The 55,491-nt window shown below is 70.0% G+C and carries 55 protein-coding genes and 2 pseudogenes (2 of these 57 only partly in view); 27 read left to right on the forward strand and 30 right to left on the reverse strand.

Translation table 11 applies throughout. The annotated features are described in order from the left end of the window. Positions 1–768: the 5' portion of a zinc metalloprotease HtpX gene (htpX, locus tag ACFVBH_RS17735; RefSeq protein ID WP_354987573.1), read on the reverse strand. 129 nt of this gene lie to the left of the window's left edge; only the first 768 of its 897 coding nucleotides appear in the window; it begins with the start codon at positions 766–768; its stop codon lies off the left edge, out of view. A gap of 81 nt (positions 769–849) precedes the next feature. Further along, entirely contained in the window at positions 850–1,872 is a 1,023-nt protein-coding gene (locus ACFVBH_RS17740; protein ID WP_354987574.1) for a polyprenyl synthetase family protein, read from the reverse strand. A 458-nt stretch (positions 1,873–2,330) separates the two neighbouring features. On the opposite strand from ACFVBH_RS17740, the gene ACFVBH_RS17745 reads away from it, so the two are divergent. Beyond that, positions 2,331–3,605, forward strand: coding sequence for a geranylgeranyl reductase family protein (locus ACFVBH_RS17745; protein WP_354991703.1), 1,275 nt, complete (start codon positions 2,331–2,333; stop codon positions 3,603–3,605). Between the two features lie 76 nt (positions 3,606–3,681). On the opposite strand, the gene ACFVBH_RS17750 is transcribed toward ACFVBH_RS17745, so the two are convergent. Continuing rightward, the gene (locus ACFVBH_RS17750; protein WP_354991702.1) at positions 3,682–4,185 is read right to left on the reverse strand and encodes a DUF2505 domain-containing protein; all 504 of its coding nucleotides are present in this window, start codon (positions 4,183–4,185) and stop codon (positions 3,682–3,684) included. A gap of 39 nt (positions 4,186–4,224) precedes the next feature. On the opposite strand from ACFVBH_RS17750, the gene ACFVBH_RS17755 reads away from it, so the two are divergent. From ACFVBH_RS17755 to ACFVBH_RS17770, 4 genes and pseudogenes are all read left to right on the forward strand, one after another. Next, positions 4,225–4,719, forward strand: a complete 495-nt coding sequence (locus ACFVBH_RS17755) for a DUF3592 domain-containing protein (protein WP_354991701.1) — start codon at positions 4,225–4,227, stop codon at positions 4,717–4,719. 91 nt (positions 4,720–4,810) lie between these two features. Next, positions 4,811–5,524, forward strand: a complete 714-nt coding sequence (locus tag ACFVBH_RS17760) for a demethylmenaquinone methyltransferase (protein ID WP_354991700.1) — start codon at positions 4,811–4,813, stop codon at positions 5,522–5,524. Positions 5,525–5,798: 274 nt separating this feature from the next. Beyond that, positions 5,799–7,940, forward strand: a pseudogene (locus ACFVBH_RS17765) (molybdopterin oxidoreductase family protein); the annotation flags it as partial. 840 nt (positions 7,941–8,780) lie between these two features. After that, positions 8,781–10,721, forward strand: a pseudogene (locus tag ACFVBH_RS17770) (sulfite reductase flavoprotein subunit alpha); the annotation flags it as partial. A gap of 120 nt (positions 10,722–10,841) precedes the next feature. Here ACFVBH_RS17770 and ACFVBH_RS17775 read toward each other — a convergent pair. Beyond that, a complete protein-coding gene (locus tag ACFVBH_RS17775) occupies positions 10,842–11,876 on the reverse strand; it encodes an aldo/keto reductase (protein WP_379002530.1) in 1,035 nt (344 codons plus the stop codon). Between the two features lie 83 nt (positions 11,877–11,959). Between ACFVBH_RS17775 and ACFVBH_RS17780 the strand changes: the two genes are divergently transcribed. The 3 genes from ACFVBH_RS17780 (at position 11,960) to ACFVBH_RS17790 (ending at position 13,408) form a co-directional block, all read left to right on the forward strand. Further along, on the forward strand, positions 11,960–12,592 hold the full coding sequence (locus tag ACFVBH_RS17780) for a TetR/AcrR family transcriptional regulator (protein ID WP_379002532.1): 633 nt from the start codon (positions 11,960–11,962) through the stop codon (positions 12,590–12,592). Positions 12,593–12,789: 197 nt separating this feature from the next. Then, positions 12,790–13,023: a hypothetical protein gene (locus ACFVBH_RS17785; protein ID WP_354990972.1), complete on the forward strand. Its 234-nt coding sequence runs from the start codon at positions 12,790–12,792 to the stop codon at positions 13,021–13,023. A 139-nt stretch (positions 13,024–13,162) separates the two neighbouring features. Then, positions 13,163–13,408, forward strand: coding sequence for a hypothetical protein (locus tag ACFVBH_RS17790; RefSeq protein ID WP_354990973.1), 246 nt, complete (start codon positions 13,163–13,165; stop codon positions 13,406–13,408). Positions 13,409–13,486: 78 nt separating this feature from the next. Here ACFVBH_RS17790 and menD read toward each other — a convergent pair whose 3' ends face one another. Then, on the reverse strand, positions 13,487–15,187 hold the full coding sequence (menD, locus tag ACFVBH_RS17795; RefSeq protein WP_379002535.1) for a 2-succinyl-5-enolpyruvyl-6-hydroxy-3-cyclohexene-1-carboxylate synthase: 1,701 nt from the start codon (positions 15,185–15,187) through the stop codon (positions 13,487–13,489). A gap of 89 nt (positions 15,188–15,276) precedes the next feature. Here menD and ACFVBH_RS17800 point away from each other — a divergent pair, with 89 nt between their 5' ends. Beyond that, complete coding sequence (locus ACFVBH_RS17800; RefSeq protein ID WP_379002537.1) at positions 15,277–16,104, forward strand: siderophore-interacting protein; 828 nt, start codon at positions 15,277–15,279, stop codon at positions 16,102–16,104. A 150-nt stretch (positions 16,105–16,254) separates the two neighbouring features. Here ACFVBH_RS17800 and ACFVBH_RS17805 read toward each other — a convergent pair whose 3' ends face one another. Further along, positions 16,255–16,701: a DUF6918 family protein gene (locus tag ACFVBH_RS17805; protein ID WP_354990976.1), complete on the reverse strand. Its 447-nt coding sequence runs from the start codon at positions 16,699–16,701 to the stop codon at positions 16,255–16,257. Positions 16,702–17,055: 354 nt separating this feature from the next. Between ACFVBH_RS17805 and ACFVBH_RS17810 the strand changes: the two genes are divergently transcribed. From ACFVBH_RS17810 to ACFVBH_RS17845, 8 genes are all read left to right on the forward strand, one after another. Beyond that, positions 17,056–17,949 (forward strand): 1,4-dihydroxy-2-naphthoyl-CoA synthase, encoded by an 894-nt coding sequence (locus tag ACFVBH_RS17810; RefSeq protein ID WP_379002539.1) that lies wholly within the window; start codon positions 17,056–17,058, stop codon positions 17,947–17,949. A 103-nt stretch (positions 17,950–18,052) separates the two neighbouring features. Next, the gene (locus ACFVBH_RS17815) at positions 18,053–18,445 is read left to right on the forward strand and encodes a VOC family protein (RefSeq protein WP_354990978.1); all 393 of its coding nucleotides are present in this window, start codon (positions 18,053–18,055) and stop codon (positions 18,443–18,445) included. 108 nt (positions 18,446–18,553) lie between these two features. Next, complete coding sequence (locus ACFVBH_RS17820; protein WP_379002542.1) at positions 18,554–19,753, forward strand: anion permease; 1,200 nt, start codon at positions 18,554–18,556, stop codon at positions 19,751–19,753. A gap of 10 nt (positions 19,754–19,763) precedes the next feature. Further along, the gene (locus ACFVBH_RS17825) at positions 19,764–20,033 is read left to right on the forward strand and encodes a hypothetical protein (RefSeq protein WP_379002544.1); all 270 of its coding nucleotides are present in this window, start codon (positions 19,764–19,766) and stop codon (positions 20,031–20,033) included. Between the two features lie 25 nt (positions 20,034–20,058). Beyond that, positions 20,059–20,409, forward strand: coding sequence for a DUF3349 domain-containing protein (locus ACFVBH_RS17830; protein ID WP_354990981.1), 351 nt, complete (start codon positions 20,059–20,061; stop codon positions 20,407–20,409). A gap of 104 nt (positions 20,410–20,513) precedes the next feature. Continuing rightward, positions 20,514–21,650 carry an o-succinylbenzoate--CoA ligase gene (menE, locus tag ACFVBH_RS17835; protein ID WP_354990986.1) on the forward strand — a complete coding sequence of 379 codons (1,137 nt, stop codon included), beginning with the start codon at positions 20,514–20,516 and terminating at the stop codon, positions 21,648–21,650. Between the two features lie 243 nt (positions 21,651–21,893). Further along, on the forward strand, positions 21,894–22,907 hold the full coding sequence (locus tag ACFVBH_RS17840; RefSeq protein ID WP_354990982.1) for an ATP-binding cassette domain-containing protein: 1,014 nt from the start codon (positions 21,894–21,896) through the stop codon (positions 22,905–22,907). After that, entirely contained in the window at positions 22,904–23,743 is an 840-nt protein-coding gene (locus tag ACFVBH_RS17845) for an ABC transporter permease (protein WP_354990983.1), read from the forward strand. The genes ACFVBH_RS17840 and ACFVBH_RS17845 overlap by 4 nt, the downstream gene beginning before the upstream one ends. Before the next feature lie 86 nt (positions 23,744–23,829). On the opposite strand, the gene ACFVBH_RS17850 is transcribed toward ACFVBH_RS17845, so the two are convergent. Further along, entirely contained in the window at positions 23,830–27,795 is a 3,966-nt protein-coding gene (locus ACFVBH_RS17850; RefSeq protein WP_379002547.1) for a BTAD domain-containing putative transcriptional regulator, read from the reverse strand. A gap of 634 nt (positions 27,796–28,429) precedes the next feature. On the opposite strand from ACFVBH_RS17850, the gene ACFVBH_RS17855 reads away from it, so the two are divergent. After that, on the forward strand, positions 28,430–28,885 hold the full coding sequence (locus ACFVBH_RS17855) for an SRPBCC family protein (RefSeq protein ID WP_354990985.1): 456 nt from the start codon (positions 28,430–28,432) through the stop codon (positions 28,883–28,885). Between the two features lie 39 nt (positions 28,886–28,924). Then, positions 28,925–29,794: a 1,4-dihydroxy-2-naphthoate polyprenyltransferase gene (locus ACFVBH_RS17860; protein ID WP_379002549.1), complete on the forward strand. Its 870-nt coding sequence runs from the start codon at positions 28,925–28,927 to the stop codon at positions 29,792–29,794. Between the two features lie 29 nt (positions 29,795–29,823). Here the strand turns inward: ACFVBH_RS17860 and ACFVBH_RS17865 are convergent, their stop codons facing one another. The 4 genes from ACFVBH_RS17865 to ACFVBH_RS17880 all read right to left on the reverse strand — a co-directional run bounded on the left by ACFVBH_RS17865 (position 29,824) and on the right by ACFVBH_RS17880 (position 31,485). Beyond that, positions 29,824–30,201, reverse strand: a complete 378-nt coding sequence (locus ACFVBH_RS17865) for a phage holin family protein (protein WP_354991408.1) — start codon at positions 30,199–30,201, stop codon at positions 29,824–29,826. A 70-nt stretch (positions 30,202–30,271) separates the two neighbouring features. Further along, complete coding sequence (locus tag ACFVBH_RS17870) at positions 30,272–30,850, reverse strand: Clp protease N-terminal domain-containing protein (protein WP_354991409.1); 579 nt, start codon at positions 30,848–30,850, stop codon at positions 30,272–30,274. Continuing rightward, a complete protein-coding gene (locus tag ACFVBH_RS17875; RefSeq protein ID WP_354991410.1) occupies positions 30,850–31,071 on the reverse strand; it encodes a helix-turn-helix domain-containing protein in 222 nt (73 codons plus the stop codon). The genes ACFVBH_RS17870 and ACFVBH_RS17875 overlap by 1 nt, the downstream gene beginning before the upstream one ends. A gap of 78 nt (positions 31,072–31,149) precedes the next feature. Beyond that, positions 31,150–31,485 (reverse strand): hypothetical protein, encoded by a 336-nt coding sequence (locus ACFVBH_RS17880; protein ID WP_379002553.1) that lies wholly within the window; start codon positions 31,483–31,485, stop codon positions 31,150–31,152. Between the two features lie 70 nt (positions 31,486–31,555). Here ACFVBH_RS17880 and ACFVBH_RS17885 point away from each other — a divergent pair, with 70 nt between their 5' ends. Next, positions 31,556–32,440: a helix-turn-helix domain-containing protein gene (locus ACFVBH_RS17885; RefSeq protein ID WP_354991412.1), complete on the forward strand. Its 885-nt coding sequence runs from the start codon at positions 31,556–31,558 to the stop codon at positions 32,438–32,440. A 37-nt stretch (positions 32,441–32,477) separates the two neighbouring features. Here ACFVBH_RS17885 and ACFVBH_RS17890 read toward each other — a convergent pair whose 3' ends face one another. Then, the gene (locus ACFVBH_RS17890; protein WP_354991413.1) at positions 32,478–33,563 is read right to left on the reverse strand and encodes a PLP-dependent cysteine synthase family protein; all 1,086 of its coding nucleotides are present in this window, start codon (positions 33,561–33,563) and stop codon (positions 32,478–32,480) included. 10 nt (positions 33,564–33,573) lie between these two features. Then, the gene (locus ACFVBH_RS17895; protein WP_379002556.1) at positions 33,574–33,882 is read right to left on the reverse strand and encodes a DUF4229 domain-containing protein; all 309 of its coding nucleotides are present in this window, start codon (positions 33,880–33,882) and stop codon (positions 33,574–33,576) included. 239 nt (positions 33,883–34,121) lie between these two features. On the opposite strand from ACFVBH_RS17895, the gene ACFVBH_RS17900 reads away from it, so the two are divergent. Together ACFVBH_RS17900 and ACFVBH_RS17905 are read left to right on the forward strand one after the other, a co-directional pair. Then, positions 34,122–34,355 (forward strand): BldC family transcriptional regulator, encoded by a 234-nt coding sequence (locus ACFVBH_RS17900; RefSeq protein WP_354991415.1) that lies wholly within the window; start codon positions 34,122–34,124, stop codon positions 34,353–34,355. A 70-nt stretch (positions 34,356–34,425) separates the two neighbouring features. Next, a complete protein-coding gene (locus ACFVBH_RS17905) occupies positions 34,426–34,626 on the forward strand; it encodes a hypothetical protein (RefSeq protein WP_379002559.1) in 201 nt (66 codons plus the stop codon). A 161-nt stretch (positions 34,627–34,787) separates the two neighbouring features. On the opposite strand, the gene ACFVBH_RS17910 is transcribed toward ACFVBH_RS17905, so the two are convergent. After that, positions 34,788–35,675 carry an alpha/beta fold hydrolase gene (locus ACFVBH_RS17910; RefSeq protein ID WP_379002561.1) on the reverse strand — a complete coding sequence of 296 codons (888 nt, stop codon included), beginning with the start codon at positions 35,673–35,675 and terminating at the stop codon, positions 34,788–34,790. A gap of 106 nt (positions 35,676–35,781) precedes the next feature. Here ACFVBH_RS17910 and ACFVBH_RS17915 point away from each other — a divergent pair, with 106 nt between their 5' ends. Further along, complete coding sequence (locus tag ACFVBH_RS17915) at positions 35,782–36,387, forward strand: TetR/AcrR family transcriptional regulator (protein WP_379002563.1); 606 nt, start codon at positions 35,782–35,784, stop codon at positions 36,385–36,387. Between the two features lie 29 nt (positions 36,388–36,416). On the opposite strand, the gene ACFVBH_RS17920 is transcribed toward ACFVBH_RS17915, so the two are convergent. Further along, positions 36,417–37,298: a hypothetical protein gene (locus tag ACFVBH_RS17920; protein WP_379002566.1), complete on the reverse strand. Its 882-nt coding sequence runs from the start codon at positions 37,296–37,298 to the stop codon at positions 36,417–36,419. Between the two features lie 247 nt (positions 37,299–37,545). Between ACFVBH_RS17920 and ACFVBH_RS17925 the strand changes: the two genes are divergently transcribed. Further along, positions 37,546–37,863, forward strand: coding sequence for a hypothetical protein (locus tag ACFVBH_RS17925; RefSeq protein WP_354991420.1), 318 nt, complete (start codon positions 37,546–37,548; stop codon positions 37,861–37,863). 108 nt (positions 37,864–37,971) lie between these two features. After that, the gene (locus tag ACFVBH_RS17930; protein ID WP_354991421.1) at positions 37,972–38,241 is read left to right on the forward strand and encodes a DUF2277 domain-containing protein; all 270 of its coding nucleotides are present in this window, start codon (positions 37,972–37,974) and stop codon (positions 38,239–38,241) included. Positions 38,242–38,245: 4 nt separating this feature from the next. Here the strand turns inward: ACFVBH_RS17930 and ccsB are convergent, their stop codons facing one another. The 6 genes from ccsB to hemL form a co-directional block, all read right to left on the reverse strand. Continuing rightward, complete coding sequence (gene ccsB / locus ACFVBH_RS17935; RefSeq protein WP_379002570.1) at positions 38,246–39,211, reverse strand: c-type cytochrome biogenesis protein CcsB; 966 nt, start codon at positions 39,209–39,211, stop codon at positions 38,246–38,248. Continuing rightward, positions 39,211–40,836, reverse strand: a complete 1,626-nt coding sequence (locus ACFVBH_RS17940) for a cytochrome c biogenesis protein ResB (protein WP_379002572.1) — start codon at positions 40,834–40,836, stop codon at positions 39,211–39,213. The genes ccsB and ACFVBH_RS17940 overlap by 1 nt, the downstream gene beginning before the upstream one ends. Before the next feature lies 1 nt (position 40,837). Further along, positions 40,838–41,671: a cytochrome c biogenesis CcdA family protein gene (locus ACFVBH_RS17945; protein WP_354990800.1), complete on the reverse strand. Its 834-nt coding sequence runs from the start codon at positions 41,669–41,671 to the stop codon at positions 40,838–40,840. Between the two features lie 5 nt (positions 41,672–41,676). Next, positions 41,677–42,312, reverse strand: a complete 636-nt coding sequence (locus ACFVBH_RS17950; protein WP_354990792.1) for a TlpA disulfide reductase family protein — start codon at positions 42,310–42,312, stop codon at positions 41,677–41,679. Further along, positions 42,309–42,914 carry a histidine phosphatase family protein gene (locus ACFVBH_RS17955; RefSeq protein ID WP_354990801.1) on the reverse strand — a complete coding sequence of 202 codons (606 nt, stop codon included), beginning with the start codon at positions 42,912–42,914 and terminating at the stop codon, positions 42,309–42,311. The genes ACFVBH_RS17950 and ACFVBH_RS17955 overlap by 4 nt, the downstream gene beginning before the upstream one ends. 845 nt (positions 42,915–43,759) lie before the next feature. Next, entirely contained in the window at positions 43,760–45,097 is a 1,338-nt protein-coding gene (hemL, locus tag ACFVBH_RS17960) for a glutamate-1-semialdehyde 2,1-aminomutase (protein WP_379002575.1), read from the reverse strand. Between the two features lie 336 nt (positions 45,098–45,433). On the opposite strand from hemL, the gene ACFVBH_RS17965 reads away from it, so the two are divergent. Next, positions 45,434–45,823, forward strand: a complete 390-nt coding sequence (locus tag ACFVBH_RS17965) for a hypothetical protein (RefSeq protein ID WP_354990794.1) — start codon at positions 45,434–45,436, stop codon at positions 45,821–45,823. An 85-nt stretch (positions 45,824–45,908) separates the two neighbouring features. Here ACFVBH_RS17965 and ACFVBH_RS17970 read toward each other — a convergent pair whose 3' ends face one another. The 4 genes from ACFVBH_RS17970 to hemB all read right to left on the reverse strand — a co-directional run bounded on the left by ACFVBH_RS17970 (position 45,909) and on the right by hemB (position 48,947). Next, positions 45,909–46,262 carry a hypothetical protein gene (locus ACFVBH_RS17970; protein WP_354990795.1) on the reverse strand — a complete coding sequence of 118 codons (354 nt, stop codon included), beginning with the start codon at positions 46,260–46,262 and terminating at the stop codon, positions 45,909–45,911. A 131-nt stretch (positions 46,263–46,393) separates the two neighbouring features. Further along, positions 46,394–46,639 (reverse strand): hypothetical protein, encoded by a 246-nt coding sequence (locus ACFVBH_RS17975; RefSeq protein ID WP_379002577.1) that lies wholly within the window; start codon positions 46,637–46,639, stop codon positions 46,394–46,396. After that, positions 46,639–47,274 (reverse strand): hypothetical protein, encoded by a 636-nt coding sequence (locus ACFVBH_RS17980; protein ID WP_379002579.1) that lies wholly within the window; start codon positions 47,272–47,274, stop codon positions 46,639–46,641. Before ACFVBH_RS17980 ends, ACFVBH_RS17975 begins: the two co-directional genes overlap by 1 nt. Positions 47,275–47,969: 695 nt before the next feature. Then, positions 47,970–48,947, reverse strand: coding sequence for a porphobilinogen synthase (hemB, locus tag ACFVBH_RS17985; RefSeq protein ID WP_354990798.1), 978 nt, complete (start codon positions 48,945–48,947; stop codon positions 47,970–47,972). A gap of 241 nt (positions 48,948–49,188) precedes the next feature. Between hemB and ACFVBH_RS17990 the strand changes: the two genes are divergently transcribed. Then, complete coding sequence (locus ACFVBH_RS17990; protein WP_354990799.1) at positions 49,189–49,497, forward strand: hypothetical protein; 309 nt, start codon at positions 49,189–49,191, stop codon at positions 49,495–49,497. A gap of 792 nt (positions 49,498–50,289) precedes the next feature. On the opposite strand, the gene ACFVBH_RS17995 is transcribed toward ACFVBH_RS17990, so the two are convergent. The 5 genes from ACFVBH_RS17995 to ACFVBH_RS18015 all read right to left on the reverse strand — a co-directional run. Beyond that, a complete protein-coding gene (locus ACFVBH_RS17995; RefSeq protein WP_354991696.1) occupies positions 50,290–51,852 on the reverse strand; it encodes a bifunctional uroporphyrinogen-III C-methyltransferase/uroporphyrinogen-III synthase in 1,563 nt (520 codons plus the stop codon). After that, complete coding sequence (hemC, locus tag ACFVBH_RS18000) at positions 51,849–52,898, reverse strand: hydroxymethylbilane synthase (protein ID WP_354991698.1); 1,050 nt, start codon at positions 52,896–52,898, stop codon at positions 51,849–51,851. The genes ACFVBH_RS17995 and hemC overlap by 4 nt, the downstream gene beginning before the upstream one ends. An 8-nt stretch (positions 52,899–52,906) precedes the next feature. After that, entirely contained in the window at positions 52,907–54,292 is a 1,386-nt protein-coding gene (locus ACFVBH_RS18005) for a glutamyl-tRNA reductase (protein ID WP_354991695.1), read from the reverse strand. Further along, the gene (locus ACFVBH_RS18010; RefSeq protein ID WP_354991694.1) at positions 54,289–55,104 is read right to left on the reverse strand and encodes a redox-sensing transcriptional repressor Rex; all 816 of its coding nucleotides are present in this window, start codon (positions 55,102–55,104) and stop codon (positions 54,289–54,291) included. The genes ACFVBH_RS18005 and ACFVBH_RS18010 overlap by 4 nt, the downstream gene beginning before the upstream one ends. Before the next feature lie 353 nt (positions 55,105–55,457). After that, positions 55,458–55,491: the 3' portion of a glutaredoxin family protein gene (locus ACFVBH_RS18015; RefSeq protein ID WP_354991693.1), read on the reverse strand. The gene runs 227 nt beyond the window's last position; only the last 34 of its 261 coding nucleotides appear in the window; the start codon falls outside the window, past its right edge; the stop codon is at positions 55,458–55,460.

The following is a 55,491-nucleotide window of genomic DNA, read 5'->3' on the forward strand; positions in this document are numbered from 1 at the left end:
GGCGATCATCAGGTGCGACTGGGCGGTGAGCTGCGGTTCGGCGGGCAGCGGGGCCGCCTCGACGCCCCGTTCGAGCTTGCGCAGCGCCGAGGCCAGCGCCAGCGGGTCACCGGTGAGGGCGGCGCCGTCGGCATCGGCCTGATATTCGCGTGATCGCGACACGGCGAGTTTGATCAGCGTCGCCGCGATCGGCCCGAGTAACGAGACCAGCAGTACGCCAATGACATTCGAGCCGCCATTGCGATTACCGCCGAACGCGTTCGCGAAGAACGCGAGATTGGCCAGACCCGAAATGACCGCGGCCAGTGTGCCCGCCACCGACGAGATGAGAATGTCGCGGTTGTACACGTGCGAGAGTTCGTGCCCCAGCACCGCGCGCAATTCGCGTTCGTCCAGAATCTGCAGAATTCCGGTGGTGCAGCAGACCGCGGCGTGCCGGGGATTGCGGCCGGTGGCGAAGGCATTGGGGGCATTGGTCGGGCTGATGTACAGCCGCGGCATGGGTTGCCTTGCCGCCGTGGCCAATTCGCGCACGATGCGATACATGACCGGCGCTTCGAGTTCGCTCACCGGTTGCGCGTGCATGGCCTTGAGCGCCAATTTGTCGCTGTTGAAGTAGGCGTAGGCGTTCATGCCGATCGCCAGCGCCACCGACAGCCACAGAATCGTCGGATTGCGGAACATCGCGCCCGCGAAAACGATCAGGGCGGACATGCCCACCAGCAAGCCGAACGTCTTCACGCCATTCGCAACACCGTGACCGTGCATAGCCGCCTCTCCGCGCGTCCGAACCCCCGTTTCGCCGTATTACACCAGGTCAACGATACAAGCCGGGACGGAGTTCCCCCGTCAGCCGACCCGCTCGATCGTGTAACGGACCAGGCGCTCGAGGGCCTCGTTGGCGGGGCCGCCGGGCAGCGCCGACAGTTCGGCGTGCGCGATGTCGGCGTAGCCCTGCAGCTTCTCCTTGGCCAGCACCATGCCGCGCGAGCGGGACAGCAGGTCCAGGGCCTCGTCCACCTCGGCGTCGGTCTCCAGCGGGCGTGCCAGCAGTTTGCGCAGGCGGTCGCCCTCGCTGCCCTCGTCGCGCAGGGCGTAGAGCACGGGCAGGGTGTGCACGCCCTCGCGCAGATCGGTGCCCGGGGTCTTGCCGGACTGCTCGGACACCGAGGAGATGTCGATGATGTCGTCCGAGATCTGGAAGGCGGTGCCGACCGCGTCACCCAGCCGGGCCAGGCGCTCCACGTGGTCGAGGTCCGCGCCGGAGAAGGTGCCGCCGAACCGGCCCGAGGCCGCGATCAGCGATCCGGTCTTCTCCCACACCACGCGCAGGTAGTGCTCGACCGGATCCTGGGACTGCTTGGCGCCGATGGTCTCCCGCATCTGGCCGGTGACCAGTTCGGCGAAGGTCTCGGCGATGATGCGCACCGCGTCCGGGCCGAGCGTGGAGACCAGGCGCGAGGCGTGCGCGAACAGGTAGTCCCCGGCCAGGATGGCGACGCTGTTGCCCCAGCGGGAGTTCACGCTGGGCGCTCCGCGGCGCATGGGGGCCTCGTCCATGACGTCGTCGTGGTAGAGGGTGGCCAGGTGCACGAGTTCGACGACCGTGCCCGCCGTGATCAGATCCGGGCTGGCGGGGTTGGGGCCCAGCTGACCGGTGAGGATGGTGAACAGCGGCCGGAAACGCTTGCCGCCGGCCCGGGCCAGGTGCAGCGCGGCCTCCTGGAGGAAGTCCTCGCCGTCGGACAGCTCTGTGATCAGCAGGTCCTCGACATCTTCGAGGCCCTTCTTCACCGTCGCCGCGAGCTCGGGATCGACGAGATCCACCCCCGCCACCACCGTGCTCTCATCACTCACAGCCGATGCGCTCATTTCATCTCCCAGTGCCGCGTCCGACCCCACGCCAAAGAACCTAGCGTGTGACCACCAACCCCCCAATGAACACCACCGTAGTGGGACGGAACCAACAGTGTTTCCGGCCTCCGCTCCGCGACGGCGTTTCATGTGTTTAATTTGCCTCCGCTTCGCTCCGGCGGTTCGCGGCCCTCGTAACCCGGTTCTTCCCTCCCTCCGCTCCGCTGTGTCTGATTTGCCTCCGCTTCGCTCCGGCGGTTCGCGGCCCTCGTAACCCGGTTCTTCCCTCCCTCCGCTCCTCCGCTTCGCTCCCCCGCTCCACTCAGTCCAGAACCGGGCGGGCCGCGAACCACGGGGCAGGGGGTCCATGGGCGGAGGTCCATGGGCGGAGGTCTTGGGCGGGGGTCTATGGGCGGGTGGCCTGTGACGCATATCCGCGTCGACAGCGATCGGCGGGTGCTGCGAGTATGGGCGGCATGGGTTCACCGGATGCCGCCCCCGTGCCGGGGCATGACTCGGATTTGCTGCCCGCGCACGCGGATGTGCTGGTCGTGGGGGCAGGGCCGGCGGGATCGGCGGCCGCGGCGTGGGCCGCGCGGGCCGGACGCGATGTGCTGCTGACGGATTCGGCGGTGTTCCCGCGCGACAAGACGTGCGGGGACGGGCTGACGCCGCGCGCCACGGCGGAACTCGAACATCTCGGGCTCGGGGACTGGGTGCGCACGCACACGGTCAATCGCGGCCTGCGCATGGCGGGCTTCGGGCGCGAGGCGCTGCTGCCGTGGCCGGACGGTTCCTTCCCGCGGTACGGAAGCGCGGTTCCGCGAACCGAACTCGACGACAAGCTGCGCGAGACCGCGGTCAAGTCCGGCGCCCGCATGGTCGACGGGGCCAAGGTGGTCGAGGTGGCGCGCGACGGCGATCGCGTCACCGGGGTGAGCATCAAGACCGACGCGGGGCTGCGGGCGGTCTCCTGCAAGATGCTCGTGGTGGCCGACGGTGTGCGCTCGCCGGTCGGAAAGCTGCTGGGACGCACCTGGCATCGCGAGTACGCCTACGGCACCGCGGCGCGCGCCTACATCAAATCCGAGCGCAGCGACGATCCCTGGATCACCTCGCATCTGGAGTTGCGCGATGCCGAGGGCGCGCTGGTGCCGGGCTACGGCTGGGTGTTCCCGCTCGGCAACGGCGAGGTCAATATCGGCGTCGGCTCGCTGGCGACCGAGAAGCGACCCTCGCACATCGCCCTGAAACCGCTGCTGCAGCACTATGTTTCCGAACGCCGCGCGGAGTGGGGTTTCGACGGCGAAGCGCGCGCGGTGGCTTCGGCCCTGCTGCCGATGGGCGGCGCGGTTTCCCATGTGGCCGGGCGCAATTGGGCGCTGGTCGGGGACGCAGCGGGCTGCGTGAATCCGTTGAACGGCGAGGGCATCGACTACGGCCTCGAGGGCGGGCACATGCTGGCCGACCTGCTCGACGAGCCCGATCTCACGACGATCTGGCCGGAGCTGTTGCGCGCCAGGTACGGCCGCACCTATTCGGTGGCGCGCCGGCTGGCCGCGCTGGCCACCCATCCGCGCACGGTGCCGCTCGGCGGTCCCCCGATGATGCGGTCGAAGCTCCTGCAGCGCACCGCGGTTCGCGTCATGGGCAATCTCGTCACCGACGAGGATCTGGATCTGACGGCCAAGCTGTGGCGGGGCGCGGGCCGCGCCTCGATGCGCCTGGACAAGCTGGCGCCGTTCTCCTGAGCGTTGAATCGTCCCGTGGACGTGGGTGACCACGTCCACGGGATGCGGGCGGTTATCGATCAATCAGGGATAGGGCTCACGCGTTCTGCGACGCGAACCACTCCTCGACGGACTTGCGCTCGCTGTTCATGACGCGCTCGAGCAGGCTCTCCACCAGCGGTTCGATGGCGCCGCCGACCAGCGGGACCTTGACGTCGATGGTGCCCGCCGCCTCGATCTCCGAACCCTCGGCGGTGGGGCGCAATTCGAACGTGCCCGCCATTTCGGTGGTGATGCCGCCGGAGGCTCCGGCGAAGGTGCCCTTGGCGATGTCGCCCTCCAGCGGACCCCAGCTGTCGGTGCGCTCGAGCACCAGATCGCTCTTGAGCACCTTCTTGACCAGACCCGGAATCTTGTCCTCGGGGGCCTTCTCCGTCATGCGGATGGTGATCGTGCCGGGGCCGTCCGGGTGGGTCAGCTCCAGGGTGGCGGTGGACGCGCCGGCAAAGCGGGAATTCCACATCTCGTCGTTGGTCAGTGCCCGGTGAAGCTCTTCTACCGGAACGCTGTACTGCACGGTGAAGCTGAATTTACGGGACATGGCGGCAAGGGTAGTCCGGCCATGGAATAGCCTGGTGAAGTGTCGGAAACCAGCCAGTCTGATAGCCGCGCTACCCGGCTGCGACGTGCCCGCAAGGTGGTGGTGATCCTCGCGATCGCCGTGAGCGTGCTGTCGGTGCTGCTGGTGCTGGCGGCCTGGCGCAACGATCACCTCATCGGCTCCGACAGGGGCGTGACCAGCGGTGAAGTCATCGAAGCGGGACGATTGCGCTCGGCGATCAGCTTCGTGACGCCGGACGGGGTGACGCACAATCCGAAGCTGGGCGTGCTCTACCCGACCAAGCTCACCAAGGGCGAACGCATCAATGTGGAGTATCAGCGCAGTGATCCGGACCTGGTTCGGGTGGCGGGTCGCGACGCGCGTGTCGCGGTCATCCCGGCGCTGTCGGTGATCGTGGTGACGTGGGCCCTGGCGCTGCCGCTGCTGTGGGCGCTGGGATCGCCGCCCGCGCAGTGGATCGCGACCATCGGGGACCGCTATCGGCGACTGACCCGCCGCCGCGCCGACGCCTGAACCGGCCCGGAACACACCCCCGCACCGCCCGATCGCCGCCACCGCGCGGACGGCTGCCGCACGCCGCGACAGCGGCGGCTAGGGTGCGAGGGTGGCGAAAACAGAGCGGCGGGAATCGGTTCGGGCCTCGTTGGACAAGCAGCCGCACGAGGTCGCGTCGATGTTCGACGGGGTCGCGAAGCGGTACGACCTCACCAACACGGTGATCTCCGGCGGCCAGGACCGCTACTGGCGCTGGGCGACGCGCAAGGCGCTGGCGCTGCGCCCGGGCGAGCGCCTGCTGGATCTGGCCGCGGGCACGGGTGTTTCGACCCTCGAGCTCAGCAAGTCCGGCGCGTGGTGCGTGGCGGCCGACTTCTCCCAGGGCATGCTCGCGGCGGGCCGCTTCCGCAACGTGCCCATGGTGGCCGGGGACGCCATGGCGCTGCCGTTCGCCGACGAGTCCTTCGACGCGGTCACCATCTCGTACGGGCTGCGCAATGTCGCGGATCCCGATCTGGCGCTGCGCGAGATGCTGCGCGTGACCAAGCCCGGCGGGCGACTGGTGGTCGCGGAGTTCTCGACCCCGACCTTCGGGCCGTTCCGGACGATCTACATGGAGTACCTGATGAAGGCGCTGCCCGCGGTCGCCAAGCGGGTCTCCAGCAATCCCGACGCGTACGTGTACCTGGCCGAGTCCATCCGGGCCTGGCCGACGCAGTCGCAGCTGGCCCTGCGCATCGCGGACGCGGGCTGGTCGCAGGTGAAATGGCGCAACCTCAGCGGTGGCGCGGTGGCACTGCACCGCGGCTACAAACTGGGCTGAGCCGGCTCGGCAACCGCGCAGCGGCGGGGTCGACCTCCTGTCGAACCGGATCGCGGAACCCGCTCGGCGCTGATCGAGACGCATGTCACAGCGGGTTTCCGGTTCCTCACCGCCGTGTCGGGGCGCTGTGAGGAAATTTGTGATCTGCCGATAACGTCCGGTAAATCCGCCGCAATCGGGGATCGCGACACTCGAAGGCATGCCCGAGCCCACGACGCCCGCCACGAGCACCCGGACCGCGTGCTCGTACTGCGGCGTCGGCTGCGGAATCACCGTGCAGACCCGGCCCGGCGCCGACGGGACGCCGGTCATCGCCAAGGTCAGCGGGGACAAACTACACCCGGTCAATGCCGGGCGGCTGTGCACCAAGGGCGCGACGCACGCCGAACTGATGCGGGCCGACGGCCGGATGACCACGGCGTACCTGCGGCCCGAACGCGGTGGGGAGCCCGAGCCGCTCGCGGTCGACGACGCGGTGCGCGAGGCCGCCGGGCGGCTGCGGGCGATCCTGGACGCGCACGGGCCGGACGCGATCTCGTTCTACGTCTCCGGGCAGCTGTCGCTGGAAGCGCAGTACCTGGCCACCAAACTGGCCAAGGGGCACGTGCGCACCGTGCACATGGAGGCCAACTCCCGGCTCTGCATGGCCAGCGCCGCCACCGGCTACAAGCAGTCCCTGGGCGCGGACGGGCCGCCCGGCTCCTACGACGACCTCGACCACGCTGACCTGTTCTTCGTCATCGGCGCGAACATGGCCGACTGCCATCCGATCCTGTTCCTGCGCATGGCCGATCGGCTCAAGGCGGGCGCGAAACTCATCGTGGTCGATCCGCGCCGCACCGACACCGCCGCCCGCGCGGACCTGTTCCTGCAGGTGAAACCGGGAACCGACCTGGCGCTGCTGAACGGGCTGCTGCACCTGCTCGTCGAGAACGGCGACATCGACGCCGAATTCATCGCCGCCCACACCGAGGGCTGGGACGCGATGCCGGAGTTCCTGACCGGGTACTCCCCCGACCTCGTCTCGGCGATCACCGGCGTGCCCGAAGCCGACATCCGCACCGCCGCCGCCATGATCGGCGCCGCGGGCGAGTGGATGTCGCTGTGGACCATGGGGATCAATCAGTCCACGCACGGCACCTGGGCCACCAACGCCATCTGCAATCTGCACCTGGCCACCGGCGCGATCTCCCGCACCGGCAGCGGGCCGTTCTCGCTCACCGGGCAGCCGAACGCCATGGGCGGGCGCGAAATGGGTTACATGGGACCGGGATTGCCGGGTCAGCGCAGCGTGCTGGCGGCGGCGGACCGCGCCTTCGTGGAGACGGCATGGGAACTCGAGCCGGGCACGCTGCGCGACACCGGCGGACCCGGGACCATCGAGATGTTCCGGGGCCTGGCCGACGGCGAGATCAAGGCCTGCTGGATCATCTGCTCGAATCCCGTTGCCACGGTGGCCAATCGCAAGAACGTGATCGCCGGGCTGGAGGCGGCCGAGCTCGTCATCGCCCAGGACGTGTACACCGACACCGCCACGAACGCCTACGCCGACATCCTGCTGCCCGGCGCCCTGTGGGCGGAATCGGATGCGGTGATGGTGAATTCGGAGCGCAGTCTCACGCTGCTGCGGCAGTCGGTGCCGCCGGCCGGCCAGGCGCGGCCCGACTGGCAGCTCATCGCCCAGGTCGCCACGGCCATGGGATTCCCGGGCTTCGACTACGGCTCCAGCGCCGAGATCTTCGCCGAGATCAAGCGGTTCGCCAATCCGGCGACCGGCTACGACCTGCGCGGGATCAGCTACGAAGCGCTGGCCGAGGGTCCCATGCAGTGGCCCTGCCCCGATCCGGACCGGCGCCGCAACCCCATTCGCTATCGCAACGACGGCGTCAGCCAGACGCTGTTCACCGACGCGGACGGGCACACCCCGGACCTGGCGTTCGCCACCCCCTCGCGCCGGGCCGTGTTCTGGCCGCGCCCGCACCTGCTGCCCGCCGAGATGCCGGACGCCGATCACCCGTTCGTGCTCAATACCGGCCGCCTGCAACATCAGTGGCACACCATGACCAAGACCGGCCGGGTCGGCAAGCTGGTCAAACTCAACGGCGAACCGTTCGTGGAGGTGCATCCCGAGGACGCCGCCGCCCTGGACGTGCGCGCCGGCGATCACCTCGAGATCACCTCGCGTCGCGGCCGCGCGGTGCTGCCGGTCCGGGTCAGCGACCGAGTCCTGCCCGGCTCCTGCTTCGCGCCCTTCCACTGGAACGACGAACACGGCGAGTACCTGACCATCAACGCCGTCACCAATGACGCCGTCGATCCGGCGTCACTCCAGCCGGAGTTCAAGGCGTGCGCGGTCCGTCTGCGCAAGGTCGCGGCGATGTCGGCGGCCGCACCGCTCCAACCGGACAGCGAAGCGGGTCCGAACGGATCTGCCAGAGTTCCGAGCGGAGTTTTTTCAGGTCCGAACGGCACTGCTGGCGCATCGGGGCCACACTCGGCGGCCGGTCCGAACGGAACCGACTCCGGTTCATACGGTTTCGCGGGGGATTCGACCGGCGCCGCACGCGGGTTGCACGGCGACCCACACCGCGCCCAGAGAGGTCCGAACGGAGCTTTCAACAGCCCGAACGGAGTTCCAGAAGGAACTTCGAGCGGTCCATATGGATTCACGCGCGACGCCAGCGCCGCGAATGCCCCCGGCAACGCCGCGGACAGTCCGAACGGAATGTTGGACGGTCCGAACGGATCTTCGAGCGGTCCGAACGGGACTGTCGGTGGCCCCGGGGGTTTCGCGGGCAATTCGTCCGGGGCCGTGGGCGGTTCGCTCGGGAGGGTCGCGGGACAGGAGGGCGGGATGCATCCTTTGTCGATCATGCTCGGGCTGGAGGGAGCCACCGCGCCGATGCTGAGCGAGGTCGAGCGGATCTACGTGGGCGGATATCTGGCGGCGTTGCAGACGCTGCCGGTGGCCGGGGTGCCGGTGCTGCCGGAGACCGCGCCGGTGTCGCGGGGCAGCCGCGTGTGGATCGACGGATTGCTCGCCGGTATGTACTCCCGTGGTGCGCAGGGCGTTTCGGGTGGCGCACCATCCGGCCCGGGTGGCGAGGACTCGGCGCTCTCGAGCGGGCCGGATCAGGGCGGGCCGGGCGGGGGCGACGCGGGCTCCGGGGCGGCCGCACCCGTGCGCACGGTGACCATCCTCTGGGCCTCGCAGACCGGAACGGCCGAGGAGCTGGCGGCGACCGTCGCGACCCGGCTGGCGGACGGCGGCCTCGCGCCCCGGCTGCTGGACATGGACTCGGCCGAGCTGAGCGACCTGACCGGCGACGTCCTGGTGGTCAGCAGCACCTTCGGCGACGGCGGGCCGCCGGACAACGGCACCGACTTCTGGGAACGGCTCAGCGACAGTGCGATTCGGCTGACCGGCGTGCGCTACGCGGTCTTCGCGCTCGGCGACTCCTCCTACGACGACTTCTGCGGGCACGGCCGCAAACTGGACGAACTGCTCGATCGGCGCGGAGCGACGCGCCTGCTTCCCCGCGTCGACAGCGAACCCGATCACGACGACGCCTCCGAGCGGTGGATCGACGAGATCGCGGCGCTGCTCGCCGGCGAGGCCGCGCCGGGTGGAAACGCCGACGGCGACAACGCCTCCCGGCCCGGACCCGGCGACGTGGGCACGAACGACCGTTCCGGCGCGGCTTCGGCGGGGTTCGGCGCCGACACCCACTCGGCCGGCCGTGCCGGATGGGCGGACGCGGGTGCGACCGGCAGTTCCGACGGCACGGGTGCGGCGGGGTTCGGTGCGACCGGCTCCCCGACCGGCGGTGCCGGGTACACCGGCCGGACCTCCGGCGGTGTCGGCCCGGGGAGCTTTTCCGGCGGCGCGGGCCAGGGCGGCGGGCGGTACGGGCGGATGCCGCATCCGACCGGGCCGCTGGGCACCGGGTCCAGCGGCGGACCGAGCACGAACTACGCGTCCGCACAAAGCAATTCGCCCGCCGCTCGCCCCGGCGGTGGCGCGAGCGCCCGGGGTTCCCGGGGCGCGGTGTCGACCCTGGCTCCCGCGCAGTTCACCCGCAACTCCCCCGTGCTCAGCAAGCTGGTGACGAACGAGGTGCTCTCGCGCCCGGGTTCCGGGAAAGAGGTGCGGCAGTTCGGGTTCGACCTGAGCGGGCTCGGCGCGAGCTACGAGGTCGGCGACTCGCTGGGGATCCGGCCCGCCAATTGCGATGCGCTGGTGGCGGAATGGCTCGAGGTCACCGGGCTGGACGGGCGCCGGGCCGTCGAGGTGGACGACGGGGAGACCACCCTCGCCGAGGCGCTGCGCACCCGATACGACATCACCAAGGTCAGCAACGACCTGCTCGCCTTCGTGGCCGAGCGCAATCCGAGCCAGCGGCTCGCCAAGCTGCTGCGCCGGGACAATCGCAACGAGCTCGACGGGTACCTGTGGGATCGGCAGGCGGTCGACGTGTTGCGCGACTTCCCGGTCCGCGCCGATCTGGTGGAATGGCTCGGGACCCTGAAAAAGCTGCAACCGCGCCAGTATTCGATCTCCTCCAGCCCCCTGGTGAGCCCGGAGGAAGTGCAGCTGACCGTGGGCGTGGTGCGCTACGGCGATCCGGTCGCCATCGGCTCGGCGGCCAGGCGCGGCGGGGTGTGCTCGAGCTTCCTGGCCGATCGCGCCGGCGCCGGGGTGCCCATCTTCCTGCAGCGCGCACCGCATTTCCGGCCGCCGCTGGACCCGAACGCGCCCATGATCATGGTCGGCCCGGGCACCGGCATCGCGCCGTTCCGCGGCTTCCTGCAGGAACGCATGGCCCTGGGCTGCAAGGGCCGGAACTGGCTGTTCTTCGGCGATCAGCACGCCAAGGACAACTTCTACTATCGCGCCGAACTCGAGGACATGTTCCGCTCGGGCTTCCTGACCCGTTTGGATCTTGCTTTCTCCCGGGATCAGCGCGAACGGGTCTACGTGCAGCACCGGATGATCGAGCACGGCGCCGAGCTCTGGGCCTGGTTGCGCGAGGGCGGTCACTTCTACGTCTGCGGTGACGCCGCCCGCATGGCCAAGGACGTGGACGACACGCTGCTGCGCATCGCCCGGATCCACGGAAAGCTCAGCGAGGAAGGCGCTCTCGCTTTCAAGAAGCAGCTGGTCGCGGAGAAGCGCTACGTCCGCGACGTGTACTGAGCCGGGTCCCCGGACCACCGCGCCCGGCGACCGACCGCGGCCCACGGCAGCGGCTCGGGACGCCGCACGGCCGCAGCCGCTGCGCGGTCCGGCCGGTGGCGTCGGGGATCACCAATTCGCCTACACGGCAGGCGGATTCAGGCGGGTGAAGTCGCCGAGGCGGTAGTAGGGGTAGTACGGGTACGGCGGGGTGACCGCGCTCGCCTTGTCCAGGCGGGCGATCTGATCGGCGTCCAGGGTCCAGCCGACCGCGCCCAGGTTCTGGCGCAGCTGCTCCTCGTTGCGCGCGCCGATCATGACGGTGGCCACGGTCGGGCGGGTGAGCAGCCAGTTCAGCGCGATCTGCGGGACGGTGCGGCCGGTCTCGGCGGCGATGTCGTCGAGCACGTCGACCACGTCGTAGAGCACCTCGTCATCGACCGGTGGACCGGCCGCGGCGGTCTGATGCAGGCGGCTGCCCGCCGGAAGCGGCTCGCCGCGGCGGATCTTGCCGGTCAACCGGCCCCAGCCCAGCGGGCTCCACACCACCGCGCCGACGCCCTGATCCTGCGCCAGCGGCATGAGCTCCCACTCGTAATCGCGACCCACCAGCGAGTAGTACACCTGGTGCGCGACGTAGCGCGGCAGGCCGTGCTTGTCCGCCGCGGCAAGGGATTTCATGAGCTGCCAGCCCGCGAAGTTGGAGGCCCCGACGTAGCGGATCTTGCCCGCGCGCACCAGATCGTCCAGGGCCGCGAGGACTTCTTCCACCGGGGTGCCCGCGTCGAAGGCGTGCAGCTGGAACAGGTCGATGTAATCGGTGCCCAGCCGGCGCAGTGATCCCTCGACCGCGCGGATCAGCCGCGAGCGCCCGGACCCGGCGTCGGCGGGGCCGGGGCCGGTGGGCAGCGACGCCTTCGTGGAGATGAGCACGCTGTCGCGGCGGCCCCGAATCGCTTCGCCCAGGACCTCTTCCGACGCGCCGTCGGAGTAGACATCCGCGGTGTCGAAGAGGGTGACGCCCGCTTCCAGGCTGATATCCACCAGGCGGCGGGCCTGCTGGGCATCGGTGTCACCCCAGGCGCTGAAGAGCTCGCCCCGCCCGCCGAAGGTGCCGGCGCCGAAGCTCAGAGCCGGAACCTGCAAACCTGACGCGCCGAGCCGACGGTACTCCATGACGAACTCCTAACGGGACTTCAGTTTCATTAACGTCGGCAACGCTACACTCATCGCGCCACAAATGGAACTGGAGAACCGTTATGACGCAGGACACCACCGCACCCGGGTCGATTCGCCCCGGTGGGCGCACCGCCCGGGTTCGCGACGCCGTGCTGCGCGCCGCCGGGGACGCCCTCGCCGAGAACGGCTTCGCCGCCCTGGACCTGGCGGAGGTGGCCGCCCGCGCCGAGGTCGGCAAGACCACCGTCTACCGCCGCTGGCGCACCCCCGCCGGACTGGTCGCCGACCTGCTCGCCGACATGGCCGAATCCTCACTCCCCCATGCCGATACCGGCTCGCTGCACGGAGACCTGCACGCCAATGCCGCCCTGGTGGCCCGCACCCTGGCCGACCCGCGCCAGGGCAGGCTGTTCCGCGCGGTCATCGCCGCCGCCACCACCGACGAGGCCACCGCCCTTGCCCTGCAACGCTTCTACGACACGCGCCTGACCGAATGGTCACCGTGCGTGATCGCCGCGATCGCCCGCGGCGAATGCCCCGCGGACACCGACCCCCGCGCGGTCCTGTCCGCTGTCTCGGCCCCGCTCTACTACCGCCTCCTGGCCAGCGGCGATCCCATCGATCCCGCCGCCGCGCGGGCCGCCGCCGACGCCGCCCTGGCCGCCACCCACGCGGGAGTATTCGCAGCCGCCGCAACCGATTCCGGCAGCTGATCCACGGTGGCACGAGCGCGCTGGGGACTCCGGCCGGGGCCGCGAGTTCCGGGTGCGCACATCCCGCGAAAAGTGCTGAGCGCAAGCGATTTCGCCCGTTTTCCGACCACGATTCCGGGGCTCCACGGTATCGATTCGTTAGCGGTTCGCGACCCGCTTTTCTGCCCAAACCCGCTGGTGGGGAGGAGAATTGATAGATGAAGGGTGATCGAGTAGAGATCGTCGTGGACACCGGTGACGGTTCCCGCAATTACGAAGTGACAGCCACCCGCGCCGGGCGGCGAGTCGAGGTGCGCATAGCGCGCGGCATAGTCGAGGTCAGCGAAACGACCCGCACCGGAACCCAGGTGCGCACCGCCCGGTTCATGGCCGGCCGCGTCCTGGCCCTGGTGGAACACCCCACCGACAAGGGCCCACTGCCAGGCGAGTGACTCAACCGACCCACCGGGTGTGACCTGCGCGTACCCGGTGGTTCCGCGCCGCACCGGTTGCCGACGCGCGCCCCGCGGCGCATGCTCGGAGATGCCCGACTTCACCCGGCTTTGCCGACACGGCGGAGAGGAGCATCCGATGAACGAGCGCATCGACGAGGTGTCCGAGGCCGACTACCTCGAACAGCACACCCCGGCCTACCCGGCGGACGCCGAACGATCCGCGGCCGCCGACGCCCCGGACCCGATCCAGGAGTCCGACAGCGACATCGCCGCAGTTCCCGCCGGAGACAGCGGCTGGACCGCCGACGAGGGCGACCTGATCGAACAGTCCATCCCCGTCCCCCTGGACGAGGACTACCAGGACTCCGAACCCGAATACTGACCGTCGCCGTCGCCTCGCACGCACGGACATGACAGCACCGACAGCGAGTCCCGGAAAAGCCGGTACCGCATCGGTCTGTCAGTTGGCGATGCCCGCGCGGACGGTGGCGTGCAGCTCGCGGAGGCTGGAGCGTTCGGTCGCGACCTCCAGGACCCGCACGCCGTGTGCGTGGCGGGTCAGTTCCACGGCCAGCTCGGCGGGATCCACCTGGCGGTGGGGAACGCGGTAGGCCGCGCACAGGGCCGCGAGGTCCATACCGTGGGGGGTGCCGAAGACGCGTTCGAAGACGCCCGCGTACTGCGGATCGCCCTGTTCGAGGAGTTCGAAGATGCCGCCGCCGTCGTCGTTGGCGACCACGATGGTGAGGTCCTCGGGGCGCGGCTCGCCGGGGCCGATCAGCAGGCCGGACGCGTCGTGCAGGAACGTCAGGTCGCCCATCAGCGCGATCGTGCGGCCGGCATGGGTCAGGGCCGCACCCACCGCGGCGGACACCGTGCCGTCGATCCCGGCCACGCCGCGGTTGGACAGCACCCGCACCCCCGGCCGCGGCTCGGACACCAGCGCGGCGTCGCGCACCGGGTTGGACGCGCCCAGCAGCAGCTGGTCACCCTCGTGCAGCGCGGCCATCACCACGGCCGCCACGTGCAACCCGGTGGGCTTGGGATGGGCGGCCAGCTCGGCGCGCACCACGGCCACGGCCCGCTCGTTCAGATCCCGGCACTGTTCGAGCCACTCGGCGCGCGGCGCGCCGGAGGTGACCGCGCGCGTGCCGGTCCCGACCACATTGCCGGACACGTCGGGCCAGCGCGGGCCGGTGGTCAGCGCGAACACCGTCACCTCGGGATCGGCGAGCACCTTCGCGACCTGCCGGTGCAGCGTGGGCCTGCCGGTGATGATGGCCTGCTTCGGCCGGACCAGCGACAGCGCCAGCGGATGCAGCGGCGGACCGTGCATGGGCGCGGTGGGCTCGGCGACGGTCGGCAGCGCCGCGAGCTCGGCCCGATGGCCCGCGCCGTGGCCGGAGATGACCACGGTGTCCAGGCTCAGGTCGATGTCGAGCGGCACGTCCAGGGTGGCGTATTGCGTTGCGGTCCAGGGCCGGTCATCACCGCGGCCCAGCGGCAGCGGATCGCCCGACCCGAGGTCCGGCACCAGCGGCTCGCGCAGCGGGATGTCGAAGTGCACCGGCCCGGCGTTGCCGGAGCGGGTGCCGCGCGCGGCGGCCAGCACGCGGCACACCGCGGAGCGCCACACGCTGTTCTGTTTGGGGTAGACCTCGCCGGCGCCGGGCTCGCCCCCGTTGTTCTCGCTCCCCGCCGCCCCGAGGCTCTCGCTCTCCGCCGGCCCCGGGCTCTCGCTCTCCGCCAGCCCCAGGCTGATCGTCGCGCGCACCTGACTGCCGAACAGTCCCAGCTGCTCGACGGTCTGGTTCGCGCCGGTGCCCAGCATCTCGTAGGGCCGATTGGCGCTGATCACGATGAGCGGCACGCGCGCGTAGTTCGCTTCGAGCACCGCGGGCCCGAGATTGGCGACGGCGGTGCCGGAGGTCATGACCACCGGAACGGGCCGCCCGCCCGACAGCGCCAGGCCGATGGCCAGGAATCCGGCGGAGCGTTCGTCGATGCGCATGTGCAGGCGCAGCCGCCCGGCCGCGTCGGCGGCCTGTAAGGCGAAGGCCAGGGGCGCGTTTCGCGATCCCGGGCACAGGACCACGTCTCGGACTCCGCCGCGCGCGAGTTCGTCGACGACGACGTGCGCCTGTGCTGTCGAGGGGTTCACAATCCCAGCCTCTCAGACAGTCGATCTCCGCGCTGCGTCGACCCGATCACACCCGGCGTGTTCTAGTTAGGGTGCGCTAACCTAAGCCTATGGCCAAGCGCACCAAACATCTCAAACCCGAACATCGGGAAATCCTCACCGCGGAAGTGCTGGCGAGCAAGCGCGTCAGCCCGAATTTCGTGCGCGTCACCCTCGGCGGCGACGGGCTCGCGAGTTTCACCGCGATGGGCTACGACCAGTGGTTCCGGCTGTTCATGCCCGGCCGCGACGGCAGCCTGAGCCTGCCCACCTCGGCGAGCACGCTGGGCTGGTACGCCCAATATCTGATGATGGGCAAGGACCACCGCCCGCTGGTCCGCAATTACACCGTGCGGGAGTACCGCGCTGCCGGTTTCGGGGAGTTCGGCAGCACGGCGGAATTGGATATCGACTTCTTCTCGCACGGCGACGACAGCCCGGCCTCGAATTGGGCCAACGGCGCGGCCCCGGGCGACAAGGTGGGCATCCTCGACGAGGGCGCGACCTTCCAGCTCCCCGACGGCGCGGATTTCGCGCTGCTGGTGGGCGACGAGAGCGCGGTGCCCGGCATCGCGGGCTCGCTGCGCTCGGCCCCGCGCGATCTGCGCGGCGCGGCGTACCTGGAACTGCCGGACCCGGCCGACGCCCAGGATCTGGGCGAGCCCGAAGGCGTCGACGTGCACTGGATCATCCGGACGGACGCGACCGCCGAGATCGGCGCGACCGTGGCCGCCGCCGTGCGCGCGGCGGAACTCCCCGCAACGGGGGTCTACGCGTTCCTGGCCGGCGAGCAGAAACTGGTGTCGGGGTTGCGGCGATTCCTGGTGCAGGATCGCGAAATCCCCAAGGCCGATATCACTTTCACCGGCTACTGGCGAGTCGGCAAGGCCGCGGGCTGATTTCACGCGGCGATCGAGTCGGGATCCCCTGAACGAAAGGGGATCCGCGCACTGCCTCGAATTCGGGTATTTTCCACCCGAATTGGGTGACACAGACTTTATGCAGTCCGTGTTCGCGGCCCGGCTCCGGGCCGCGAACCGGTCATTTGATTAACCAGCGTGACGCTGGATCAGGGCGCCGACGCGCGGAAGCGCCTCGGCGACATGCTTCTTCGCCGAGGACCGCATCGAGCCGTAGACCTTGGTCAGTGCGGGCCGAGAGGACGACTCGGCACGCTCGTCGGTGACCGCGAGCAACGCCTCGGAGACCTCGTCCTGCTTGGCGACCAGCAGGTCGGCGAACGAACCGGCGCCCGAGGCCTGGTACTCGGACCAGAACGGCTCGAGCTGGGCGACGAATCGCGGAATGAAGGACTCCAGCGCATCGCCGACGATGGTCGGGCTGACCTTCTTCACCGCCGCGTAGCCACCCTTGACGGCCAGGCCCGACGCGCCGCCCTTGTCCGACACCTCAGCATCCAGAACCTCTTTGGCATCGGCCAGGAAGGCCGGACGCTTGGTGTCATCGAGCAGGGATTCAGACAGTGCTGCAACCACTTTCAGGTTCCTCCGGATAGTTTTTCGATGAGCGAGCGCATGGAACTATACGCATCGGTGCCCCCGCACACACGACGCCGACGCGCTAGGGCCGCGAGGTGCGACGATAGCCGCCGCTGCCAAGCAGCTACTGCACTGTAAAGCCTCCGCAATCGGTTGGCAGCGTTTCAGATTCGCCGTGTCAACTGGTCACGCGCTCGGATCCGGCGGAAGTGAATCGCGTTCGGCGGCAATCAGCGCGCTTGTCCAATGACTGAAATCCGCTACCGCTAACGATCGGCAGCCCGAAACGAGTGGCCCGAATCGCACGGTCGGAGTGACCCCGCCGCAGGCCGTGCCACTAAGTTCGTGGCCGTGACCTTCAATTCAGCGCTGTGGCGGGCAGTACCCGGGTTCGAGAACCTCACCGACATCACCTATCACCGGCATATCGAACAGGGCACGGTCCGCATCGCGTTCAACCGGCCCGAGGTGCGCAACGCGTTCCGCCCGCACACGGTGGACGAGCTCTACCGTGCGCTCGATCACGCCCGGATGACCTCCGACGTCGGCGCGGTGCTGCTCACCGGCAACGGCCCCAGCCCCAAGGACGGCGGCTGGGCCTTCTGCTCCGGCGGCGATCAGCGCATCCGCGGGCGCAGCGGCTACCAGTACGCCGACGGCGAGACCGCGGACACCGTGGATCAGGCGCGCGCGGGCCGGCTGCACATCCTCGAGGTGCAGCGCCTCATCCGCTTCATGCCCAAGGTGGTCATCTGCCTGGTGAACGGCTGGGCGGCCGGCGGCGGGCACAGCCTGCACGTGGTCTGCGACCTCACCCTGGCCAGCCGCGAACACGCTCGTTTCAAGCAGACCGACGCCGACGTGGGCAGCTTCGACGGCGGCTACGGCAGCGCCTACCTGGCGAAGATGGTGGGCCAGAAGGCCGCCCGCGAGATCTTCTTCCTGGGCCGCCCGTACACCGCCGAGGAGATGCACCGGATGGGCGCGGTGAACGCGGTCGTCGACCACGCCGACCTCGAGGACGTGGCCCTGGAGTGGTCGGCCGACATCCTCGGCAAGTCGCCCCAGGCGATCCGCATGCTCAAGTACGCGTTCAACCTCGCCGACGACGGCATGGTGGGCCAGCAGCTCTTCGCGGGCGAGGCCACCCGCCTGGCCTACATGACCGACGAGGCCGTGGAGGGCCGCGACTCGTTCCTGCAGAAGCGCGACCCCGACTGGTCGGGCTACCCCTGGTACTTCTGAAAACCGGACCGGCTCACCACCGGCCGGGCACGATGGGGTGTGCACGGTCCGGCGACCGAGGCGGGCACGGGCATCTCACCGGATCGAAGCGGAGGCACAGCGCATGGAGATTCTGAGCAGTCGGCTGATTCTGCGGCCCGTGGACTACGCGACGACGCTGGCCTTCTACCGGGACACCCTGGGGCTGGCCATCGCCCGGGAGTATCCGGGCGGGACGGTGTTCTTCGCCGGGCAGGGGCTGATCGAGGTGGCCGGGCACGGCGGCGGGGAACCGGCCGGCTTCGCGGGGGCGATCTGGCTGCAGGTGCGCGACTGCGAGGACGCGGCCGCCGAACTCGCCCTCGCCGGGGTGCGGATCGACAAGGGGCCGACGAAGGAACCCTGGGGACTGATCGAGATGTGGATCCGGGATCCCGACGGCGTGCCGCTGGTGCTCGTCCAGATCCCGGCCGACCACCCGATCCGCCGGGACAGCCGCCCGCCGAGCACCGACTGAACACCCCCGGCCGCGCGCCCGCGAAACGCCTACCACGCCGTAACACACACGGCGTGTCCGGGGGCACCGGTTAACGGATCGTTAATGGCGTAGCGCAAACTGGTCGGCGTGTCTGCCGAACTGCTCGTTCTGCTGATCGTTGTTCTCACAGCCTTGGCGTTCGACTTCACCAACGGATTCCACGACACCGCGAACGCGATGGCCACCTCGATCGCAACCGGTGCGCTCCCGCCGCGTACCGCCGTACTCCTGTCCGGTTTCCTGAATCTGGTCGGCGCTTTCCTCAGCGTCGCCGTCGCCGCCACCGTGGCGGCGGGCATCGTGGACCTGTCGGAAGTCAGCGGAAAGGCCCTGCTCGACATCGTCTTCGCGGGACTCGTCGGCGGAATTCTCTGGAATCTGTTCACCTGGCTGCTCGGTCTGCCGTCCTCGTCCTCGCACGCCCTGTTCGGCGGCCTGATCGGCGCGACCATCGCTGCGCTCGGCTGGGACGGCGTGATCTGGACCTCGGGCCACACCGGCGTCCTCGCCAAGATCATCATTCCGGCGCTGCTCGCCCCCGTGGTGGCCGCGCTGGTCGCGTCCGTCGGCTCGTGGCTGGTCTACCGCATCACCCGCGGCAGCAACGAGAAGACCGTGGAGAGCGGATTCCGGTGGGGCCAGATCGGTTCCGCCTCGCTGGTCTCGCTCGCGCACGGCACCAACGACGCGCAGAAGACCATGGGCATCATCTTCCTGGCCCTGATCGCGCACGGCTCGGCCTCGGCCGGGGACCCGCTCCCGCTGTGGGTCATCGTGTCCTGCGCGGTCGCCATCGCCGCGGGCACCTGCCTGGGCGGCTGGCGCATCATCCGCACGCTCGGCAAGGGCCTGGTCGACATCGCGCCGCCGCAGGGCTTCGCGGCCGAATCCACCAGCGCCGCGATCATTCTCACCTCGGCCCACTTCGGCCTGCCGCTGTCCACCACGCAGACCGTGACCGGCTCGATCCTGGGCTCCGGCCTGGGCAGGCCGGGCGCGGAGGTGCGCTGGGCGGTGCTCGGGCGCATGGTGGTGGCCTGGGTGCTCACGCTGCCGATGGCCGGTCTGGTCGGCGCGCTGTGCTGGGCGATATTGCATGCCATCGGCGGCACCGCGGGCACCCTCGTGGTCTTCGCGCTGCTCATCGCCGCGGCCACGTTCATCTGGCTGCGCTCGCGCCGCACCGCGGTCAATTCGCACAATGTCAACGACGACTGGCAGCAGCAGACCGAGGCGCCCGCGGCCCCGCTGCGCGGCCCGGACTCCGTCCGCCACGAGATCGGTTAGGAGCGCGACGATGCAGACCTTCCTGTCCAATCTGAGCGACCTCTGGGAAGTGGTGCTCGCCGCCCTGGTGTTCGGCGCCGGCCTGCCCGCGATCTTCGCCTACGGCGTGCGCTGCCGCGCCGCGGTCGACAGCGGCGCGAGCGGCGCCACCCGCCAGCTCAACCAGGCCCTCTCGGCGCTGTGCTTCGCCGTGGTCATGATCGCCGCCGTGGTCGGTGTGGTCTTCATCGCACGGGGCTTCCTGGCCGACCGTTTGGGAATCCATCTGCTCGGCGCGTGACACCGCCCGATCGAAAGGCACGCTCGTGAGCACTCCGGAACAGCCGAATCCCGAATCCGCGCGGACCCCCGCGCTGACCAATGTCCTCGCGAAGGTCCTGGACTGGCTCAAAGCCGGGTACCCGCAGGGCATCCCGCAGTCGGACTACGTGGCCCTGCTCGCGGTCCTGCACCGCAGGCTCACCGATTACGAGGTGCACCTGGTGGTGGAGGAACTCATCACCGAACGGGTGGCCACCAACGAGATCGCGCGCGCCGACATCGAGGCGGCCATCGCCCGAGTTGCCAAGGAACAACCCGGCGAGGACGATATCGCTCGGGTGGCATCCCGGCTGGCAGCCGGTGGCTGGCCGCTGGCGACACCGACGTCCGACTGACCGAACCATCACCATCGACCCGGGCAGCGAACCCCCGCAGGTGCGCCGCCACCCCTTCACATGACACGATCGCGAACGTGAGCAATACCCTCCGCACACTTCCCATGCCCACCGGTGCATCTGTGGGTGACGTATTGCCGCATCTGCGGGAAGCCTTGGACGGCAACGGACCTGCGTGGCTGCCCATCCCCACCGCCGATCGCCGCGAAGCGCAGCGGCTCAGCTCGAGCCTGCGGCCCGGCGAGGAGATCGACGACGACGTGGCGCTGGTGGTCACCACCTCCGGCACCACCGGGTTGCCCAAGGGCGCGCTGCTGTCCGCGGCCGCCCTGCGCGCCAGCGGCGACGCCACCCACGAACGCCTCGGCGGGCCCGGCCAATGGCTGCTGGCCCTGCCCACCCACCACATCGCGGGCATCCAGGTGCTGCTGCGCAGCATCCTGTCCGGCACCGAACCGGCCGCGCTCGACGTCTCGGGCGGCTTCCTGCCCGAAGCACTGGCCGGCGCGGTCGCGGGCATGACCGGACCGCGCCGCTACACCTCGCTGGTGCCCACCCAGCTCATCAAGGCCCTGGACGAGCCCACCGCAGCCGCGGCGCTGGCCCAGCTGGACGGGGTGCTCATCGGCGGCGCCGCCACCCCGGCGCCGGTGCTGGCCCGTGCCCGCGCGGCGGGCATCAACATCTTCCGCACCTACGGCATGAGCGAGACCTGCGGCGGCTGCGTCTACGAGGGTGTCCCGCTGTCGGGCACCAGGATTCGCATCGAGGACGGGCGCGTCATGCTCGGCGGGGACATGCTCGCCAAGGGCTACCGCAACCAGCCCGACAACCCGGCCTTCGCCGAGCCCGGCTGGTTCCGCACCGAGGACGCGGGCAGCTACGAGAACGGCGTGCTGACCGTCACCGGCCGCCTGGACGAGGCCATCATGACCGGCGGCCTGCTGGTCATCCCGCAGGTGGTCGAGGCCGTGCTGATCACCCACCCGGGCATCTCCGAATGCGTGGTGCTGGGCCTACCCGACGACCGGCTCGGGCAGCGCGTGGTCACCGCCATCGTGCCCGCCCCCGGCGCGACCCCGCCCACCCTGGACGAGCTGCGCGAGCACGTGGTGGCCGAACTCGACGCCATCGCCGCCCCGCGCGAACTGGCCGTCCTGGACGAGTTGCCGCTGCGCGGGCCGGGCAAGCCGGACCGGGCACGACTGCGCGAACTGCTGCGCGCGACCTCCGCGAACTGACGCGCGCCCCGGCCGCGGGGTGCGTGTCGCGGGCGGGTTTCCGGCGGCCGAATTCCCGGCCGACGATGCCATCACGACGTGATCGGCGATCGGGAACGGGATGCGTGTCGCGCCTCACATTCCAGTCGTGACCTGCGGATCATCGCCCGCGCAAGCCGTGTGAGAAGCACGCAAGACCGGCTTTCGCCCACACGCAACAGCCGTGCAAGTCGCGTGTAAGTCCCGGGGCACAGAGTGTGTGTCATGACTTCATACACACCTGCTGAGGCACTCGCCATCGAGGCGAATGACCTGGTCAAGCTCTTCGGGGAGCAGCGGGCTGTCGACGGCGTGAGTCTCGCGGTACCGCGGGGGGCCGTATACGGCGTACTGGGACCCAACGGAGCCGGTAAGACCACCACCATCCGCATGCTCGCGACGCTGCTGCGGCCCGACGGCGGCAGCGCCCGCATCTTCGGCCGCGACGTGGTGGCCGAGCCCACCGCGGTGCGCTCGCTCATCGGCGTCACCGGGCAGTACGCCTCGGTCGACGAAAAGCTCACCGCCACCGAGAATCTCGTCATCTTCTCGCGACTGCTCGGACTGTCCCGGGCCGATTCGCGGCGCAAGGCGAACGAGCTGCTCGAGGAATTCGGCCTCACCGAGGCCGCCGACAAGGCGCTGGAGAACTTCTCCGGCGGCATGCGCCGGCGACTCGACCTGGCCGCGAGCCTGATCTCCGCCCCGCCGCTGCTGTTCCTGGACGAGCCGACCACCGGTCTGGATCCGCGCACCCGCGCCCAGATGTGGGAGACCATCCGGCGGCTGGTGCGCGAGGGCTCGACGGTGCTGCTCACCACCCAGTACCTGGACGAGGCCGACCAGCTGGCCGACAAGATCGCGGTCATCGACCGCGGCAAGGTCATCGCCGACGGCACGTCCGACGAACTCAAGAGCTCGGTCGGCATGTCCGCGCTGCAGCTCACCCTGAGCGACCCCGCCCGCATCGCCGAGGCGCGAACCCTGGTGGGCGAGTACCTGTCCCGGGCCGCGGGCAAGATCGTCGAGGCCGCGATCAGCCCCGAGGCCGGGCGCGTCACCGCTCCCCTGCCCGACCCCAGCGTGACCACCGACATCCTGATCCGCCTGCGCGAGCACGACATTCGCGTCGAGGAGATCAACGTCAGCAAGCCCAGCCTGGACGAGGTGTTCTTCGCACTCACCGGCCACGGCGCGGACGAAGCCGACACCACCGACGCAGAGAAGAGCGCGGCATGACCACGACACTCCCCGCCCCCGGCCGCCACGCGGTCACGGCTCCGGCCCCGATTCCGGTGGTCAGCAACCACATTCCGCTCAAGCAGACCCTGGCCAACACCATGACCATGGCCTACCGCGGCATCCTCAAGATCAAGCACAACCCGGAACAGCTGTTCGACGTCACCGTGCAGCCGATCCTGTTCACCGCGCTGTTCGCCTTCATCTTCGGCGGGCAGATCGGCGGCAGCGTCGCGGCGTACCTGCCGATCCTCATCCCCGGCATCCTGGTGCAGACCGTGGTGCTCACCTCGGTCGCCACCGGCGTGCAGTTGCGCGAGGACATGGACAAGGGCGTCTTCGATCGCTTCAAATCCCTGCCCATCGCCCGCATTTCGGCACTGTCCGGCGCGCTGGTCGCCGACATGGTGCGGTACGGCCTGGCCACCACGCTGACCGTGATCGTCGGCATCGCGCTGGGTTACCGCCCGGACGGCGGCGTGCTCGGGGTCGTGGCGGCCGGTCTGGTCACCGTATTCTGCTCCTTCGCCGTCAGCTGGGTGTGGGCGCTGGTCGGCGTGACCGGCAAGAGCGCCTCCGCGGTGCAGGGCATCTCCATGATGATCATGTTCCCGCTGACCTTCATGTCCGGCGCGTTCGTGCTGGTCGACACCATGCCCGGCTGGCTGCAGGGCATCAACAAGGTCAACCCGATCTACTACATGGTCAACGCCGCCCGCGAGCTCATGAACGGCACCGGCGCCACCGCCAACGTGGCCTGGTCGCTGCTCGGGTCGATCGTGGTGATCGCGATCTTCGCGCCGCTCACGGTGCGGGCGTACATGCGCCGCGCCTGATCACGCACCGAACCCGCTGTACCGTGGACGGCCCGCTCACCGAGATTCGGTGGGCGGGCCGTCCGTCGTCGTCGGTCCGGCGAATCTCACAGCGTGCCATTGATTTTCACGGCGATCTCCATGATGCGCTGCGCCGCGCCGCGGCGGGCGACCCCGGCCGCGGCGCGCACGGCGGCATCCATGGTCTCGGCGCCGACCGCCGCCCGGTGCAGGTCCACGTGCCGCTGCCACAGCATCGACGGATAGTCCTGGCGGGCGAGCACTTTCGGGCCGAGCATGAGCAGTTCCAGCGCGGTCCCGGTGTCGCGCCCGGCCGCCAGCAGGTACGAACCGAGCGCGATCGACATCGCGCCGATCTGCGGCAGGTCCCACGGGAAGTGCGCCAGGCGCGCCAGCGATACCTCGATCAATTGCGCGGCGAGCGCACGCATGCGGTCCACCTCGCCGTGCAGCACGTGTGCGTCCAGCACCGCGGCGGCGGTCATGATGTCGCCGGGGCCGGGCGTGATGAACCCCTGCGGCCAGGCCAGCAACTGCAGCACCTGCCGGTAGCGGCGCAGCCCGGTCTCGATATCGCCTTCGGCCAGGGCGATTTCGGCCAGTCCGGCGGTCACCGCGGCGCGGCGGTGATTGGGCCGGATGTGGGCGTCCTCTTCCGCGGACTCCACCCCGACGCCCGCCAGCGCCGGCTCCAGTTCCCGGCGAGCCTGGGCCAGTTCGCCGATGCCCGCGAGCGAGACCGCGAGCAGGCTGCGGATTTCCACGCTCTCCTCGAACGCGCGCAATCGCGCCAGCAGTTCCACGGCCTCGCGGTAGTAGCCGACCGACTCCGCGTAGCGCGCGGACTGCCCGTACATGCTGCCCAGGTGCTGGGACACCATCGCGTGGCCCCAGATGTCCTCGCGAGCGCCGGATTCGAAGGCGTGCACCGCGTCTCGGATCGAGCCCGCCACATCACCGGCGTTCTCGCGCACGTTCGCGCGGAACAGCAGCGCGGCGGTCCTGGTCCGCGCGTCGTGCGAGCGCACGCCCGAGACCAGTACCCGGCCCAGCTTGCGCGCGTCGATCGGCACGGTCGCGAGTTCGCCCAGGAACTCGAACATGGGCGAGAGGTGGTGGCCGGTCTCACGCAGGCGCCGAATTCGATTGCGCACGATGGCGAACTCGCGCGGGCCGCCGCTGGAATACATCAGGTGCAGACCCAGCACCAGCTGACCGAACATCTGCAGATCGGCCTCGGACGTGCTGAGCGCACCGGTGCGCAGCGGCAGGGCCAGCATGCGCGGACCCCAGCCGATCAGCTCCATGTGCGCGCCGCGCATGACCCACAGCATGGACAGCACCGGGAAGACGGCGTGCCCGGTGGCGATGTCGCGATGGTCCAGCGCGTAGCGCAGCACCGCGACCAGATTGTCGATCTCGGCCGCGACGGTGAGGACCACGCGCACCTGGTCGCCGGTGGTGTAGCCGTGCACCGCTTCCAGCGCGAACGCCCGTGCCCAGCAGGACATCCGGTCCATGACGAGATCGGCTTCACCGGCCTCAGCCAGGCGCTCCTCACCGAATTCGCGGACCGTCTCCAGCATGCGGTAGCGCAGCACGCCGATCTCGTCGTCGGGTTCGAGCACGGTGAGCAGGGATTGGCCGACCAGGCCGTCCACGGCCGCCGCGACATCCGGGATCTCGGGCCCGGCGATGACCGCCTCGGCCGCGGCCAGGGTGAAGCCGGCCGGGAAACGGCAGAGCCGGCGCAGCGCGGTGCGCTGCTCGCCGTCCAGCAGGTTCCAGCTCCATTCGATGACCGCGTGCAGGGTGCGATGCCGTTCCGGAGAACTGCGATCCCCGCTGCGCAGGAGCGCGAATCGGTGTTCGAGCCGGGATTCGATCTCCTCCACGCTCATGGTGCGGGCGCGGGCGGCGGCCAGTTCGATGGCCAGCGGCAGTCCGTCCAGGGTGTGGCACAGGCGCGCCACCACCTCCGGGTCCAGCCGCACCGAGGGCCGCACCGCGCGGGCGCGGGCGCAGAACAGGTCGGTGGCGGGCGAGCCGTGCGCGTCGATGGTCAAGGGTGGCAACGGATACACGGTCTCGGCGGTGATCTCCAGCGGGGCGCGGCTGGTGGTGAGCACGGTCAACTGCTCGCTGGCCCCGACCAGGTCCGCCACCACCTCGGCGACCGCCGCGATGAGGTGCTCGCAATTGTCCAGGATCAGCAGCATGGGCCGGGACGAGAGCGCCTCGCGCAGCCGCTGGCGCACGTCGCGCGCGGGCGCCAGCCGCAGCACCCCGTTGTCGCGGCCGAGTTCACCGATGCCGAGCGTGGTGGCGATGGCCGCCTCGATCTCGGCCCGGGTGTCGGCCGCGCCGCCGGGATCGGCTCGCACCGAAGCCAATTCGACCAGGGCGACCGTACGCTCGTGCGCCACCCGCGCCCCGAGTTCGTTGGCGACCCGGGTCTTGCCGGTGCCGCCGGGCCCGAGCACCGTGGTCACCCGCGAGACACCCAGCAGTCGCTGCAACGCGTCGAGATCCGCGGCCCGCCCCAGCAGCGGGTTCGGCGCGGCCCGCAGGCCGATCGCCGACGCCGCCGGTTCGGCGGACTCCCGGCTCAGCGCCGCGTGCTGCGCGGCCGCCACCCGCCGCAACGCCTGCACGGACCCGCGCCCCACCGCCGGGACACCCGGAAGCGGCCGCAGGGCCGATGAATCGGACTGCTCCCCAGCACTTTCCGGCCATCGCGAGCCGTCGGCGTCGGCCGATATCCGCGCTTCGCCGCCGGTACCCGCTCCGCGTCGGCCGCCCGCAGCGCTCTCGGGCCACCGCTGATCGTCCGCGCCGCGCCGCGCATCCGCAACGCTGTCGGACCGGTTCGACCCGTCGCCGCCTGCGCCGCGCCGCCCGGCCGCGTCCCTCCCGAGCCGTTCCGAGTTCCCGGCGTTCGAACCGGGCGACGAATCCGCGGCACTGCCCGACCGATCCGGGCCTGCGGCGCGCCACGTATCCGCGGCGCCTTCGGACCCGCGGGTGTCCTCGCCGTTCGCCGGCTGTCGCACATCCCAGCTCTCCGAACCCGCCTCGGGCCGCCGCGCACGCTCGGTCATGCCCCGGAGGCGATCGAACGCGCCCGTCCCGGAGTCCACCACCTTCGGATAGCCCTGGCCCGCACCCTGATTCGGCCTGCCGAAGGCGCGGCCCGGCGGGCCGGGCAGTTCCTCACCCCGCAGGATCGCGGTGTTGAGCGCCGTCACGGCCGGGCCGGGATCCACCCCGAGCTGCTCGCCCAGCCGGGTACGCAGGGCCGCGAAGACCTCGAGAGCCTCGTTCCCGCGCCCGGCCGCGGCGAGCAAGCGCATCAGCGTCGCGTGCGCCGGCTCGCCGAAGGGGTCCGCGGCCGCCGCGCGCCGCGCCAGATCCAGCGCGCCGTCCAGGTCGCCGACCGCGGCGCGCGCGGAAAGTTCCAGTGCGTCCAGGGCTTTGGCACGGGCCCCGGCCAGCGTGATGAGTTCCTCGGCGACCGGGCCCGGGGGCAGATCCGCGCCCGGTTCCCCACGCCAGAGCGTGCGCGCGGCGGCGATCCATTCCAGGCAGGCGGCCTCGTCCTCGTCCTCGTGCGCCTGACGCGCTCGCGACTCGTACAGCTCGGCGCGCGCGAGATCGACCTGTTCGGGCGCGATCACCAGGCGATATCCGGCGGGACCGATCTCGAGCACGCCCTCGGGCAGCAGCGCCCGCAACCGCGACACCTGCGTGTGCAGGGCGTTCATCGGCGCGCGCGGCGGCTCCTCGCCCCACACCTCGTCGATGAGCGCGTGCGCGGAGCGACTGCGGCCCGGGTGGGTCGCCAGCGCCGCGACCAGCAGCCGCGCCCGCGCGCCCGGCACCGGCGCGAGCACCCCGCCGCGCCGCAGCGCCACTTCCCCCAGCAGTCCCACGAGGACCGGTTCCGACTCGCCCGCCCGGGCGGTATGCGAAGGAACCGCCGGGGCGGTCGCGCCCGCGGCGGCGAGCCGGGCGGTCCCGGCGCCGTCAGAACCGCTTGTTTCCGAAGACATTCCTCGCCAATCGTAGGTGAGCGGCCGGTCGCCCGTCCGGTTCACCACCGCCGCCGTTCCCCGCCGGGCCCGGCCACCGCCCGCCCCGCCCCCACCGTCCCGCCCGATCCCCCGAATCGACCCGCCGCCCAACGCACATCACGCCGCCGAATCGGCGTCACGCGGGCCCGGCCCGCGCATGATGACGCGGTGGCCCCGCAACCCCTCGCTCGGGCGCCGCACCGGCATGGCGCACGCTGCCGAACCCCTCGGTCAGAGGCGACCAACCGCACGGCGGCTCGATATTCGCGCGGCACCGCCTTCTCCCTCGACCCTGCCGAGTCGCGCGGCAATGTCGAGTCCACGCGGCAACGCCGAATCCCCGCGACAGCCGTCTTCCACACGGCTGTGAGCGGTGGACTGTCCCCCTCTCTCGGGACGGCTGCCGCAGCGGCCCGGCGCGGCAACGCCGGATCCACCCGGCAACGCCAAGTCCCGGCGGCAGCCGTCTTCCAACGCGGCGGTGAGCTGCCGTCGTCTCTCGGGACCACCGCCGCCACGGCCCGGCGCGCCAGCGCCCGGCGCGCCGGGAATCGCCGGTGCGGGGCGTGTGGATACGGCGGTTCCGGGGGCGCGGTCGCCTAGGCTGCTGGTCATGGCGGACTTCGACGTTCATCGGGAAGCGGTCATCGAGGCCGCGCCCGCGCAGGTCCAGGCGCTCATCGACGATTTTCACCGCTGGCGCGAATGGTCGCCGTGGGAGGACATCGACCCGGCGATGGACCGCGTCTACAGCGGCGCGGATCGCGGCATCGGCGCCCGCTACTTCTGGAGCGGCAACCGCAAGGCCGGGCGCGGCGACATGGAGATCACCTCCGCGACCGCCGACGCCATCGGCATCCGCCTGCACTTCGAGAAGCCGTTCAAGGCGACCAACAACATCAGCTTCGAATTCACGCCGCAGGGCGCGGGCACCCTGGTGACCTGGCGCATGACCGGGCAGCAGACCGGGCTCATGGCCCTGTTCGGCAAGCTGATGCCGATGGACAAGATGGTGGGCAAGGACTTCGAGAAGGGGCTGGCCCTGCTCAAGGCCGCCGCCGAATCCTGAGCGCGCCCCGGCCCCGGCCCGCGCACTAGGCTGCGGAGCATGGCTACAGCAGCACAGTGGATCGAGGGGGCGCGCCCGCGCACTCTGCCGAACGCGATCGCCCCGGTCCTGGTCGGAACGGGGGCCGCCGCCTCGATCGACGGCGCGGTGGGCTGGAAAGCGGTGCTGTGCCTGCTGCTTTCGTGCTCCCTCATCATCGGGGTGAACTACGCCAACGACTACTCCGACGGCATTCGCGGCACCGATGACGACCGGGTCGGCCCGCTGCGGCTGGTCGGATCCAAGCTGGCCTCCCCCGCCGCGGTGCGCAACGCGGCCCTGGGCTGCCTCGGTCTGGGCGCGATCCTCGGCCTGATCCTGGTGGCCACCAGCAGCTGGTGGCTGCTCGCGGTCGGCGCGGCCTGCCTGGCCGGAGCCTGGTTCTATACCGGCGGCCGGAACCCCTACGGCTACAGCGGTTTCGGCGAGATCGCGGTCTTCGTCTTCTTCGGCCTGGTCGCGGTGCTCGGCACCCAGTTCGTGCAGGCCGGGCGGGTCGACTGGGCCGGGCTGGCCGGGGCGGTGGCGGTCGGATCGTTCTCGAGTGCCGTGCTGGTGACCAACAATCTGCGCGACATCCCCACCGACGCGGTCTCGGGCAAGACCACCCTGGCCGTCCGCCTCGGCGACACGCGCACCCGCACACTGCACATCGTGCTGCTCGCGATCCCGTTCGCGGCGACCCTGCTGCTGGCCGCGCGCACCCCGTGGGCGCTGGTCGCGCTCGTCGCGCTCCCGCTGGCGGTCAAGGCCAACGAGCCGGTGCGCGGCAACAAGAACGGGCCCGACCTGATCCCCGCGCTGGCGGGAACCGGCCTGGCCCTGCTGGTCTGGTCGCTGGCGATCGAGTTCGCGCTGTCCTTCGGCTGAAGCCCGGCGCGAACCCGCCGCGCCGGCCCTCAGTTGTCGGGAACGAGCACCCCGAGCACCCAGTTCACCAGCGTGATGATGATCGCGCCCAGCACCGCCGCCCAGAACCCGCTGACCGTGATCCCGTAGCTGATGGTGTTGGTGATCACCGCGGTCAGCCACAGCATCAGCGCGTTGATCACCAGCAGGAACAGCCCCAGGGTCAGGATCACGAAGGGCAGGGACAGCAGACTGACGAGCGGCTTCACCAGGGTGTTCACCAGCGCGAAGACCACGGTGACCGCCGCGATGGCGAGCAGCTTGCTCTGCGTGGTGTTCTCGGGACTCTTGATGTCGATGCCGTCGACCCATTCGGCCGCGAGCCAGATGGCGACACCGTTGATGAGCAGACGTAGCAGGAGCGTCATGCCCCGATCGTAGGGGCGAAAGCCCCGCGACGGTGGTCATACCTCACCGGTTCATGATCACCTGTGACAATCACGCGGCCCGATCGAGATGGGCGGCCACGTCCGCGCGCAGCGGCTCGAGGTCCGCGCCCAGCAGTTCCCGGGTGGCCGGATTCGGCGCGCGCAGGATCGCGAGCAGGATGTGCCCGGCCTCGATGCGATCGTCCTTGCGGGCCACCGCCTCGCGCAGCGCGAGCTCGAGAATCTTCTTGGCCTCGCGGGTGAACGGGATGTGCCCGAACCCCGGGCCCTTGCCGCGGAACAGACCGCGGCGCGGCTCCTCGGCGGGCACCGCGCGCTCCAGGGCATCCGCCCCGAAGGTCTCGGCCAGGCTTTCGCGCACCGCGTCCAGGTCGATGCCGATGGACCGCAGCGCCTCGGCGTCCTGTTCGCCCAGTGGTTCACCCGCCCGGGTGCGGGTCAGCGCGGCGCGCACGGATTCGGCGGTGTGCCCGTGCGCGGCGAGCAGTTCGTGCAGTCCGGCATCGGGTGCGGCGAGCAGGCCGAGGAACAGATGCTGGACGTCGATGACCGGCGACCGCAGTTCCCTGGCTTCTTCCTGTGCCCCGACCACCGTGAATTTGGCTGCCCTGGCGAATCTTTCGAACATCAGCGGATGCCGCCTTTCCGGTTGTACTTCTGGTGGACCGCCTGCCGGCTGACCTCGAGCGCGTCCGCGATGGCCTGCCAGGACCAGCCCTGCGTGCGGGCGTTGGCTACCTGGATGGACTCGAGGCGTTCGAGCAGTCGGCGCAAAGCCAGCACGGCCCGCAACCCCACCTGAGGGTCCGGACTGCCGGCCGCGGCCGCCAAAGTCGTCGCTTCACTCATGAATGTCAATTTACGTTGACACCCCGGGTGTGTCAACAAAAATTGACAACCTCCGGATAACGCCGCGTCAGCGCGGTCTCACGGGCACGGCTCGAAGGGCGCGTAGTCGCACACGTGCCCGTCGTGCCAATCCCACACCTCGTCCGACTCGACGGGCACCCCCGCCTGCGAGCGCAGCAGCCAGCCGCGCGGCTCCTTCTCCCACTCGTCCCCGTCGCGATCCCGATACCGGCCGTACGCCTCGGGCTCGCGCGCACCCGGCGGGGATTCGCGATCGGAGACGCCCGTCCGATTGCACTCCCCCGCGACGCTCACCCGCCGCTCGGCCACCACCGGCCGCGTCCGCGAGGGCGCCTCGACCCACGACCCGTCCGTGACATCGACGCCCGCGACCGATCGCGGATACTGACCCAACTCGACTCCCGATTTGTTGTTGTTTCAAACTGTTGAACCAGAACGGGCTATCAGTGAGGGCACCTGCGTGATGAATGGAGTTCCAACCTTCGGCGAGTACATTCGCCGGCTCCGCACCACGGCCAATCGCACCCGCCCGCAGCTCGCCTGGCTCGCCAACCTGTCGGTCCCCTATCTGACGAAGATCGAGGGCGGCGCGAACCCCTCACGCCGCGTCATCGAATCACTCGCCACCGCACTCGAACTCGCGCCGGCGGAGTTCGAATACGCGCTCACCCTGGCCGAAGGACCGCTGCCGCGCATCGAGCCCGACCACCCCGGCCCGGTCGATCTCGAGTATCTGGAACTGCTCAACCCCAAGATCGCCGCCTTCATCTCCGGCACCATGGACATTCTGGCCGTCAACGCCGCGCATGTGGAGGCTTTCCCCGAGCTCGTCCCCGGCTGCAACTATCTGGAATGGATGATGCTCAACCCGGTGTCGCGGACCGTACTGGTCGATTGGGCCGGCGAGGCGCAGCAGGCGGTGAGCTCGTTCCGGCTGCTGCTGGCCCGCACCGGGTACGACGATCGGATCCAGGGGATCCTGAACCGCTGCATGGCGAGTCCGGAGTTCGCGGCCATGTGGCGGAACGACACGGTGGCCAACGAGCGGCGCGATCGGACCAAGCTGGTGCGCGATCCCGAAACCCTGGCCATCACCGAGTTGCGGATGAACATGTGGCGGACTTCCACGAGCCTGCAGTCGTGGATGCTCGTGCTCGGTTCGGGGGTCGATCAGCCCACGGCGGTCACCCGTCCAGTCGCCCGGGAAAGGCCCCGCGCGTCAAGCCCCATTAACACCTTCGGGACGAGTGAAACACCGCCCACTCACCTGCGGAGCACCCCGGCCGATGGCGAATCACCGCTAACCCAGCCAATTCAGCAACTTGACAGCAAACCAATCGACGGGTGATGAACCCTTCTGAACCGACCGCCGTGCCGTGGGAAAACTAGCCGGACCAAGAACCGGTGGCCATGAATTCGGCGAGCACCGCGGCGGGTTCCGCCAGACTCAGCCCCTGACCGGCAACCCAGTCGTCATTGAAATAGGTTCCGGCATAACGGTCTCCGCCGTCGCACAGCAGGGTGACCACACTGCCGGACCGACCGGCGGCGATCATGTCGGCAATCAGGGCGAATGCCCCCCACAGGTTGGTGCCCGTCGAACCGCCGACCCGGCGGCCGAGCACCTGACTCGCGTGCCGGGCCGCCGCGATCGAGCCGGCGTCCGGAACCTCGATCATGGTGTCCACGACCTGGCCGACGAACGAGGGCTCCACCCGCGGGCGGCCGATTCCCTCGATCCGCGAGGACATGCCCGTCTGATACGCCGAGTCGGCGGTCTCGTATCCGCCGTAGAAGGCCGAATTCTCCGGATCCACCACGGCCAGCCGGGTGGCGTGCCGCCGGTAGCGGATGTAGCGGCCGATGGTCGCGCTGGTACCGCCGGTGCCCGCGCCGACCACGATCCAATCCGGCACCGGATGGGCCTCCAGCGCCAGCTGATGGAAGATCGACTCGGCGATGTTGTTGTTGCCCCGCCAGTCCGTCGCGCGCTCGGCGTGCGTGAACTGATCCATGTAGTGACCGTTGGTTTCCCGGGCCAGGCGTGCCGCCTCGGTGTAGATGTCCGGCGACTTCCGCACCAAATGACAGCGTCCGCCCTGCGCCTCGATGAGCGCGATCTTCTCGGGCGAGGTGGAAGCGGGCATGACGGCCACGAACTGCAGGCCCAGCAACTTCGCGAAGTAGGCCTCGCTGATGGCGGTCGAGCCCGAGGACGCCTCGACCACGGTGGTGCCCTCGGTGATCCAGCCGTTGCAGATGGCATAGAGGAACAGCGACCGCGCCAGGCGATGTTTGAGGCTGCCCGTGATGTGGGTGGATTCGTCCTTGAGGTACAGCTGCACCCGCCAGGCCGCGGGCAGCGGATAACGCAGCAGATGCGTGTCGGCGCTGCGCTGGGCATCGGCGTCGATCAGCCGGACGGCGTTGTCGACCCACTCGCGCGGTGCGTAGCGATCGACGCGTTTCATCGGCCGGCCGTCACTTCTCGTCACCGCGCAGGCGCGTCATGAGCTGGTCACGATCGCTGCGGCGCTTGGCGTCCACGGCGGCGATGTCCTGGTTGACCCGGGTGCGCAGGGTCTTGAACAGCACCATCGACAGCGGCAGGGCGATGAGCACCGCGAACAGCGCCGCGACGATGAGGGGCACCTCCACGGACACCAGCTTGGCGGTGCCGATGATGACCGCCACGAGGACGACGACCAGCCCGAGCCGGGCCACCGTGTACAGGGCCAGATCGCGGGCCAGTTTGCGGCCCGCACCTTCGGATGGGGTTGCCTCACTCACGGGCCTCAGCCTAGGTGACGACGAATCGGGCATATGCGGTGGCCCGCGTCGGCGGGGGCGCGAGCGAATTCGCTGAGAGTTCGCTACTCGCGAGTCAAAAGTGACCGCGAACACAGTACGGATATCCGTTTTGTCTATTACTTCCCCTTTACCAAACCGAGACTGTTCGAACACACAGGGGGTGCGGTGCAACGATGTCGCTACTGATGAGGGATCTGACAAAACGGAAAGGTTTGCGAATGACTGCGTTCACCGCGGCGAGCCGCGTAATGGGTTCCGTCAACAGCCAGGAAAGCCTGCTCACCCCCGGCCAGGTGGCGGCCCTGTTCCATGTCGATCCGAAGACCGTTACCCGGTGGGCACACGCGGGACGGCTCGGCTCACTCCGGACTCCGGGCGGTCATCGCCGGTTCCGCGAATCCGAAGTTCTGCAACTTCTCAGGTCCCTCACCACCGAGGCGACTCGCGTCTAACCCTTATTCGAAGTTCCGCGGTGCCGCGGGTACGGACACGGATTACCCTCGGTGACAGGAGGTGAACGACGTGACGTACCTGTTGGCACTCATCGCGTTGGTGACCATCGCGATGCTGTGCTGGAAAGCTTTCGGCCCACAGCGACCGGCCCGCACCGGCACGACTTCGGCCGCCCACAAGCGCATTCTCGGCCCGGATGACGATCCGGAGTTCTTGTGGCGGCTCTCGCGCCAGCACCGGGACGGCGAATCGGGCTCTCCCGATAGCTGACCCTCGATTCCCGGACTGGGCGATCGTCTAGCAAACCAAACGCCCCGTTTACTTCGCCCGTGGTTCACGGGCGGCTCCGGGAAAAGAAACTCCCCGTGCGGCCGGATTCGGCCACGCGGGGAGCTGTCGTTTCGTGAGCCCGCCCGGGGCGCAGGCTTCGGTCAGGCGTCCGCGCCGACCCGATCGTGCTGCCGGATGAATCGCACGATGCGCGCGCCCACCTCGTCCGGTTCCTGCATCAGCACCCCGTGGCCTTTACCCGAATAGACCTCAACTTCCGCGTGCGGCATGTGCTCGGCGATGCGCCGGGTCGCCGCCGCCGGATCCGCGACCAGGGTGTCGCCGCCGTAGACGACCAGCGCGGGCACCGTGATCGACCGCAGTTCGGGGTCCTTCAGCAGCCGGGCCCAGCCGATCGCCATCGGGAACCCCAGCGCCAGCTTGGCCAGCTCGAACTCGCGCGGGGAAACCGTGACCCCGGGCGCGAGCCACTCCATCATCGCGCGCATGTTCTTGTCCGACTTGCCCCGCAGGCCGAACCCGAGCATCTTGAGCAGCACGCTCGCCTTCGGCTTGGTGAACACCCCGCCCGGCTCGACGAGCGTCACGCTCGCCAGCCGCTCCGGCAGGTGCAGCGCGCCCAGCGCCGCGTGCCACGCGCCGTGCGAATAGCCGACCAGGTGCACGCGATCCAGGCCCAGGCCGTCCAGCACCTCGCGCAACCAGGCGGCGATGTCGCGCTCACCCGTGACGGGCGCGGTCTGCACGCTGCGGCCGGCGGTGCCGATCGTGTCGGGCGCGTGGATGATTCGGTCCGCCGCGAACCGCTCGGCCACGATGTGCCAGGACAGGCCGTTGCCGCCCACCTGATGCAGCAGCACCACGGGAACGGCCGCGCCCGAACCGGATCGGCGGACGTGGGTGGTTCCGAAGGTGGTTTCCAGCTCGCTCGTGGTCGCGGGCAGCGGCCACAGCGACTCCAGTTCGGCGTAGACCCGCAGGAACTCCCGCCGCGTGTGCTCGTTCTTGAACCGTCCGATCTTGGCCATGGCCGCCCCTTCGATCTCCGTTGATGATATCAACGTACCACTTAAATGATATGGGCGTACCATGACGGATCTGTCCATCGCCGATCCGGGGAAGAGGTACCGCTTCATGCCGCGTCTAGCCGACCACGATCAGCGGCGAGCCCAGATCACCACGGCCGCACGCAAAGTCATCGCCCGCGGTGGTCTGGCCGCGGCGACGTTCCAGTCGGTGGCGGCCGAGGCCGGTATCTCGGTCCGCCTGGTCCAGTACTACTTCGGGACCAAGCAGGAGGTCCTGACCGCCACCCACCTGGCCGTGGTGATCGCCGCGGGCGAACGGTTCGCCCGCAATGTCGCCGCGCTGGGCGAATCCGCCCCGCCCCGTGCGATTCTGACCGCCGTCTTCACCGAACTCCTGCCCCTGGACGATATCCGCCGCGAAGAGGCGATCATCCTGATCGCCTTCCACACCGCCGCTCTCACGACCGACGAGGTGCAGCCCAAGGACACCGCGGGTCCCGGCATCTGGCTGATCAACGCGGTCACCGAGCAGCTGCGCCGGGCCCGACCGGACGACGACTCCCCCGCCGCCGCAAGGAGACTCGACCTCGACGCGCAACTCCTCGTGGGCGCCGTGGGCGGGCTGACCCAGGGCATGCTGACCATCCCACAGTCCGCGGCGGCGGCGCCGGAACTCGTCGACCACCTACTGGAGAGGTTCCTGAACCCGTAGTCCGCCAGCCGAATTCGACCGGAGATCGGTCATCTCGCCGGGGGCTCGGTGGTCGCGGCGATCCCCGACAGCGCCACCGATGCCGCCGCGATCTCCTCGACCGGCGTATCGGTCAGGCCGTCGACCATGGCAAGCGGCGACAGGTAGGTCCGGGTATTGAGATCGGCGAGAAATGCTTGCCAGCGCGGCAATTGGCGCAGATAGACCTGCTTGTCGTGCAGCAGGAAGGAGACCACCCGCCGCTCGTCCCCGGCGGTGGCGCGCAAGGGGAACACACGGATCTCCCGGACCGCGTCCCACGCGACCCACAACCGGCGCCCGGGAATGGAGAGGCCGTCCGCGTCGATGACGATCTCGTTCCCGGGCCGCGCGGCCCAGAGCAGAAACCCGGTGTAGGCCAGGGTCGGAACGGCCAGTACCACACCGATCCCGAGCAGCCAGCCGGCCGAGAAAACGGCGCCCGCCGCGAACACGATGCCACTGATACTCAGCAGCGGGGCCATCATGCGCAGCGCACCGCCGGCCGATACCCGCACCTCGAGCCGCGCCGCAGCGTCCGGCACCCGCTCCCCACCGCCGGAAATCGGCGTCCGCGGCGTGCCGCCGCTGACGTTCAGGATGCGGGTGTACGCGAGCTTGCGTCGCGTCGCGAAAACGACCCACCCGACGATCACGACGAATACGACCGGCAGCCCCAGCGCCGAAACACCGGTTCGCGCACCGAGAAATCCCAGCAGCACGCCCAGCACCAGAGCGGGCGGGATCAGCACGAGCGTCTGCCGGACGGTGGAGCGCCCCAGCACTTTCTCCGCGCGTTCCCGCGCGATTCGGTCGATCTCCGGGTCCGCGGCGGGCTCGCCCCGCAACAACGCCTTCCGGACATCGGCGTCCAGGTCTCTCCAGTTCGTCATACTCCCCCTCGGTCAGCGGACCGAACCATAACCGACCACAAGGTTTCTCGCCGAAGTCGGGTTCGGGCCGGGGACGGCGGCGTGCCGGGTGCGCGAGCGTGGGAGCGAGGCGGGCGGGATGGCCGCCGTGACGTTGGACTCAGCGGGGTGGGCGGGGAGAGGGGTCGGGCGGGGGAACGTATACGGTGAGCCCGCGAGAGGGCGCTCACACGCGGGCGACACCTCCGATCGGCACACAGTGAGGGACATGATGATCAAGCTTTTCTCGGCCGCCGCGCTGACCGCGACCGCCGCCACCCTGCTGGTGCTGCCCGCCGCCCCCGCCCAGGCTCGGTCCCTGACCTGCGACCGCGCGATCGAGTTCATCAACGCCGCCGTCGACGCCAGCGGCGGCACCTACGACGCGGAGACCGCCCGCGCCCTCGCCGACCGCCTGCGCACGGTGGCCCTGCTCTCCGGCGGCGCAGAACAGGCCGCGATCACCGCCTACGCCGACGCCCTCGTCGACGACAACGTCACCGAGATGACCCCCTTCACCGACGAGCTCAACCGCGCCTGCGCCTGAGCGACATCGGCATGATTCCCACCGAGAGCCCGGTCAGCGAGCTGTTCTCGCGCTGACCGGGGTTTCGGCGCGGCCGGGATGTCACCTGGGCGGCGTACCCTCGCCCGCATGTGCCGCAATATCAAAACCCTGCACAACTTCGAGCCGCCGGCCACTTCGGACGAGGTACAGGCCGCGGCGGTGCAGTATGTCCGCAAGATCAGTGGGGCGACCAAGCCGTCGCACGCCAACCAGGAAGCGTTCGATCAGGCGGTCGCGGAAATCGCGGCCACCACCATGCGACTGCTGGCCAACCTGACCACGCACGCGCCGCCCAAGGACCGCGAGGTCGAGGCGGCCAAGGCCAAGGCCCGTTCGGAGCTGCGCTTCGCGCGCTGACCGGCTAGTTCAGGCCGGCGTACGAGTGCAGGCCGCTGACCACGATGTTGATGATGAACAGGTTGAACAGCATCGCCACGAAGCCGGCGATGTTGATCCACGCCGCTTTCGTGTCGCGCCAGCCGGAGGTCGCGCGGGCGTGCAGGTACGCCGCGTACAGGACCCAGGCGATGAAGGACACCGTTTCCTTCGGGTCCCAGCCCCAGAAGCGGCCCCAGGCCGCCTCGGCCCAGATCGCGCCCAGGATCACGCCCGCGCCGAAGATCGGGAAGCCGATGATGGTGGTGCGGTAGGCCAGGCGGTCGAGGGACTCGGCGTCGGGGAGGCGGCGGGCCAGGTTGCCCCAGATGCCGGAGGATTCCGACCCCGCGGGCTGGCGCAGGCGGTACAGGAACAGCAGGCTGGCCACGCCGGAGACCAGGAAGACGCCGGAGCCGATCGACACGACGGTCACGTGCACCGGCAGCCAGTACGACTTCAGCGCGGGCACCACGGGCGCCGCGTCCGCGTGCAGCACCGTGCCGGCCAGGAACAGCAGGATCAGCACGGGCGTCAGCAGGAACGCCCACATGCCCCGGTACCGCTCCTCGCGCAGCAGCACCAGGCCGATGAGAACCGCTGCGGCACAGGACATGCTGGTGAACTCGTACATGTTGCCGAGCGGGAAGCGGTGGGTCGCGAAGCCGCGCAACACGATCGAGAGCAGGTGCAGCGCGACCGCGACGAACAGCACCGAAAAGCCCATGGAGCCCAGGCGTTCGGCGAACGGCCGTTTGGGTTCCTCGATGACACGGCCGGGTGTGACCGAGTCCGAGTCCACCCCGCCGCCGGCCGTGACCAGCTGTCGCGGCGGCGCGGTCCGCGCGACCGCGAACTGCCACACCAGCATGATCCAGACCAGCGCGTACACCACGATGGCCGACTTGAACGCGAGATCGCTGTAGGAGGCGATGGTCTCGTCGATCGGCATTACTTGTCTCCCGTGCTCTCGGTCAGCAGCCGTTCACGCAGTCGGTCGAATTCGCCACCCCAGCCGGCCTGGTCGGTGCGGGCCAATCCACCCATTTCTACTACGGTACGTCGTTTTGCCTCGGGGTCATCCGCCGGGTATACCCGCAGCCAGATACGGCGTCGCTTGACCAACAGCGACACCAGCAGTCCGGCCATCATGGTGAGCGCGGAGATCAGCACCCACTGCTGCGCCGGATCGTGCGAGACCTGCAGGTTCACGAATTCCTGCGCACCGTCGAAACTCACCTTGGTGCCGTCGGCCAGCGTCACCGACTCGCCCGCGAAGAGATTCGCGCGCTGCTCCTTGGTGAGCCGTCCCTGCTTGATCATCTCCGGATCGAGCGCGAACAGCGACTGCGCCCGCCCGGTGTCCAGCCCGGTGTCGCCGACGTAGATGTCCACGGCCACCGCCGGATCCTGCATCGACGGGAACGCCGAGGTCAGCAGCGACCCGTGCAGCATCGCGGTCGGCGCGAACAGGCCCTGGATCGCGATCTGGTGCTTGCGCCGTTCGGTCTCGTTCGGGTACATGCCGCCGGGCGGGTCGATGCGCAGCACACCGGAGGACAGGAACGTGGTGGCGTCGTCCGGCCGCCACTGGATGGTCTCGGTCCGGGTCTGGCCGTTCGGGAAGGTCACCGTGAAGGTCGGCGCGAAACCGTGTCCCTGCAGGTAGATTCGGTCCCCGCCGACGCGCAGCGGATGATTCACCTGAATGGTGGTGTCCCGCCAGGTGTTCGAGTCCAGATCCCCGCCGGACTGGTAGGAGATGTCGGAGGTGAACATCTCGGCCTGCCCGTTCGGCAGGTAGTCGGCCTTGAAGTTCTTGACCCGCACGCACAGCGGCGTCAGCCCGGTGCCGTCCACGACGTTGCCCGCGCGGAAGGAGTCGAAGACCGCCGGGGAGGTGGTGCAGAAGCCGGGCCCGTCGTTGGCGATGACCACCACGTTGCCCTCGTAACCGAGCAGTTTGCCCAGCGCGATGGACGCGAGCAGCCCGACCAGCGCCAGGTGGAAGACCAGGTTGCCGGCCTCGCGGGTGTAGCCCTTCTCCGCCGAGAGCGTGATCTCGCCCTCGCGCGAGCCGGGCGTCACCACGGTCCGCCAGCCGCGTAATTGCTTGCGCGCCTGCGCGATCACCGCGTCGGCATCGGAATCCGCTTCGCCCGCATAGTGATGCGGCAGCCGCGACAGATTGCGCGGCGCCTTCACCGGCGGCGTGCGCAGCGCCCGGTAGTGATCGAACACGCGCGGCAGGATGCAGCCCACCAGCGAAACGAACAGCAGCACATAGACGGCCGTGAACCAGAAGCTGGAGAACACGTCGAACAGCTGGAAGCGATCCATCCACGGGCCCAGCGTGGGCCGGTCCGCGATGTACTGCTCGGTCTTCTGCTGATTCAGGCTGCGCTGCGGCAGCAGCGCGCCGGGAATGGCCGCCAGCGCGAGCAGGAACAGCAGCATCAGCGCGGTGCGCATGCTGGTGAGCCCGCGCCAGGTGTTGCGCGCGATCGCGAGGATCCGGCGCGGCACGGACTGGCGCGGCGGGCGGGCGGGGGCCGGGGATTCGATGGTCGTTGTCATGTCAGATCGGGAGGGTCACATTCGAGACGAAGGCGTCCCGGACCCAGGCGACGAATTCGCCCCAGGCCCCGGTCACCAGGGCGATACCGACGGCGACCAGGAGCAGGCCGCCGATCACCTGAATGGTGCGGGAGTTGCGGCGCAACCAGCCGACGCCGCGCAGCGCGGTCGCCGAGCCGAAGGCCAGGATGATGAAGGGCAGGCCGAGCCCGAGGCAGTAGGCCACGGTCAGCGCCACGCCGCGGGCGGCGGTGCTGCCCTCGGTACCCGCGGAGACGGAGATGACCCCGGACAGGGTGGGGCCGAGGCAGGGCGTCCAGCCCAGTGCGAACACCCCGCCGAGCAGCGGTGCGCCGATCAGCCCGCTGATCCGGCGCGGTTCCATGCGGGTGTCGCGCTGCAGCGCCGGGATCATGCCGATGAACGCCAGGCCCATGATGATGGTGACCACACCGCCGATGCGCTGCAGCAGCTCGCTGTTCACGTTCAGCATCTGGATCGCGCCGAACACCGAGGCCGAGGCCAGCACGAACACCACGGTGAAACCGGCGACGAACAGGCCGGCCGCGCCCGCCACGCGCAGGCGGCCGCGCGAGCGTTCGGCGGTCGCCGTGCGCTGGGCCGCGTCACGTTTCGCGGATTCGACGGTCACCGGCGGTGTCTCCGCGCCGACCACACCCGCCAGGTACGACAGATAGCCGGGCACCAGCGGCACCACGCACGGGGACGCGAACGAGACGAGCCCGGCCAGCAGGCACGCGCCGAGCGCGAGCAGCAGCGGGCCGCTCGCCGCGGTCTCCTGGAACGAATCACCCACGCTCGCAAGCACACTCACCGAGTTCACGACTTCGGCTCCCGCGCGATCTCCTCGACCACCGGCTGCAGATCCTCCTGCAGCAGCGACCGCAGGAACACCGCCGCCACCCGATGGTCACGGTCGAGCACGATCGTGGTGGGGATGACGCTGGTCGGGAACTTGCCGCCGAGCGCGAGCAGGGTGCGCATGGACGGGTCGTAGATGGAGGGGTAGCCGACCTTGTTGTCGGTGACGAAATCCTGCGCCTTGTCCTGCTGGTTGTCACGGACGTTGATGCCGAGGAAGGCCACGCCCTTGTCGCGAGTGGCCTCGTAGACCCGTTCCAGTGCGGGCGCTTCGGCCCGGCAGGGGCCGCACCACTGACCCCACAGGTTGATCACGACGACCTGGCCCGGGAAATCGCTGACCGACACGGTCTTTCCGGCGGTCATCAGATCCGGTCCGGAGAGCGTGCCGATCGTGCCGCGCGAACTCGGCGGGTCGTAGCGAATGTCGGTCTTGCCGCCGGGTGAGACGAAATCGAAGGTGCCGCCCTGCGCCACCGCGTCCTTGCCCGCTGTCGAGCATCCGGCCAGCGCCGCCCCCAGGGTGACGCTCGCCAGCAGGATCGATACCGTGCGCCGGAGTGCTCCGGGCCGGGACGCGATGGTGCGGGTCATGCTCCCGTCGCCTTGGGATCCGAGGCCCCCGCCGGTTCGGAATAGACGATGTCGATCAGCGTATCGCCCTGGTAGACCAGGGAAGTCAGCGATGCGAGCGAGCACTGCCGGTTGCGCGGATCGTGCCAGAGCCGCTGACCCTGCAGGAAGCGGCGCAGCGTCCACACCGGCAGCTGATGCGAGACCAGCACGGCTTCGCGCCCGGCCGCCTCGACCCGGGCCTTGTTCGCCGCGGCCAGCATGCGGTGCGCGATCTGCAGGTACGGCTCGCCCCAGGACGGGGTGAAGGGGTCGCGCATCTTCCACCAGTGCCGCGGCTTGCGCAGCGCGCCGTCGCCGATGGAGACCCGCAGGCCCTCGAAGGTGTTGCCCGCCTCGATGAGGTTGTCATCGGTGCGGATGGTCAGACCGTGATGCGCCGCAATGGGTTCCGCGGTCTCCTGCGCGCGCTGCAGCGGCGAGGCGACCACCAGCGCGATATCGTGCCCGGCCAGCGTGCGGGCCACGGTCTGCGCCTGCGCGCGCCCGGTGGTGGACAGCTGGAAGCCCGGCAGGCGGCCGTACAGGATGCCCTTGGGGTTGTGCACCTCACCGTGCCGCATGACGTGCACGATGGTCTCGACGTCGTCGGCCACCGACCCGGGCAGGATGAGCCCGCTGGTCGACGGGGCCGCGGGGGAAACGGGAAGCGCTTCCGGGGCAACGTCTTCCGAGGGGACATCGACGGAGTCGGTCGCGACGACAGCGTCGCCCGAACCGTTCACGGACTCGGTCGCGCCGTCGGCCACGTCGGCGTCGATGGCCGCCGATTCGACGACGGCGGCGGAATCGGCAACGTCGGCGGATCGGGTCGCGGCGTCACCCGAATCGGTCGCGACGTCCAGCGACTCGGCCGCGACGGCGGCTTCGGCAGCAGCCGATTCCGCGACGGCGGCGGTTGATTCGGTCGCGGCGCCTGCCGAATCGGTTGCGGCGCTGTCGGTCACGAGTGCCGCCTCCTCGACGGCCACGAACTCGACCTCGGCCGAGACCGGCTCGGGCGCGGTCACCGGCTCGATCTCGACCGCGGCCACGATCTCCTCGGCCTCGATGACGGCCGCGGATTCGAGATCACCGATGACAGTGGACTCGGAATCACTTGCGGCGGTGGCGGATTCACCGGCCTCATCGGACTGCGTGGCGGTCGCGTCGGGTCCGGCAGCGGAAGTCTCGGACCCGGCGGTGCGCTCGGTGGTGGAATCGGCGTCCGGGGCCAGGGCCGCGGCGACGGCGAGCAGCACGTCCACCGGCGGCTGGGACCGGGACTCGCTCGGGGCGACGGCGGCTGCCTCGCCGCTCTCGGCCAGTTCGGCCTCGGTCTGGCGGATGGAGTCCAGCAGTCGGGCGGCTTCGCCGGGCGAGAGGGGCGCGGACTCGGGGGCGGGCAGACCGGACTCGGGGTGGGAACTCACGCGGCGGATCCTTCGGGAGTGGCGGCGGCCGCGGCACGCGCGGCGGCGGGGAGGGCGGCGGCGATGCGATCGAAAGCGTCCTCGTCGAGAGCCGCGGACACGAACCACGCTTCGAACGCGCTCGGGGGCGCGTAGACGCCCGCGTCCAGCAACGCGTGGAAGAAGGCGGGGAAACGCCAGGTCTCGGCCGCCTTGGCGGCGGCATAGTCGGTGACCGGGGTGTCGGCGAAGAACACGCTCACCATATTGCCCGCGAATTGCACCTGATGCCGGACGCCTTCGGCGCTCAGCGCGCCGGTGAGCAGTCCGCCCAGCCGCTCGGCGTTCTTGTTCAGCGTCGCGTAGACCTCCGCGTCCGCCGTGCGCAGCGTGGCCAGGCCCGCCGCGACCGCGACCGGATTACCCGACAGCGTGCCCGCCTGATAGACCGGGCCCAGCGGGGCCAGCTTGTTCATGATCTCGGCGCGGCCGCCGAACGCCGCCGCCGGCAGGCCGCCGCTCATGACCTTGCCGAAGGTGTAGAGGTCGCCCGCGACACCTTCGATGCCGTACCAGCCCGAGGCGCTGACCCGGAAACCGGTCATCACCTCGTCCATGATCAGCAGCGCGCCGTGCTCGGACGTGAGTGCGCGCAGGCCCGCGTTGAAACCGGGCAGCGGCGCGACCGCGCCCATGTTGCCCGCCGCGGCCTCGGTGATGACGCACGCGATCTGATCCGGATGCGCGGCGAACGCGGCGGCCACGGCTTCGAGATCGTTGTACGGGAGCACGATGGTGTCGCCCGCCTGCGCGCCGGTCACGCCGGGCGAGGTGGGCAGGCCCAGGGTCGCGACGCCGGACCCGGCGTCGGCCAGCAGCGCGTCCACGTGCCCGTGGTAGCAGCCGCTGAACTTGATGATCTTGGAGCGGCCGGTGAATCCGCGCGCCAGCCGGACCGCGCTCATGGTGGCCTCGGTACCGGAATTGACCAGGCGCACCCGCTCGACCGGATCGACCCGCGCGGCGATGGCCTCGGCCAGCTCGATCTCCGCGGCCGTCGGGGCGCCGAAGGACAGGCCGCCGACCGCGGCGCGCTGCACCGCCTCCACGACCGCCGGGTGCGCGTGCCCGAGAATCATCGGACCCCAGGAACACACCAGATCGACGTACTCGTTGCCGTCGGCGTCGGTGAGCGTGCACCCGCTCGCGGACGCGATGAAACGCGGGGTGCCGCCCACCGAGTGGAAGGCTCGCACCGGTGAATTCACGCCACCCGGAATGACCGCCGCGGCGCGTTCGAAGAGCTGGGCTGACACCGGCACCGACGCCTGGGTCACACGCGGAGAAGAACTCACGGCGTCCAGTCTCTCAGCCGCCGCAACCCCGTCGACGACAGGGTGTAGGAGAGTGTGCCGCCCCACACCCCGAACCCCGATCCATCCACAACCATCCACAGCGTCCGTCCACAACGATCCGCAGTGTCAATCCACACCCATCCGCAGCGTCCATCCACAACGATCCGCAGTGCGCCGCGGAGACGCGCCGGGGCTCCGCGCGGCGCGGAACGCGCCGAGTCGGCGGCCGGGCGGGCAACACGCGGGAGCGGGAAAGCGGGAGTTTGGTCGCTGAGAGGTTGCTGATGCGTAATCTCGCGGGGCAGGAGCGAACTCGGTCGAGAAGGGCGGAACGGTATGCGGGGCATTGGTTTCGGAGCGGCGATCGTGGCGGCGGCGGCCGGGGGTGCGCTGTGCTGCGGGGCCGGGACGGCTGCGGCGGGCACGCCGATCGCGCAGCCGGACCAGGGGCGAATCGGGGTGCAGCTCTCCCACGAGGAGACCGCGAGCATCGCCGCCGGCCCGGTCCCGGCGGTGTTCAGCATGTTCGTGCCGCTGAGCCGCATGGGTGCGGGACTGCATCCCGAGACCACCATCCCGAGGGACCAGAACGGCGCGGTGCACGCGTCGCTGCGGCAGGTGATGACCGAGGCCGCCGATCATCCCGACGGCACGGTCACCATCTTCCTGAACGCGCCCGGCACCCGCAACGGCCGGGTGCTGGATGTTTACCAGAACTGGAAGTAGTCGCCACACAGCCTGATTCACACCGCATCGGAGAGGCTGGACGCCGGGTGCGCACGGTGCACATCCGGCGTCTGCCCGGCCGCGGTCAGATCAGCGGCAGTCCCAGGCAGAAAGCGGCCCAGCCGGTGCTGAGCAGGCAGTTCAGCTGCACCGGTAGTAGATCGAGCAGGGATGACGCGGCGGGGCGGACGTCCGGGCCCACCGGCCGCACCGCATCCGCCGCCACCGGCCGCGCGCGATCGATGCTCGCGATCGGCGGAATGCTCGTGGCGGACGCGGATCGAACCGGCGACACGGCCCGCTGCAAGACGGCCGGCGCTTCGATCCGGGTTTCGGACGCCGGCTCACCCGCGACGGCGGGGGTGGCCGCCACGGCACCGGCGAAGCCCGCCGCGAGCACGACCAGGATGACGCGTTGCAGAGAATCCGTACGCTTCATGTATCCCATTGTCGGGCGATACCACCGGCTCTCACCAGCGAAACAACGACTTCGCGCGCCCGCGTCCGGCGTGTTCACGCCACCCGGTCACCGTCGCGGAACGCCCTCGGGAACGCCACGAACCGGAAGCCTCAGCGCGCGACTCGCGCGACCCGGACAACCCGGGCGACCAGATCGATGAACACCAGCCCCGCGACCGTCATCACGGCGGCGGACAGCGCCAGCCACGGCCCCGAATAGCGGGTCGCCTCGAAGCCCGGGGATTCCCCGACCGGCTGGAACCATCCGGTGTGAATGCCGTTGCGCCAGCACCAGATCGCGAGGACCGCGAGGGCCGGTGCGAGCACGAACTCGGCGAGCACGGCGAGCAACCGCATCACCCCGCCTCCTTCTCCTCGTCACGTCGCGCGGCGGTCTTGTCCAGTGCCACCGCGGGGTCTGCCGCGGTCTCGTCCGCCGTCGCCTTCGCGACCGCGGCGTCGGCCGCGGACTCGTCCGCCGCGCCCGGAGGCACGACCTGGTCTTGCACGGCCGTTGTACCCGAAGTCTCCTCGACCAGCGCGGTCAACTCGGCCCGCAGCACACGGTGATCGCGTGCCCACGCCTGCACCAGCTGCCCGGATTTCAGTTTCAGGCCGATACCCTTGCGCCTCCGCGGCACCCCGGTCAATTCGCCCAGGGCGCGCGCGGATTCCCAGTCCTCATCATCCCAGGAGTCCTCGTCGATCTCCGGGAGCACCGCCGCGATGTCGGACACAGCGAGGGATTCGGTGCCCTCGCGCAGGGTCTCGGTGGTGAGTTCGACGCTGATGTGCCGCCGGCCCGCGATCACCTGCAACCAGACGAATCCCGCCAGCAGCAGGGAGCAGAAGACCAGCCCGAACCAGTGCAGGGGGCCGCCGCGCACGATCTCCAGGATCAGAATGATCCCGCACAGCACCGGCCCGTAGGCGATGGTGCGATACCGCGCGCCGGGCTCGGAGAACAGCACGGCGGGGGCTTTCTCGCTCATAACGAGAACCTAGCGGGGGCCGCGGACCGCCCGCGCGATAGGTGCACGGTTTCTAGCCGAGCAGACCTGGAATCAACAGCACGGCGAGGGTGAGCAGGCCGAAAAGAAAAAGTAGGCCGAATGCCAGCACGTCTCGCCGAAGGCTGTGCGGCTGCTGGATCACCACTCGCATCGTTGCCTCCGCCTCTCCGGAGTCAAACTCGCCATGGCACAACGCATGACGACCGACTTCCGGTTCCCGAACTCTCTGTGACTGCCCTCACCATACCCGTTAGTAAGCTTGTAACAAACTTCGCACCCCGGATTGTGCATCGGGACGGTCGCCCGAACCCGAATCCACAGGGCGGCATCGCGATACCGCCCCGCACACGGGTGCCCTCCGTCGCCGCGACCTGCGCCGAACCGGCGAAATCCGTGGCAGCAGTGCGCGGTTGCGCTTCACAGCAATGGACACCCCGCCGGATGGCCTGCCACCACGCCACCCACGCGGTGATCGAGGGTCGCGGTGTGCACGCCGTCGCGGTCCATCAGTCGCCGATCCGCCGCCCTGTCGACGACGCGGCCGCGCCTGACCGGCCTTCAGCAAGTCCAGCGCCGCTTCTGCGCGGCGCGCGCGGCTGGATCCGGCCAGTGCACGGCTCGATCCAGCCGGCGCGCGGTGCGCGGTTCGTTCCAGCCGGAGCGCGATCCGCGTCTCAGTCCAGCCAGTGCGCGGCTTCGGTGGCCCAGTAGGTGAGCACCATGTCGGCGCCCGCGCGCCGAATCCCCAGCAGGGACTCCAGAATCGCGCCGCGGCGGTCGATCCAGCCGTTCTGCGCGGCGGCGGTGATCATCGCGTACTCACCGGAGATCTGATACGCCGCGACCGGCACCGTGGACTGGTCCGCGACGTCGCGCAGGATATCCAGGTAGGACATGGCGGGCTTGACCATCACGATGTCCGCGCCCTCGGCCAGATCCAGCTGCAGTTCGCGGATCGCCTCGCGCCGGTTGGCCGGATCCTGCTGGTACGTACGGCGATCGCCCTCGAGGGACGAGCCCACCGCCTCGCGGAACGGGCCGTAGAACGCCGAGGCGTACTTGGCCGCGTAGGCCAGGATGCCGGTGTCGGTGTGCCCGGCCGCGTCCAGCCCGGCCCGGATCGCGCCCACCTGACCGTCCATCATGCCGCTGGTGCCCAGCAGATCCGCACCGGTTTCGGCCTGGGACAACGCCATTTCCACGTAGCGGCGCAGGGTCGCGTCGTTGTCGACGCCGCCGTCGCCGTTCAGCACCCCGCAGTGCCCGTGGTCGGTGAATTCGTCGAGGCAGGTGTCGGCCATGACGACCGTGGACCCGCCGACCTCGTGCACCAGCGCGCGCAGACCGCGGTTGAGGATGCCGTCCGGGTCGCTGGCTCCGCTGCCGAGCGCGTCCTTGTCCTGCGCGCGCGGCACGCCGAACAGCATGAGCCCGCCCACGCCGGCCGCGACGGCCTCCACGGCGGCCTTGCGCAGCGAATCCATCGAATGCTGGTAAACGCCCGGCATGGAAGAGATTTCGCGCGGCTCACCGAGTCCGTCGGCCACGAACATCGGGAGAATCAGTTGCCGCGGCTGCAGGGTGGTCTCGGCCACCAGACGGCGCATCGCGGGGGTACGGCGCAACCGCCGCGGGCGGTCCATTCCGGTCATAGTCGCATGATATGCCCGCGCGATCGGCGGGTTCGCGCGGCCCGTGCCCCGGCCGCGAACCGCTCCCCCGCGCCGTCGCGGCTCGTCACCGCGCGCTCGCGTCGTACCAGGTAGCCCACGGTCAGCACCGGATTTTGTCGGTGTCCCCGGGTAGAATCGAAGATGTGTTCGACGGGTTGGCGCGGGGATTCGAACACCTGGATCCCCGGGCCGCACCCGGTACGCGATGGGAGGATCGGCAATGCTGGCAGCCGTAACGAATATGTCCGACAAGACCTCGGTGCCCAAGAAGGGCGAGGCGATCGATCACACGTGGCGGCCGCTGTACAAGCAGCCGCTGCCGGCGGGGCGGCCGCGCACCTGGTACGTCCAGCACAATCGGCGGCTCAAGGCCATGCGCCTGGCCATCGCGATGCTCGATTCCGGCGTCTTCGCCGCGGACCTGGCCACCAATGACAAGATCCGCGACACCGCCGAATCCGTTGGCGTGCACTGGCCTTCGGATGCCACCTGCCGCATGGTGCGGCGCATGATGCAGGCTCAGCGCTGAGTCGGTGCGGGTCCGGCGCCGGAGGGGCGGCGTCCGGACCCGCACAACCCACCCGAAACCGACACCGCGGCAAACATATTCACTACTATTCGCCTCACCCCGGCCGCGCACCGACAGCCGCCGACGCGCGCGCCCGCGAACCCAGGTCCTGACGTCAGAAAGTGAACCGCCGCAACAACCATGGCCACGCACCCCCGCCGCCCCGCCGTTCTCGGCCGGAGCCCGCGCAGCCACCCGACTGTGCTCGGCGGATCGGCGGCGCCCACCAGCGCGCGGCAGGCTTCGAACGATGACGCCCCAACGCCGAGCGAAAGCACGGCATCGATCCGTGCGCTGCCCGCGATCACGTCGCACCGGCCGCACCTCGTCACCGGTCCGCGTCCGCCGCGCAGAGTGCGGCTGTGGGCCGAGGGGAACACCGCTCACGTCGTGATCCACGCGACCTGCGCACCCGCCCTACTCGCGACGCGCGACTCCGCCGCCGCACCCGGCAGGACCGCGGAACCCGTCGGACCGCCCCGGCCAGGTCACGCGACCGCGCCGACCACGAACCGGACGGTGGGCGTGCGCATCTCGATCCGCGAGCCGCACGCCACCACACCGCGCCGATCGGACGACCCGGTCGATATCGCACGGCCGGAGCTCGGCGTACGGTCACGAGCGCACACGGCCGCGTCGGCGCCGCCGACAACCGGGCGGCTTCCCGCGGCGTGCCGCACCGTTCCCCGAAACGGCAACGGGCCCCGCATCATCGGATGCGGGGCCCGGAAGCCGAAAAGTACTGCCGACGACCTATCGGCTGCGGCGGCTCTTCTTGCGCGGCGGGGGCAGCAGGCCCTCGGCGCGCAGGTGGGCGGCGTGCTCGGCGAGGGACTCGACGAGCGGGCCGACCTGGGCGATCTCGGGCTGCACGTCCACGCGCAGGCCGAACTCGATCGCCGTCTCGGCGGTCTTGGGGCCGATGCACGCGACGATGGTGCGCGCGTGCGGCTTACCGGCGATGCCGACCAGGTTCCGGACGGTGGAGGACGAGGTGAACAGCACCGCGTCGAAACCGCCGGTCTTGATCATCTCGCGGGTCTCCGCCGGCGGCGGGGACGCGCGGACGGTGCGGTACGCGGTGACGTCGTCGATCTCCCAGCCGCGGTCGCGCAGCCCCTCGGCGAGGGTCTCGGTGGCGATGTCGGCGCGCGGCAGCAGCACCCGGTTCACCGGGTCGAAAACGTCGTCGTAGGGCGGGAAATCGGCCAGCAGGCCCTCCGAGGACTGCTCCCCGGACGGGATCAGTTCGGGATTGATGCCGAAGGATCGCACCTTCTCCGCGGTCGCCTCACCGACGCAGGCGATCTTCACGCCGGAGAACGCGCGGGCGTCGAGCCCGAACTCGCCGAACTTCTCCCACACCGCGCGAACGGCATTGGTGGAGGTGAACACGACCCACTGGTAGCGCCCGTCGACCAGGCCCTTCACCGCGCGCTCCATCTGCGCGGGGCTGCGCGGCGGCTCGACGGCGATGGTCGGGACCTCCATCGGAATCGCGCCGTGCATGACGAGCTTCTCGCTCATCTCACCGGCCTGCTCCTTGGTGCGCGGCACCAGCACGGTCCAGCCGTACAGTGCCCGCGACTCCCACCACGAGGTCTTGGAACGCTTCTCGACCTCTTTGCCGACCGTGACGATCAGCGGCCCGACCAGCTCGGACGCCGCGTTGTTCAGCGTCGCCAGCGTGGTGTCGATGGTGCGCTGCTGGCGCGTGGTGCCGCGCACGGTCACCGCGACCGGGGTCTGCGGCGCCATGCCGTGCTCGACCAGCGCGCTGGCGGTCTCGGCCAGATGCCCGGAGGTGGCGTGCAGCACCAGCGGGCCGGGCGCGGCCGCGACGGCCGCCCAGTCCACCTCGCCGCGCACGTCGACCTCGGTGTGGCTCGAACCCAGTTCGATACCCGCGTAGGCCGGCACGGTGGTGCCCGCGGACAGGCCCGGCAGCACCTCGAACATCATGTGCGAGCGGGTGACCGCGTTGACTTCCTGGATCACCGAATCGGTGGTCAGCGGGTCGCCGGACACCAGCCGGACCACGTCGAACCCGTTGCGGGCCTCGGTGATCAGGGTCTTGGCGACCTCGGCGGCATCGCCCAGCGCCGGGCGCACGTCGACCGGGCGCTCACCGTCGGCGGCGGGCTCGACCGCGGCGCCGATCAGGGCGAGCACGCCCTTGTCGACATCGGGATCGGTGAAGGCCAGCGTGGCCCGGGTGAGCACCTCGCGGGCGCGCACCGTGAGCAGCGCCGGATCGCCGGGCCCGGATCCTACGAAGAGGATCCGCCCGGGATGCTTCTTGGTGGCTCGACTCATCGAATGTTCTCCATTGGGCTGGGAGTGGTGCTGCTGTCGTTGGATTCCTCGGCCGCCGGGTTGCCATCCCCGGGGTCACTGAGCAGGTCGCGCGCCCCCAGCTCCAAGAGCTCACGCGCCAGTGCCCGGCCCAGTTCCGCGGCGTCCGCGGGTGAGCCGACCACTGAGGCCCGGATGGTGTCCGAGCCGTCGATCGCCGCCACACAACCCCGCAGCGACAGTTCGTCGAAGATCCGGCCGTCGTCGTCGATCGATTCGACGACCTCGGCCAGCGCGCCGATCGGCGCCGTGCAACCGGCTTCCAGTTCGGCCAGCAGCTCGCGCTCGGCGGTGATGGCGGCACGGGTGCCGGCATCGTCGAGCGCGGACAGGATGGTCACGAGTTCGGTGTCCTCGCTGCGGCATTCGACCGCGAGCGCGCCCTGCGCGGGAGCGGGCAGCATCTGCACCGGCTCCAGCGATTCGGTGATGACGTCCAGGCGGTCGATGCGGGCCAGCCCGGCCCGCGCCACCACGACGGCATCGAGTTCACCGTTGGCCACCTTGGAGATGCGGGTGTCGAGATTGCCGCGCAGCGGCACGATCACGACACCCAGCCCCAGGGCCTTGAGCTGTGCGGACCGCCGCGGCGCGGAGGTGCCGATGACCGAGCCCGGCGGCAGTTCACCCAGCACGAGACCGTCGCGCGCCACCAGGGCGTCGCGCGGATCCTGGCGGGGCGGGACCGCGGCGATGTTGAAACGCGGGTCCTGCGCGGTGGGCAGATCCTTGTACGAGTGCACGGCGATGTCGACCGTGCCCGCGCCCAGTTCGTCGCGCAGCGCGGCCGTGAACACGCCGACGCCGATCTCCTGCACGGGTGCGGCGGACTGATCACCGGCGGTCTTCACGATCACCAGTTCGGCCTGCTGCCCGGCGGCGATCAGGGCGTCGCGCACATGCCCGGCCTGGGTCAGGGCCAGCAGGCTGCCGCGGGTACCGATCCGCCACGGGGCGTCGATTGTTCCACGCAATGTCTCGAGCCCTGTCTGTGTTTCCTGCACCATCGCTCCGGTCATGCGGTCAGCCCCTGTTCGTCCCCCGAGTGGGCGGCGGTGAAATCGTCGGCAAGCTCGCCGCGCGCGGCGATTTCCATCGGCGCCGCAACCGCCTGCGCCGCACCGGGTTTGAGCTCGAACAGCTCACGCAGCGCCTCGGCGTAGCTGTCGCCGCCCGGCGTGGAAGCCAGTTGCTTGACCCGCACCGTCGGCGCGTGCAGCAGTTTGTCGACGACCCGGCGCACGGTGCGCGCGACCTCTTCGCGGTGCGCGGCGTCCAGCCCGGGTAGTCGGGAGTCCAGGCGTAGCATTTCGGCCTCGACGACGTCGGCGGCCATCTGCCGCAGCGCCGCCACAGTCGGCGTCACCTCGGCCATGCGCTGTCCCGCAAGGTATTTGGCGAGCTCATCGGCCACGATGCCGCGCGCGGCGGCGGTGTCGTCGGCGGCAGCACCGGCCGACGGATCGCGCTGCAGCGTCTCCATGTCGATGACGGTCACCCCGGGCAGCCCGGCGACCGCGTGCTCCACGTCGCGGGGCAGACCCAGGTCGCAGATGACCAGCTGGTCGCTCGCGCGGCCGGCCGAGAGCGCCCGATGCACATCGGCGATGCTCACCACGGTGCCGACCGCGCCGGTACAGGTGACGACCACCTCGGCCGCGGCCATCGCCTCGGCCAGGCTGTCCATCTCCATCGCCTCGGCGGCGACGCCGTGCATGGTGGTGGCCGTATTGGCAAGGCGCTCAGCGCGTTCGAGGGTGCGGTTCACCACGATGATCCGCTCGACCCCGGCCCGCGCCAGCTGCGCCACCGCGAGCCCGCCCATGGCGCCCGCGCCCAGCACCAGCGCCGTGCGCCCGGCGAGGGGACCCAGCACCAGGCGTGCCCGATCCAGCGCCACCGACACCACCGAGGCGCCCGCGCGATCGATCCCGGTCTCCGAATGCACCCGCTTGCCCACGCGCAGCGAATGCTGCGCCAGCTCGTGCAGGGTGCGCCCGGAGGCCTGCTGCGCGTCGGAGGCGGCGTAGGCGGCGCGGATCTGGCTCAGGATCTGCTGCTCACCGATCACCATCGAGTCCAGGCCGCTGGCGACCGCGAACAGATGCTCCGCGGCGGCCTCGGCGTAGCGCACGTACGCGTGCTTGGTCAGTTCCGGCAGCGGCAGCCCGGAGTGCCGGGTGAGCAGTTCGCTGACTTCGCCCAGCGCCGGGTGGAACGCGTCGACCACCGCGTAGATCTCCACCCGGTTGCAGGTGGACACGATCATGGCCTCGGAGACGTGGCTCGAGGCCAGCATCTTGTCGGTCAGCTTGGGCCGGTCGTGCTCGGTGATCGCGACCTTCTCGAGCACCGCCACCGGCGCGCTTCGATGCGAGATCCCGACGAGAAGCACACTCATGGCTGGACCACCGCTCCCTTGCTGGTTGTCTCCGTGCCGCCCGACGGGCGCGCTGCCGACGCGTGAGAAGTCTGAATCGGCGTGTAGATCACGCCCACGGCGTCGCCCGCGGCCACGCCCACCGTCTCCCCGGCGGCCTCGGCATTGCGCGCCAGCTCGAAGGACAGCAATTGCATCTCCACCGCGAGATCGACCCGGCGCACCTCGACGTGCGCGGGCGCGTCCAGCGCGACCGGGGAGAAGCTGAGAATGCAGAGCACACCGGCCGCGACCAGCCGGTCGCAGACGCCCTGCGCGGCCGAATCCGGGGTGGTGATGACCGCGATCGTCGGGGCGAGCAGCCGCACCGCATCGGTCAATCCGGCCACATCACGCACGCTCAGGCCGCAGACCTGGGTGCCGATCAGGGCCGGATCGTTGTCGAAGATCCCGACCATGGCGAACCCCCGGCGGCGGAACCCGCCGTAACCGACCAGCGCCCGGCCCAGATTGCCCGCTCCGACCAGCACCACCCGGTGCCCTTCGGACAGGCCGAGCACGTCTTCGACCCGATCCCGGAGCTTGACGACGTCGTAGCCGACGCCGCGCACGCCGTTGGGTCCGAGGAAGGAAAGATCCTTGCGCAACTTCGCCGAACCGACACCCGCCGCGACAGCCAGTTCCTCACTAGATACGATGGCTACACCGTCGTCGGCGAGTACGGCGAGGACCCGGAGATAGGTGGCCAGTCGGGCCACCGTGGCCTGCGGGATGTCCTTCTGCAGAGCCCTGCCGGAGACGCCACTCTGCGGCGTCTCATGCTGCTCTGTCACGTCGCTTGCGCTCCTCGTCCGGCCGGGGATTGGGTGTCCGGCGTTCTTTTGTCACCCGACGCCGGTGACCGTCGCAGGGCGGTCTATGGTCGGGGGTTCGGGGTCGCTTCCACTGCCTTCGAAGGCAGGTTGCGTGCCACCACCGTAACCGCTTGTGAAGCCCTGCACAAAGTCGGTGAATTCAGTCACTTTGCGGCGGGCCGCTGCCCCGGGATTCATTCAACCCCCCTCGACCCGAACCCGCTACGCAACGCGCCGGAAATCGCCCGCCCGGACACGCCGTAGGGGGTTGTTCGGGGGCATACGCGGCATTCCGCCGCCCGTACGGGCGGCGGCCGGCGAACCTCCCGGTTTCAGCGACTCAGATCCGCACGCAAACGCGCCTCG

The sequence above is a fragment of the Nocardia sp. NPDC057668 genome, from assembly GCF_042799795.1.
GTDB lineage: Bacteria > Actinomycetota > Actinomycetes > Mycobacteriales > Mycobacteriaceae > Nocardia.

Coding starts and splice junctions, on each gene's coding strand:
- ACFVBH_RS17740 (WP_354987574.1), bottom strand. CDS start 1,872: ATGAGCGCATCGGCTGTGAGTGATGAGAGCACGGTGGTGGCGGGGGTG.
- ACFVBH_RS17745 (WP_354991703.1), top strand. CDS start 2,331: ATGGGTTCACCGGATGCCGCCCCCGTGCCGGGGCATGACTCGGATTTG.
- ACFVBH_RS17750 (WP_354991702.1), bottom strand. CDS start 4,185: ATGTCCCGTAAATTCAGCTTCACCGTGCAGTACAGCGTTCCGGTAGAA.
- ACFVBH_RS17775 (WP_379002530.1), bottom strand. CDS start 11,876: ATGGAGTACCGTCGGCTCGGCGCGTCAGGTTTGCAGGTTCCGGCTCTG.
- ACFVBH_RS17780 (WP_379002532.1), top strand. CDS start 11,960: ATGACGCAGGACACCACCGCACCCGGGTCGATTCGCCCCGGTGGGCGC.
- ACFVBH_RS17785 (WP_354990972.1), top strand. CDS start 12,790: ATGAAGGGTGATCGAGTAGAGATCGTCGTGGACACCGGTGACGGTTCC.
- ACFVBH_RS17790 (WP_354990973.1), top strand. CDS start 13,163: ATGAACGAGCGCATCGACGAGGTGTCCGAGGCCGACTACCTCGAACAG.
- ACFVBH_RS17800 (WP_379002537.1), top strand. CDS start 15,277: ATGGCCAAGCGCACCAAACATCTCAAACCCGAACATCGGGAAATCCTC.
- ACFVBH_RS17815 (WP_354990978.1), top strand. CDS start 18,053: ATGGAGATTCTGAGCAGTCGGCTGATTCTGCGGCCCGTGGACTACGCG.
- ACFVBH_RS17825 (WP_379002544.1), top strand. CDS start 19,764: ATGCAGACCTTCCTGTCCAATCTGAGCGACCTCTGGGAAGTGGTGCTC.
- menE (WP_354990986.1), top strand. CDS start 20,514: ATGCCCACCGGTGCATCTGTGGGTGACGTATTGCCGCATCTGCGGGAA.
- ACFVBH_RS17840 (WP_354990982.1), top strand. CDS start 21,894: ATGACTTCATACACACCTGCTGAGGCACTCGCCATCGAGGCGAATGAC.
- ACFVBH_RS17845 (WP_354990983.1), top strand. CDS start 22,904: ATGACCACGACACTCCCCGCCCCCGGCCGCCACGCGGTCACGGCTCCG.
- ACFVBH_RS17850 (WP_379002547.1), bottom strand. CDS start 27,795: ATGTCTTCGGAAACAAGCGGTTCTGACGGCGCCGGGACCGCCCGGCTC.
- ACFVBH_RS17855 (WP_354990985.1), top strand. CDS start 28,430: ATGGCGGACTTCGACGTTCATCGGGAAGCGGTCATCGAGGCCGCGCCC.
- ACFVBH_RS17860 (WP_379002549.1), top strand. CDS start 28,925: ATGGCTACAGCAGCACAGTGGATCGAGGGGGCGCGCCCGCGCACTCTG.
- ACFVBH_RS17865 (WP_354991408.1), bottom strand. CDS start 30,201: ATGACGCTCCTGCTACGTCTGCTCATCAACGGTGTCGCCATCTGGCTC.
- ACFVBH_RS17870 (WP_354991409.1), bottom strand. CDS start 30,850: ATGTTCGAAAGATTCGCCAGGGCAGCCAAATTCACGGTGGTCGGGGCA.
- ACFVBH_RS17875 (WP_354991410.1), bottom strand. CDS start 31,071: ATGAGTGAAGCGACGACTTTGGCGGCCGCGGCCGGCAGTCCGGACCCT.
- ACFVBH_RS17885 (WP_354991412.1), top strand. CDS start 31,556: ATGAATGGAGTTCCAACCTTCGGCGAGTACATTCGCCGGCTCCGCACC.
- ACFVBH_RS17890 (WP_354991413.1), bottom strand. CDS start 33,563: ATGAAACGCGTCGATCGCTACGCACCGCGCGAGTGGGTCGACAACGCC.
- ACFVBH_RS17900 (WP_354991415.1), top strand. CDS start 34,122: ATGACTGCGTTCACCGCGGCGAGCCGCGTAATGGGTTCCGTCAACAGC.
- ACFVBH_RS17910 (WP_379002561.1), bottom strand. CDS start 35,675: ATGGCCAAGATCGGACGGTTCAAGAACGAGCACACGCGGCGGGAGTTC.
- ACFVBH_RS17915 (WP_379002563.1), top strand. CDS start 35,782: ATGCCGCGTCTAGCCGACCACGATCAGCGGCGAGCCCAGATCACCACG.
- ACFVBH_RS17920 (WP_379002566.1), bottom strand. CDS start 37,298: ATGACGAACTGGAGAGACCTGGACGCCGATGTCCGGAAGGCGTTGTTG.
- ACFVBH_RS17925 (WP_354991420.1), top strand. CDS start 37,546: ATGATGATCAAGCTTTTCTCGGCCGCCGCGCTGACCGCGACCGCCGCC.
- ACFVBH_RS17930 (WP_354991421.1), top strand. CDS start 37,972: ATGTGCCGCAATATCAAAACCCTGCACAACTTCGAGCCGCCGGCCACT.
- ccsB (WP_379002570.1), bottom strand. CDS start 39,211: ATGCCGATCGACGAGACCATCGCCTCCTACAGCGATCTCGCGTTCAAG.
- ACFVBH_RS17940 (WP_379002572.1), bottom strand. CDS start 40,836: ATGACAACGACCATCGAATCCCCGGCCCCCGCCCGCCCGCCGCGCCAG.
- ACFVBH_RS17950 (WP_354990792.1), bottom strand. CDS start 42,312: ATGACCCGCACCATCGCGTCCCGGCCCGGAGCACTCCGGCGCACGGTA.
- ACFVBH_RS17955 (WP_354990801.1), bottom strand. CDS start 42,914: ATGCGGCACGGTGAGGTGCACAACCCCAAGGGCATCCTGTACGGCCGC.
- ACFVBH_RS17965 (WP_354990794.1), top strand. CDS start 45,434: ATGCGGGGCATTGGTTTCGGAGCGGCGATCGTGGCGGCGGCGGCCGGG.
- ACFVBH_RS17970 (WP_354990795.1), bottom strand. CDS start 46,262: ATGAAGCGTACGGATTCTCTGCAACGCGTCATCCTGGTCGTGCTCGCG.
- ACFVBH_RS17975 (WP_379002577.1), bottom strand. CDS start 46,639: ATGCGGTTGCTCGCCGTGCTCGCCGAGTTCGTGCTCGCACCGGCCCTC.
- ACFVBH_RS17980 (WP_379002579.1), bottom strand. CDS start 47,274: ATGAGCGAGAAAGCCCCCGCCGTGCTGTTCTCCGAGCCCGGCGCGCGG.
- hemB (WP_354990798.1), bottom strand. CDS start 48,947: ATGACCGGAATGGACCGCCCGCGGCGGTTGCGCCGTACCCCCGCGATG.
- ACFVBH_RS17990 (WP_354990799.1), top strand. CDS start 49,189: ATGCTGGCAGCCGTAACGAATATGTCCGACAAGACCTCGGTGCCCAAG.
- ACFVBH_RS17995 (WP_354991696.1), bottom strand. CDS start 51,852: ATGAGTCGAGCCACCAAGAAGCATCCCGGGCGGATCCTCTTCGTAGGA.
- hemC (WP_354991698.1), bottom strand. CDS start 52,898: ATGGTGCAGGAAACACAGACAGGGCTCGAGACATTGCGTGGAACAATC.
- ACFVBH_RS18005 (WP_354991695.1), bottom strand. CDS start 54,292: ATGAGTGTGCTTCTCGTCGGGATCTCGCATCGAAGCGCGCCGGTGGCG.